We start from the raw sequence: 46,426 nt of genomic DNA, 5'->3' as shown, positions 1-46,426 counted from the left end.
GGGAGCGAGCCTGCTCGCGATGCAGTCACCGCGGTCAATCCGGCGTACCCCGATATGCATAACCCCTGCGCCATCATCCCGGTCTACAACCACGAAACCGCGATCACCACCGTGGTCGACGCGCTGCTCGCCAGCCCGCTGCCATGCATTCTGGTGGACGACGCGAGCAGCACGAGCTGCGCCAAAGTGCTGGACCAACTGGCCCAGCGCGACGGAGTTCACCTGATCCGCCTCGCCGCCAATCAGGGCAAGGGCGGTGCGGTGATGACCGGTTTGCGCGAAGCCGGCCGCCTGGGTTTCACCCACGCCCTGCAGGTGGACGCCGACGGCCAGCACGACCTGCAGGATGTGAAAACCTTCATCGAACAATCCCGCGCCCATCCTGACGCGGTGATCTGCGGCTATCCGCTGTACGACGCCAGTGTTCCCAAGGGCCGCCTGTACGCCCGTTATCTCACCCACGTCATGGTCTGGATCAACACCCTGTCGCTGCAGATCCGCGATTCGATGTGCGGGTTCCGCGTCTATCCGCTGCCACCGGTGCTGGCGCTGATCGACACCGCAAGGATCGGCAAGCGCATGGATTTCGACTCCGACATCCTCGTGCGTCTGGCCTGGCGCAACCAGCCGATGCGCTGGCTGCAAACCCGTGTCCATTACCCGCTGGACGGCGTGTCGCACTTTCGCATGTTCCACGACAACGTGTTGATCTCGAGCATGCACACCCGCCTGTTCTTCGGCATGCTGCTGCGCTCGCCCGTGATCCTCTGGCGGCGGTGGCGCGGATGAGCACCGACAAGCAGCACTGGGCCGACCGCGAGGAACGCGGCAGCTTCTGGCTGATGAAGCTCACCGCGTTCGGCGCCAAAGTGCTCGGCCGCCGCCTGCTGAGCCCGATTCTGTATGGCATCGTTCTGTACTTCTTTTTGTTCGGTCGCAGCGCCCGCCACAGCGCCTGGCAATACCAGCAACGCCTCGCCGACTGGTCCGGTCGCAACGAACTGCGCCCGACCCGCTGGCGGGTATTCAGCCAGTTCATGGCCTTCGCCGATTCGATGCTCGACAAGCTCGATGTGTGGAACCGCAAGCTGAGCATCGAGCAGATCGAAATCATCGACCCGGCGCTGTTGCGCGACCAGTTGCGCGGCAGCCGCGGGCAGATGCTGGTGGGCGCGCACCTGGGCAATCTCGAAGTCTGCCGCGCGCTGGCGGAGATCGGCGAGAAAGTGACCATGAACGTGCTGGTGCACACCAAGCACGCCGAGCAGTTCAACCGTCTGCTGGGCGAGGCCGGGGCGACCAATCTGCGCCTGATTCAGGTCAGCGAATTGGACCCGGTGATCATGCTGCAATTGCACGAACGCCTGGAGCGCGGCGAGTGGCTGGCGATTGCCGGTGATCGCGTGCCGCTGCACGGCGGGCGCAGCGTGACCGTCGACTTCCTCGGCCACCCCGCCAGATTCCCCCAGGGGCCCTGGTTGCTGGCCGGCCTGCTGAAATGCCCGATCAATCTGATGATGTGCCTGAAGAAGCCCGACGGCGACTATCGCCTGACCCTGGAACCCTTCGCACAAACCATCACCTGGAAGCGCAGCGACCGCGAGCAGGTCATTCATCAGTGGGCCTCCCGCTATGCCGAGCGCCTGAGTCACTATTGCCTGCAAGCGCCTCAACAATGGTTCAACTTTTACCCTTTCTGGAAGACCGATGACGACGCCCACGCTTGAGCCGGTAACCTTCGGCGAACTCCCTTTGCGCATCGAAGACGTGCTGGCCCTGGCCAACCGTCAGGCCCCCGCGCAGCTGCAGGATGATCCCGCCTACCGCGAGCGCATTGCCAAGGGCGCGCGTTTCCTCGATTCGCTGCTGGACAAGGAAGGCGTGATCTACGGCGTGACCACCGGCTACGGCGATTCCTGCGTGGTGGCGGTGCCGCTGCATCACGTCGAGGCGCTGCCGCGGCACCTGTTCACCTTCCATGGCTGCGGGCTGGGCAAACTGCTCGACGCCCAGGCCACCCGCGCGGTGCTGGCGGCGCGATTGCAGTCGCTGTGCCACGGGGTTTCCGGGGTGCGCGTGGAACTGCTGGAGCGTCTGCAGGCCTTCCTTGAACACGACATCCTGCCGCTGATTCCGGAAGAAGGCTCGGTGGGCGCCAGCGGTGACCTGACGCCGCTGTCCTACGTCGCCGCGACCCTGTCCGGCGAGCGCGAAGTGATGTATCGCGGCGAACGCCGGCAGGCCGCCGACGTGCATCGCGAACTCGGCTGGCAGCCGCTTGTGCTGCGCCCGAAAGAAGCCCTGGCGCTGATGAACGGCACGGCAGTGATGACCGGCCTCGCCTGCCTGGCCTACGCCCGCGCCGATTATCTGCTGCAACTGGCAACGCGCATCACCGCACTGAACGTAGTCGCCCTGCAAGGCAATCCGGAGCATTTCGACGAGCGCCTGTTCGCCGCCAAACCCCATCCGGGTCAAATGCAGGTCGCCGCGTGGTTGCGCAAGGATCTGGCCATCGACGCCCCGATGCCGGAACTGCATCGCCTGCAAGACCGCTACTCCCTGCGTTGCGCGCCCCACGTACTGGGGGTGCTGGCCGACAGCCTGAGCTGGTTGCGCTCGTTCATCGAGATCGAACTCAACAGTGCCAACGACAACCCGATCATCGACGCCGAAGCCGAGCGCGTGCTGCACGGCGGGCACTTCTATGGCGGGCACATCGCCTTCGCCATGGACAGCCTGAAGAACCTGGTAGCCAACGTCGCCGACTTGCTGGATCGGCAACTGGCGTTGCTGGTGGATGAGCGCTACAACCACGGTTTGCCAAGCAACCTGTCCGGCGCCAGCGCCGAGCGGGCGATGCTCAATCACGGCTTCAAGGCGGTGCAGATCGGTGCCAGCGCCTGGACCGCCGAAGCCCTGAAAAACACCATGCCGGCCAGCGTGTTCTCGCGCTCCACCGAATGCCACAACCAGGACAAGGTGAGCATGGGCACCATCGCCGCCCGCGATGCGATTCGTGTGCTGGAGCTGACCGAGCAGGTCGCCGCCGCCACCCTGCTCGCCGCCAATCAGGGTGTCTGGCTGCGTGGACAGGCCGAAGATGCGCGCCCGCTGCCACCGGCCCTGGCCGCCATGCACGAAGAATTGTCCCGGGACTTTGCGCCCGTCATCGAAGACCGTGCCCTGGAAGGCGAACTGCGCCTGTGCCTGCAACGAATCGCCGAACAACACTGGAGGCTGCATGCGTAGCAAGGGAGTGCTTCACGCCGATACGGAAATCCTCGTGCCATTCTTCGACGTGGACAGCATGGACGTGGTCTGGCACGGCCACTACGTGAAGTACCTGGAAGTCGCCCGCTGCGCGTTGCTCGATAAAATCGGCCACAACTACACCGCCATGGTCGAGTCCGGCTACGCGTGGCCGGTGATCGACCTGCAACTGCGCTACATCCGTGGCGCAGTGTTCGGCCAGAAGCTGAATGTGCGGGCCAATCTGGTGGAGTGGGAGAACCGTCTGAAGATCAACTACCTGATCAGCGACCTGGAAACCGGCGAACGCATGACCCGCGCCGTCTCCGTGCAAGTCGCCGTCGACATGGGCACGCGCGAGATGCAGTTGGCTTGCCCGAAAGTCTTCACCGATGCCGTTGAGCGGGTGCTGTCATGAGTGCCCGATCATTTTTGCTCCTGTTGGCGCTGGGGTTTTCTTCACTCGCCCAGGCCTTCGACCTGCAACAGCTCAGCGATCAACTGGCCAAACCTGATGTAATCCACGGCCACTTCATCCAGGAAAAACACCTGCGTGCCCTGCCCCAGCCTCTGACCAGCCAGGGCACCTTTGTCCTGGCGAAAAACCACGGTCTGTTGTGGCTGCTGAAAACTCCGCTGCAACAGGATTACCGCATCACCGCCAAGGGCATCGCCCGCCGGGACGCCAACGGCTGGCAGATGCTGCCGGGCAAGAGCGCCGGGGCCGAGCAGAACCGCTTGTTCCTCGCCGTGCTGCAAGGCGACAACAGTGGCCTGCAACGGGATTTCGAGCTGTCTCTGAGTGGTGACGCGCAGAACTGGAAACTGACCCTGGTGCCGCGCTCGATGCTGCTCAAGCAGGTGTTCAACCAGATCAACATCACCGGCGCAGAACTGGTGAACACCATCGAATTGCTGGAAACCCAGGGCGACAGCACTCTGCTGCGCATGCAGGACAGCACCAGCGCCCAACCCTTGAGCGATGCGGAGCAACACGACTTTGCCCAGTGAGCGCCTGCTGCCTCGCCTGTTCCTGATCCTGCTGCTGGCAGTGCTGGCGCTCGCCGGCTGGCAATGGCGCAACGGCGCACCGCTGTCGGCCAACCTGATGGAACTGGTGCCCGGTACCGCGCCGGACGCTCTGGAACAACGCGCCGAACAGCGCATGCAGGAACCGCTGAACCGCGAAATGCTGGTGCTGGTCGGCCACACCGACCGCCAGCAGGCCGTCGCGATGGCGCAGAAACTCAGCGAACAGTGGCAGGCCAGCGGCCTGTTCGAGAAGGTCCAGTGGAACCTGCAGGCCGACCTGCCGGCGCTGCGCACACAACTGCTGCAAGGCCGTCTGGCGATGCTCTCTACGGAGGATCGCCAGCAACTGATCGAACACCCCGACGCCTTCATCCAGCAGCGGGTGCAGGCGCTGTTCGACCCCTTCACCGGCTTCAGCCTGGTGCCCAGCCAGGACGACTGGCTGGGCCTGACCGGGCGCATCCAGAACAGCCAGCCGCAACACGGCGCGGTGCAACTGGACATCGGCAGCGGCGCGCTGATCGCCGATGCCGACGGCAAGAGTTGGGTGCTTGTGCGCGCCCGCACCACCGGCAACGCCTTCGACATGAACCTGCCGCTGCAAGTGGCGAACCTGCTTGAACAGAGCCGTGCAGAAGCTGCCCAATCCGACGTCCAGTTACTCGCGGCCAGCGGACTGCTGTACGCCGCCAACGGCCAGCAGCAAGCCACCCGCGAGATGACCTGGGTCGGCGGCGGCGCCACGGTCGGCATTCTGTTGCTGCTGTTGCTGGCCTTTCGTCGCTGGCGGGTGCTGCTGGCTTTCGTGCCGGTGTTGGTGGGAATGTTGTTTGGTGCGGTGGCTTGCGTGGCGCTGTTCGGCCACATGCATGTGATGACCCTGGTGCTGGGCTCGAGCCTGATCGGTGTCGCCGTCGACTACCCGCTGCATTACCTGTCCAAGAGCTGGAGCCTGAAACCCTGGCGCAGCTGGCCGGCGGTGCGCCTGACCCTGCCGGGCCTGACCCTGAGCCTGATCACCAGCGCCATCGGTTACCTGGCACTGGCCTGGACCCCGTTCCCGGCGCTGACCCAGATCGCAGTGTTCTCCGCCGCCGGCCTGCTGGGTGCCTACCTGGCCGCGGTGTGTCTGTTGCCTGCGCTGCTCAAAGGTGTCGAGCTACGTCCGGCGCAATGGCCGCTGCGGGTGTCCGGCTTTTTGCTGGGCCGTCGAGAAGCCCTGCTCAAGCACCTGAGCACCCCGGTCCTGCTGGCCCTGCTGATCGCGTTCTGCTCCGGCGGCCTGCTGAAGCTGGAAACGAAAAACGACATCCGCCAGTGGGTCGGCGCGCCGCAGCAACTGACCGACGAGGCAAAGACCATCGCGCGCATCACCGGCTATCAACCCACTAGCCAGTTCTTCCTGGTACAGGCGGCCGACGAACAGCAATTGCTCCAGCGCCTGGACGCTCTGGACGAGCGCCTGGATCAGCTGGTCAATCTGGACAAGCTCGAGGGTTACCTGTCGCTCAATCATCTGGTCAGCCAGCCAAGCGAACAGCAGCGGGTGCGCGAGGCGCTGGGCAAGCTGCCGCCGTTCTGGCAGCCATTGGTCGGAGTCGGTGTGCCGGTCGATGCGCTGCGCGCCGAACTGACCCGATTACAGGCGCTGCCGACTCAGGACATCGACACTGCACTGGCCGGGCCATTGGCCGAACCCTATCGCCCGCTGTGGCTGGGGCCGACCGAGAATGGCGTGGCGGCGATGGTCAGTTTGCAGGGCCTGAGCAATCCATCCCTGCTGCGGGTTCAGGGCGAAGACTTGCCCGGCGTAAAACTGGTGGACCGGCTCGGTGAATTGAATGCGGTGTTCGCCGCGACTCAAATCAGCGCCGCCGAACTCAAACTCGCCTCCTGCGTGCTGATCGTGCTGGTGCTGATCCTGCCGTTCGGCTTCGGCGGCGCGCTGCGCATCGTCTCCCTGCCGCTGCTGGCGGCGCTGTGCAGCCTGGCCAGTCTCGGCTGGCTGGGGCAGCCGCTGACCCTGTTCAGCCTGTTCGGCCTGCTGCTGGTGACGGCGATCAGCGTCGACTACGCGATCCTCATGCGCGAGCAGGTGGGCGGCGCGGCCGTCAGCCTCTTGGGTACCTTGCTCGCGGCACTGACCACCTGGCTGTCATTCGGCCTGCTGGCGGTGTCGAGTACGCCGGCGGTAAGCAATTTCGGCCTGTCGGTCAGCCTGGGCCTGATGTTCAGCTTCATGCTGGCGCCCTGGGCCGGACGCCAGCCACATGCGGCCACGGTCGCGGAGCCGACGGCATGATGATCGCGCTGTTCTGGGCCATGGCCCTGGCCTTGTTCGCTGTCGCCACCCGCGTCGGGCGCCACTTCGGCCTGATCCCCATCGTCAGCCAGTTGCTGCTCGCGACCGTCGGCCTGCCGCTGCTGATGTACTTCTGGGTCGAGCCGCACTGGCAGCTCAGCGGCGCGGCGCTGGTGGCGCCGATCTGGCTGAAAAACCTCTACAGCTTGAGTTTCGCGCTGTTGCTGGGTTACATCCTCAGCGACGTGATCGACCTGCAACTGGACCGCCAGAGCCTGAAGATCGCCCTGCCGAGTTTCTGCATTCCCTTTGCCTGCGGCCTGGCCACGGCAATCTGGCTACTGCCGCCACAACCCTGGATCAGTTCCCTGGCGGTCGGCCTGTTGTTCGCCATTACCGCGATACCGGTGCTGTACCTGTACCTGCGACATATCGATTACCCCACCGCCGCCACCCGCCGGCTGGTGCAAACCGCGATCCTCATCGACCTCACCTGCTGGACCCTGTTCGCCATCGCCCAGGGCACCCTGCTCCTGAGCAGCCTGCTGTTGCCGCTGGCCGGCGCCTGCCTGCCGCTGGTATTGCGCCTGCTGGGCCTGCGCCAGCTGTGGCTGTACAGCCTGGGCTTTTTCGGATTGCTGGTGGTGGCTGAGCACTACAAGCTCAACGCGCTGATTTTCGGCATCGGTTACGTGCTGATCATGGCCGCGCTCAAGGCACCGCTCACACACCCACTGCCGGCGATCTGGATGAGCCGCCTGCAAACCTACGTGGCGATTCCGCTGATCCTCACCTTCGGCATTGTGCAGATCAACGTGCACAGCGCCATGAGCAGCCTGGGCTGGGTGCAACTGGCGGCGCTGCTGCTGTTGCCGATCGCCAGCAAGATGCTCGGCAACTGGCTCGGTCTCGGCTGGGCCGGCGCTTCGTTCCCCGGTGCCAGCCGCTGGCGGGAAAGCGTGCTGCTGAACATCCGCGGCTTGAGCGAAATCGTGTTTCTCAACCTGCTGCTGCAACAACAGCTCATCAGCCCGGCGCTGTACTTCGCGCTGATGGTGATGGGACTGATCGCGACCCTGCTGCCAGCGCTGGCCGGCATGCATCGAATACCCTTGAACGCTGCCGCCCCGGCAAGGAGCCCCCATGCCAATCGCTGAAATGGAACGTCGCCGGATCGTGGTCATCGGTGCGGGGCCCTCGGGCGCCATCGCCGCCGCGATTCTCAAGCGCAAGGGCCACGATGTCCTGGTGATCGAGCGCCAGCATTTTCCACGGTTTTCCATCGGCGAAAGCCTTTTGGCCCATTGCCTGGACTTCGTCGAGGAAGCCGGCATGCTCGAGGCCGTCAACGCTGCGGGTTTTCAGGTGAAAACCGGCGCCGCCTTCGCTTGGGGCGAGCACTACAGCGCCTTCGATTTCGCCGAAGCCTTCACCCCCGGCAAGACCACCACCTTTCAGGTTCAACGCGCCGATTTCGACCAATTGCTGGCCGATCAAGCAGTATTGCAAGGCGTTGAGATCCGCTTTGGCGAAGCCATCGTCAGTGTCGATATCGAGTCGGCCAGACCGCAACTCGGCGTGCGCCGTGAAGACGGGAGCGAATACCGCATCGAGGCGGATTTCATGCTCGACGCCAGCGGCTACGGTCGCGTCCTGCCACGCTTGCTCGACCTCGAAGCACCGTCGAATTTCCCGGTGCGTCAGGCGGTGTTCACCCACGTCGAAGACCGTATCGAGCAGCCGGATTTCGATCGCAGCAAGATCCTCGTCACCACCCACCCGACCCGACGCGACATCTGGTTCTGGACCATTCCGTTCAGCAACGGCCGCTGTTCGGTGGGCGTGGTGGCCGCCGCAGAGCACTTCGAAGGCCGCAGCGACGATCTGGATGCCTGTTTGCGCAGCTTCATCGCCGACACCCCAAGCCTGGCCAGTGTGCTGAAAAATGCCGTGTGGGATACCCCGGCGCGCACCATCGGTGGATACTCGGCCAATGTCAAAACCCTGCACGGGCCGGGGTTTGCGCTGCTGGGCAATGCCGCGGAGTTCCTCGACCCGGTATTCTCCTCCGGCGTCACCATCGCCATGCGTTCGGCGAGCATGGCGGCGGGCTTGGTGCACCGTCAGTTGCAGGGGGAAACGGTCGATTGGCAGGGGGAATTCGCCGTCCCGCTCAAACGGGGTGTCGACACCTTCCGCTGCTACGTCGAAGGCTGGTACGACGGGACGTTCCAGGACGTGATCTTCCATGAAGGCAGCTCACGGGAAATCCGCGGCATGATCAGTTCGATCCTCGCCGGTTACGCCTGGGACGAACGCAACCCGTTCGTCAGCGAAGCCCGGCGCCGGTTGAAGGTGATTTCAGAATTCTGTGCAAGGACGGCGACATGACCTACGCAAGCGACAACTACGTCGAAGAAACCCGCTTCGGTTTGTGGTTTCTGCGCAGCCGCACCTGGCAGCACTATGTGCTGCGGGTGGCGATCGAGGATTTGCGCGGCCTGTTCAGCGAAGCCCTGCCGAACCAGCCGGTGCTGCTGGATGCCGGTTGCGGCCAGGGCAAGTCCTTCAAGTACCTGCGCCAGGCCTTCATGCCCGGTCGTCTGATCGGTGTCGACGCCGACCCGCAGAGCCTGCAACGCAGCCGCGAAGAAGCGGTCAATCTGGGTATGGCGGTGGAGTTGATCGACAGCGACTGCGCGAACCTGAAGATGGCCGACGCCAGCGTCGACCTGTTGTTCTGCCACCAGACCTTCCATCATCTGGTGGAACAGGAAAAGGCCCTGGCCGAGTTCTATCGCGTGCTCAAGCCCGGCGGCTACCTGCTGTTCGCCGAATCCACCGAGGCTTACATCGATACCTGGGTCATCCGCTGGCTGTTCAGACACCCGATGCAGGTGCAGAAAAGCGCGGCGCAGTACCTGGAGATGATTCGCGGGCAGGGTTTCGAGTTCGGGGCGCGGAATGTGTCCTATCCCTACCTGTGGTGGAGCCGTTCCACGGATTTCGGGTTGTTGGAGGTGTTGGGGTACAAGCCCAAGCCGTTCGGGCAGCGGGAAGAGACGTTGGTGAATGTGGTGGCGCGCAAGCCGTTGGAGGGTGGTGTTTGATGTTCACCGTCAGCCATGTGGAACACCGGACCTGTGGGAGCGGGCTTGCTCGCGAAAGCGGTCGGTCAGTCGACATCGATGTTGAATGTGCTGCCGCATTCGCGAGCAAGCCCGCTCCCACATGGGTACGAGGTGTACTCTGGTTTTGTGCAGTCCTGCTGTTGAGCGCCTGCTCCAGCAGCCCACCGCTGCCCGAGCAGACACCGACATTCCCCCTGCCCCTGCAACTGCACATCGAACGCCTGCAAGACGAACAGCGCCAGGACTGGGTGCTGGTGATCCAGCAGGAAGGCCCGGCCATCCGCTGGTCGATGATGGACCTATTGGGCATTCCCCAGGCCCGGCAAAAATTGGTGCACGGCAAATGGCAGGCCGACGGCTTGCTGCCGCCGAATCCCGAAGCCCGGGAGCTGTTCGCCGCGCTGCTGTTTGCGCTGACCACCAGGGACGAACTGACCGTCAACTACCCGGACGCCTGGCAACATGGCGCACAACGCACCTTGCCGGAACGCTGGGATGTCCGATACGCACAGCCGATGAACTTTGAATTGAATCTGCCCAAAGGCCCCAAATACCACGTCACGCCGCTGAGCGGGGAGACCCCATGAGCGCCTGTCTGAACGCTCTCGGGGTCATCTGCTCCCTGGGCCGTGGCAAGGACGAAGTCGCGCGAAATCTGTTTGCCGGCGATTGCAGTGGCATGCGCAGCGAAGCCGGCTGGGTGCCGGATCGTTCGTTGCCGGTGGGTTCGGTCCAGGGCGAACTGGCGGCCCTGCCGGCCGAGCTGTCGCGGCAGGACACCCGCAACAATCGCCTGTTGCTCGACGCCGCCCTGCAGATCCGCGAGGACATCGAGCACGCCATCCAGACCTATGGCCGCGACCGCATAGGCGTCGTGCTGGGCACCAGCACGTCGGGCATCGAAGAAGCCAGCCAGGGCCTGGCCCACTATCTGGATGCCGGTCAGTTCCCCGCCGAATACGACTACCAGCAACAGGAACTCAGCGCACCGGCGAATTTCCTCGCCGAGTGGCTGCAACTCAGTGGCCCGGCCTACGTGATTTCCACCGCCTGCACCTCCAGCGCCCGGGCGTTGATGAGCGCCCAGCGCCTGCTGGACCTGGGCGTCTGCGACGTGGTGCTGTGTGGCGGTGTCGATAGCCTGTGCAAACTGACGCTCAACGGTTTCTCGTCGCTGGAAGCGGTGTCCAATCAGCGCTGCAACCCGTTCTCGGTGAATCGCCACGGCATCAACATCGGCGAAGCGGCGGTGCTGTTTGTGATGAGCAGGCAGCCCGCCGGTGATCGCCCGATTGCCCTGCTCGGCAGCGGCGCCAGCTCCGATGCCCACCACATTTCCGCTCCCGAGCCGACAGGCCGCGGCGCCCTGCAAGCCATGGGCAAGGCGCTGAGCCGCGCCGGCCTGCAACCGCAACAGATCAACTACCTGAACCTGCACGGCACGGCCACCCAGCACAACGACGCCATGGAAAGCACGGCGGTCAATACGCTGTTCCCGGCGGGCGTGCTCTGCTCCTCGACCAAACCCATGACCGGCCACACCCTGGGCGCTGCGGGCGCGCTGGAAGCGGCGTTCTGCTGGCTGAGCCTGAAAGCGGACAACCAGGCGCTGCCCCCACACGTCTGGGACAACCAGCCCGACCCCGAGCTGCCGGCCCTCAATTGGGTGACCCCGAGCACTCGCCTGGCGTCCACTGGTCCCCGCTACCTGATGAGCAATTCCTTCGCCTTCGGTGGTAACAACGTCAGCCTGATTATCGGAGACGCCCCATGATTGACTGGCCGCTCGCCGAATTGCTGCCCCACGCTGGCGACATGATCCTCATCGATCAGATCCTCGCGTTCGATGCCGAGCAGATTCACACCCGCCTCACGGTCAAACCCAACGGGCTGTTCAATCGCCCCGACGGCAGCCTGCCGGCCTGGGTCGGCATCGAACTGATGGCCCAGAGCGTCGCCGCGTTCGCCGGGTGTCATGCGCGCCAGCGCGGTGATGAGGTGGAGCTGGGCTTCCTGCTCGGCAGCCGCAAATTCGAATGCAACGTCGAGAGTTTTCCCGCCGGCACCGAGCTGACCATCCACGGCCTGCGCTCGCTGGAAGACGACAACGGCATGGGTGTTTTCGAATGTCATATCAATGGGGTCGGCATTCACGCCAGCGCCCGCCTGAACGTGTATCGCCCGCCTCAGGCCACTCAATATCTTCATGAACCTGCTGGAGTCCAGTCATGACTAAATCCGTACTGGTCACCGGTTCCAGCCGCGGCATCGGCCGCGCCATCGCCCTGCGCCTGGCCCAGGCCGGGCATGACATCGTGCTGCATTGCCGCAGCGGCCTTGCCGAAGCGCAAGCGGTGCAAGGCGAAGTCGAAGCTTTGGGCCGCAGGGCGCGCATCCTGCAATTCGACGTGTCCGACCGCACTGGCTGCAAGGCCGTTCTGGAAGCCGATGTGGAAGCCCACGGCGCCTATTACGGCGTGGTGCTCAACGCCGGCCTGACGCGTGACGGTGCTTTTCCGGCGCTGAGCGAGGATGATTGGGATGTGGTGATGCGCACCAACCTCGACGGTTTCTACAACGTGCTGCACCCGGTGATGATGCCGATGATCCGTCGTCGCGCCGCCGGGCGGATTGTCTGCATCACCTCGGTGTCGGGGCTGATCGGCAACCGTGGGCAGGTCAACTACAGCGCCTCCAAGGCCGGCCTGATCGGCGCGGCCAAGGCGCTGGCCACGGAGCTGGCCAAGCGCAAGATCACCGTCAACTGTGTCGCCCCCGGCCTGATCGACACGGCGATGCTCGATGAAAACGTGCCGGTGGAAGAACTGATGAAAATGATCCCCGCACAACGCATGGGCACCCCGGAAGAGGTGGCCGGCGCGGTGAATTTCCTGATGTCGGCGGAAGCGTCGTACATCACCCGCCAGGTGCTGGCGGTCAACGGAGGCCTGTGCTGATGAAGCGCGTCGTCGTCACCGGCATGGCCGGCATCACCTCACTGGGCAGCGACTGGGACACCATCGCCCGCCACTTCGCGGCCAACCAGAGCGGTATCCGCCGGATGGACGAGTGGGATCGTTTTACCGAACTCAACACCCGCCTGGCCGGGCCTATCGATGACTTCAAGGTGCCGGGCCACTGGACCCGCAAGCAACTGCGCAGCATGGGCCGGGTTTCGCGGCTTGCGGTTGGTGCTTCGGAGCAGGCCCTGGCGGACGCCGGGCTGCTGGGTAACGAATTGATCAAGGATGGGCGCATGGGTGTGGCCTGCGGTTCCTCCACCGGCAGCACCGACGAGATCAAGGCATTCGGCAACATGCTGCTCAACTCGGTGGCGGAAGGTCTGAACGCCAACTCCTACGTGCGCATGATGCCGCACACGACGGCGGCGAATATCAGCATCTTCTTCGGTCTGACCGGGCGTTTGATTCCGACGTCCAGCGCCTGCACCAGCGGTAGCCAGGGCATCGGCTATGCGTACGAGGCGATCAAGTTCGGCCGCCTGCCGCTGATGCTCGCCGGTGGCGCCGAAGAGCTGTGCCCGACCGAAGCGATGGTGTTCGACGCGCTCTATGCCACCAGCCTGAAGAACGACACGCCGCACTTGTCTCCGCGTCCGTACGACACCGGTCGTGATGGTCTGGTGATCGGTGAAGGTGCGGGCATGCTGGTGCTGGAAGAGCTGGAGCATGCTCTGGCGCGCGGCGCGCATATCCATGCGGAGATCGTCGGCTTCGGCAGCAACGCCGACGGCCAGCACACCACCCGTCCCGAGCAGGTCACCATGCGCCGGGCCATGGAGCTGGCGCTGGAAGACGCGGGTGTCGAGCCATCGGCCATTGGCTACGTTAACGGCCACGGCACCGCCACCGAACAAGGCGACATCGCCGAAACCCTGGCCACCAGCAGCCTGTTCGGCGAACACATGCCCATCAGCTCGCAGAAAAGCTTCCTCGGCCACACCCTCGGCGCGTGCGGCGCGCTGGAGTCCTGGTTCAGCATCGAAATGCTCAACCGCGACCTCTACATCCACACCCTCAACCTCGACGAAATCGACCCCAACTGCGGCAAGCTCGACTACCTGCGCGGCGAATTCCGGCAGATGAGCCACCAGTTCGTCATGAACAACAACTTCGCGTTTGGTGGGGTGAATACGTCGCTGATCTTCAAGCGCTGGTCCTGAACTGTGGGAGCGAGCCTGCTCGCGATGGTCGTCAACGATAACGCGGGCCACCTGAATCCCCGCGCTGCCTGTGCCTCCATCGCGAGCAAGCTCGGCTCCTACAGTGATCGAGTTGCCCGCAGATTTCCGCATCCAACCCGAATACCTGTAGGAGCCGAGCTTGCTCGCGAAGACGGTGTGTCAGACGACATCGATGTTGGATGTACCGGCCTCTTCGCGGGCAAGCCCGCTCCCACAGGTTTGCGGGTGAAGTGGAGATTTGTGAGCCACCCACGATCCTTGTGGGAGCGGGCTTGCCCGCGAATGACGGCGCAGCCGTCACGATTTCAGCGACTCAACCTTACTGGTCAACAACTCCACAAACGCCCGCGCCATGGCCGATTTCTGGTCCTTGCGTTGCACCAGCCACACCGCCGATTCCGCCGCCGGGTCCAACAGGGGTCGGTAGACCACGCCGTCGATGCGCATCCGCCGGTACGATGCCGGCATCACCGAAACACCCAACCCCGCCGCCACCAACCCGATGATGGTCATGGCTTCCCCGGCCTCCTGGGCGAAGTGCGGGCTGAAGCCGGCATCCCGTGCCAGGCTCAGCAACTGTGCATAGAGGCCGCTGCCGTAGCTGCGCGGGAAAAACACGAAGGGTTCGAGGGCCAGGGCGGACAGGTAGAGCCCCTCTTCACTGCCCTCCACCAACGGGTCCTTGGAACTGAGCACCGCGACCAGCGGCTCGCGCATCAGCTCGACCACGCTGAGCGAATCCGGCAGGCCTAGCGGGCGCATGATGCCGACTTCGATCGACTCGTCCACCAGCGCATCCGCCACCTGTGTACTGCTCATTTCCCTCAGGTTGAGGTGCACCGCCGGGAAGCGCTGGCGGAACTCGAAGATCGCCTGGGGAATGGTGGTGTTGAACGGCGCCGACGAGGTGAAGCCGATTTTCAGCTCGCCCAACTCACCCAATTGCGCCCGCCGCGCCACATCCGCCGCCTTGTCGACCTGCGCCAGCACCAGTCGCGCCTCTTCCAGGAACAGCCGACCGGCTTCGCTCAGCTCGACCCGACGATTGGTCCGTTCGAACAACCGCGCGCCGAGCTCCTGTTCCAGCGCCTGAATCTGCTGGCTCAGCGGCGGCTGGGAGATGCCCAGGGCCTGTGCGGCGCGGCCGAAGTGCAGTTCCTCGGCGACGGCGATGAAGTAGCGCAGATGACGCAATTCCATGGAAACCCCATTAGGTCGTTAAAGCTATCAAACAGGTCGAACAATATATTGGATTGAATCATTAGCCAGCTATATGCTTTTTTCATTGCCTGACCGGCTGTGTACTACCGAGGTCCACCGTGAAAACTGCTGTCGCTCCACTCGCCCATGAAGTTCAACCCACCGCCCAGGGCGATGTAGCCGCCGAGCTGGCGCAGATCTACATCGAAAAAGGCACGCCTGCGTTCATGCGCACGGTGCTGGCGCTGTTCTCCGGGGGCTTTGCCACCTTCGCCCTGCTCTACTGCGTGCAGCCGATGATGCCGCTGCTGTCCAACGAGTACTCGATCAACGCGGCGCAGAGCAGTCTGATCCTGTCGGTGGCCACGGGCATGCTCGCCATCGGCCTGCTGATCACCGGCCCCCTGTCCGATCGCCTTGGGCGCAAGCCGGTGATGGTCGCGGCGCTGTTCGCCGCCGCGCTGTGCACCATGGCCAGCGCGATGATGCCGAGCTGGCACGGCGTGCTGATCATGCGCGCGCTGATCGGCCTGTCCCTGAGCGGGCTGGCGGCGGTCGCCATGACCTACCTCAGTGAAGAAATCCACCCGCAGCACCTCGGCCTGGCCATGGGTCTGTACATCGCCGGCAACGCCATTGGCGGGATGAGCGGGCGCCTGATTACCGGGGTGCTGATCGACTTCATCAGCTGGCACTCGGCGATGCTGGTGATCGGCGGCCTGGCGATGATCGCGGCGGCGGTGTTCTGGAAGATTCTCCCCGAGTCGCGCAACTTCCGCGCCCGCTCGCTGAACCCGCGCAGCCTGCTCGACGGCTTCACCATGCACTTTCGCGACGCCGGCCTGCCACTGTTGTTCCTCGAAGCCTTCGTACTGATGGGCGCGTTCGTGACCCTGTTCAACTATGTCGGCTACCGCCTGCTGGCCGAGCCGTACCACATGAGTCAGGCCTTCGTCGGCTTGCTGTCGCTGGTGTACCTGTCGGGTATCTACAGTTCGGCGAAAGTCGGCGCGCTGGCTGACAAGCACGGGCGGCGCAAGATGCTCTGGAGCTCCATCGCGCTGATGATCGCGGGCCTGGCACTGACGATGTTCACGCCGCTGCCGCTGGTGATTTTCGGGATGCTGGTGTTCACCTTCGGTTTCTTCGGCGCGCACTCGGTGGCCAGCAGCTGGATTGGCCGCCGTGCGACCAAGGCCAAGGGGCAGGCTTCGTCCTTGTATCTGTTCAGCTACTACGCGGGGTCGAGTGTGGCGGGAACGGCGGGTGGGGTGTTCTGGCATATCGGTGGCTGGAACGGGATTGGGTTGTTCATTGGCGCGTTGTTGCTGGTGGCGCTTGGGGTGGCGTTGAAGTTGGCGAAGTTGCAGCCGTTGCCATAGTTCCTGTTCACAGATCCTGTGGGAGCGGGCTTGCCCGCGATGGCGTCGGGTCAGCCAACATTGATGTTGAATGTTCCGGCCTCATCGCGGGCAAGCCCGCTCCCACAGGGAAATGTGTTTGGCTTCATTGTCTGAGTACGGCTTGGGCGTGCAGGGCGGTATCGCGTTTTTCCAGGGTCAGGGATTGCAGGGTGACGCGTTCGCGTTCCAGCTGGTCGAGCCATGACAGCAGGTCCTTGGCCTCGCCGCTGAGGGTCAGGCGCAGGAGGTCGTTGTCGGTGTCCATCTGGTGCAATTCCAGGCTTGTGGTGGCGAGGCTTTCGCTGATGCGTAGCGATAACGGCTGATCGGTGGATTGCGGTGCACGGGGCTGCGCCTGTTGCAGTTGCGCCGCCAGGGCGAGTTGCTGGCGGTATTGGCGCTCGGCGGTTGCCAGCCGTTGTTGGGTCGGCTGCCAGATCAGGAAGAAGGCTGCGACGCTGAGGACGAAGAGGCCGAGAGTCGACACCATCCGTCGTTCGCGAAGCGTCATGCGCTGCCACTTCGCAGTGAATGCCGTGAACTTCATACGCCTTGCTCCATGGTCAAAGTTGCCAATACCCGATTGCGCTCTTTGCTCGCGCTGTCGAGCCGCACCGGCAAGCCTTGTTGTCGCCCCCGTTCGCGCAACTGCTCCAGCTCGGCAAAGCTGTTGACGCTGAGCTGGATTTTCCAGCCGTCGCCTTCGCGAAACTCGATGCGTTGGACCTCGACGTGACTGGCGCCGATCACCTGCTCGACCAGTTTGACCAGACCGGCGATTTGACTGCCCTGCACCTGCGCGCCCCGCCCCTGCAAAGCGCTGAACTGCGCCGCAAGGTCGACGATGCGGGTTTGCTCCGGATACAGCGCCTTGAATTGCTGTTCGCTGCGCCCGTACAGCTGACGGCCTTCATGTTCGAGAAAACGGATGCGCGTTTCACTGGCGCCCCATGTCAGCAGTACCAAAATCAGCGCTGCCACCGCGCCTGAACGCCAGGGAAAATAAGCGCGACGCACGGCGAACTCACCGTGCAGCAGGTTGATGGCGTGGCTGTGATCGCCCCTTAACCAATCATCGATTTCCTCCTGCTGCCACTGCATATCCGCGGGCAGGCATGGCTTGAGCGACGGCAACGCATCCTCCCCCACCGCCAGCCGAGCCCCGAGCCCGCCACCCAAAACCCAACGGCCAAACCACCGCACACCGACGGCCTGATCCACCGGCAACAGATCCGCATCGACGAAGACCGAGCGCACCTCAATCCCGGCCTCGACCATCAGCGCCAGCACCGCGGCAAAACGCTCCCGCCCAATCACCATCAGCGGGTAACGCCCTTGCGGATCACGACGACCGACACTCAAGTGCACCGTTTCCAGCGCTTCGCTCAACTGTTCTTCAACAGCAAATCCGAGAGCCTTGGCATCCGGTCGTCGCCCCGAAGGCCAGGGTTCGCTACGCACCCAACTGCACGTCTCCATCGGCAACAGCAGATCCACATGCTGTCCCTTCAAAGCACGCGCCGCCTCGCTCAAGGGCATGGTTTGCCGTTGACCGGCCGGGGACCAAAGACAGCACGGCCAATCGAGCGACGGCGCAGCGAGGCCTTCGGCGGTCAGGTAAAGCCAGGTTTTCATGGAGAGATCTCGTGGGGATTCGACGGCAGCAACCGTCGTTGCAGGACGTTGAACTGGCGTGTCTTGGGATCGCGTTCGACATCGGTGGACAGGCGCAATCGGCTCTGCCCCTGAGCCACCTGAACGTTGATGCGGAACCAGCGGCTGTCGATGCCCAGCCCATGGCTGCTGACGTCAGCACCGGCGAGTAACGGATCGTTTGTGAAGGCCTGAACGCTTGGCCACAGGCTTGTGGTTCGCTGTTGGACGAGTGCGTCAGCCGTCACCGCATCAATGTCGTCCAGGCTGCGCAGCAGCAGCGCGGGCGCAGTGCTGATGTTGAGTGCTGCGTCCGTGGGCAACACGGCAACCCAGGGTTCCAGCCGACGCAATAACTGGCCGTCGATACCCGGCAGCAGTCGCAACTGACTCAAATCTCGCAACGCGCCCACTTGCTCCAGCCGCATTTCAGGCAGTTCAAGCAGCACCAGCAGACGCGCCCAGCGATTGAGCGTGACCTGATCGATCTGCCCCTGAATCAACACAGCATTGAGATTGAAACGCCCGGCCAGATCCTCGATCTCGACCTGAATCTGTGCGTCGTCCAGATCAAACACCGCATTGAGCCCAGCGTCTTCCTGCAGCGTCGCCAACGCCCGGCTTTCCCCCGCAACCGCAAGCTGGCGCAAGTGCATCTGCTGCACCTGTTGCCCACTGCTTTGCAGCATCAACCGATGACTGCGCAGCACTCCGCCGATGATCAACAGCGCCAGGCTCATGACCAGTAACACGCTGATCAGCGCCACACCTCGTTGCCGCGTCCTCATGGCAATGCTCCCGGCAACAACAGCACCCGACGAACCCCTTCGAAGCGCCCTGCCGACAGCTGCACTTCCAGCGCTCCGGGAACCTTCGAGCCCTGCCGCTCTAACAGCCGCCAACTCAGGTGCCGAACATCGTCGAGCAGCTTCTGCCGCTGCACGACCAGCGCACCTTCGCTGCGGCTCTCGCGCCACAGCACGCCGTTGTCGAGTGTGTAGGAAAGGGACTGGCGCTCGCTGCGCGGTTGATCCAGCGGATTGCGCCAATTGCCCCGCTGCCATTGCGCGCGGGATTGTTCCAGCATGATGGGCTGTTCGGTGATGTGCAGCAGATCGCGTTCGATGAGGGCGACCGCCCGTTGCAGGCTGCGCAGTTCGCGATCATGGCTCTGGGTGCCTTGCTGCACGCGCACGACTCCGTCGAACAGCGTCCAGCTGGCCAGGCCCAACAAGGCGAAGATCGCCAGGGCGATCACCAGTTCGAGCAAGGTGAAACCGCGCTGCTCATTGCTCACGAAGAGGAATCCAGCCAGTGGCGCGGTGCAGGGTCTGATCGCGCCCGGCGAGGCTGACCTGAAGCTCGATCGCGATCAGGCGCGGATCGCTCGACGAGCCCACCTGCTGGCGAACGATCCAGTCCCGGCGGTCCATGTGCACCACCCGCTGCGACTGCCCGAAATCCAGCCCGTTTTGCAGACGCAGCTCATTCAATTGGTTGTCCGCCACCCAGGCCGCAATCAACCGCTCTTCCACAGTCGAGGCCTGTCGGAGCACATATTGGCTGGCCGACAACACCGCCGTCGCCAGCGTCGCGAACACCGTCAGCGCCACCATGATTTCCAGCAGCGTAAAGCCGCCCATGCGCCGCCTAGCCATCGATCACCACCTCGCCGATGCCGTCGCTGGACAGGCTCAACAGTCTGCGACCAGCGCTTTCGAAGGTCAGGCTGAAGGCGCTGATTTCATCGCTGCTGAGCAACAGCAATTGCGGCGGGCCTTCGTCGCTTGCGATGTTCACGAAATAGCCGTCGTGCTTCAGGCGCAGGCGCAGATCGGCCGGCCAGCGATACAGCGCCGTGACCGGCTCCCAGCCACTGACGCCGAGACGCAGCGTCCGATAACCCTCGTTGCTCAAACGCACGCCGTACTCCTGACTCTCCAACACCGCCCGTTCGCGAAATTGGCGAATCACACCGGCCAAGGCGTCCGCCTCCTGCCTGGCCTGACGCGCCGGGTTGCCGCCGGTGGCCAGATTGACCATGCCCACCAGCACGCCGATCAGCACGATCACGATCATCATTTCCAGCAAAGTGAACCCTCGACAGCGACGCGGCATGAATCAATCGCCCCAGTTGCCGATGTCGGCCGCGTGCCCCTCACCGCCCACCACACCATCGGAACCGAGGGAATACAGGTCGAAGCCGCCGTTGCCCGATTTCACGCCGGGATTGAGGTACTGATAAGGCGTGCTCCAGGGGTCAACGGGCAGGTTTTTCAGATAGCCCTGCGGGTTCCAGTTGCGCGCCGCCGGCAGCCCCGACGGGCGTTTGTGCAAGGCGTCGAGCCCCTGCTGGGTCGAGGGGTACTGGAAGTTGTCCAGGCGATACATTTCCAGGGCGGTGGCGATGGCCTGGATATCGGTCTTCGCGGCGGTGACTTTGGCCTGATCCGGACGGCTCATGAACTGCGGCACCACTATGGCCCCGAGGATGCCGATGATGACGACCACCACCATGATTTCGATCAGGGTAAAACCGCGCTGGGACGCGCTGTGAAGGGAGACTTTCATGGGTCAATTCACCAATTGGTTGAGGCTGAGAATGGGCAGCAGGATGGCCAGGACGATCAGCAGCACGACGCCGCCCATCAGCACCAGCATGGCCGGCTCGAACAGGCTGACGACCAGGGCGATGCGCGCCGCCAGGCTGCTTTCCTGCTGTTCGGCGGCGCGGGCCAGCATGCGGTCGAGCTCGCCGGCCCGCTCGCCGCTGGCGATCATGTGCAGCATCATCGGAGGGATATCGCCGCTGCGCTCCAGGCCGCGGGTCAGGGTGCCGCCCTCGCGGACCGAGCGGGCGACATCGACCATGCGTGCGCGAATGGTCAGGTTGCCGATCACGGCGGCGGCGATTTCCAGAGCGTCGACCAAGGGCACCGCGCTCTTGCCGAGAATCGCCAGGGTGCTGGCGAAGCGCGCCGCCTCCATCGCTCGCAACACTTCGCCGAAAACCGGCATTTTCAGCAGCAGGCGATGCCAGCGCAGGCGCCATTGGGGCTGGCGCAAGCTCCAGCGCCAAACGCCGATCAGCAGCGCCAGCCCCCCCATCAGCAGCACGCCGTGACTGCGCAATGTGTCGCTGACGCTGATCAGCGCCAGCGTCAGCCAGGGCAGCGCCTGGCCGCTATCGACGAAAATCTTCACCACGTCGGGCACCACAAATCCGAGCAGGAAACCGACGATCAGAACGCTGGCCGACATCAGGATCATCGGATACACCAGCGCCATCTGGATTTTCTGCCGCGAGGCCTGGCGAGCCTGGGTGTAGGCGGCCAGTTGCTCCAGCACGTGGCCCAGGTGCCCGGAGCGCTCGCCCGCCGCCACGGTGGCGCGGTACAGCTCGGGAAATGCCTTGGGAAATTGCCCCAAAGCCGTGGCCAGTGCGTGCCCTTCCATGACCCGGCTCCGGACCGCCGACAACAGGCCGGTGACGCGGCGTTTGGCGCTTTGCCTGGCCACCGCCTGCAAGGCTTCTTCCAGTGGCAGGCCAGCCTGAACCAGGGTGGACAGTTGCAGGGTCAGCAGGGCCAGATCGGCCGCACTCAGGCGGTGCTGCGGACTCGCGCCTGCGGCGATCCGGATCTCCTTCACATCCCGCGGCCACAGCCCGCGCTCGCGCAACAGTTGTCGCGCCTGTCTCGGGCTGTCGGCCTCCAGCCGGCCCTTGCAGCGACGGCCCTGCGCGTCGTCGGCGCGGTAATCGAAGGTCGGCATCGGTCAATCCTCTCGGGTCACGCGCAGCAGTTCGTCGAGGCTGGTCGTGCCATCGAGCACCCGCTGGCGACCGTCCTGGAACAGGCTGCGCGATACCTTGCGTGCCTCGAGGGCTAGCGCCTGCTCACTGGCGCCCTGATGTATCAGCGCCGACAGGGCGGGCGTCACGCTGACCAGCTCATAGACTCCAACGCGCCCGCGATAACCGTGCTGGCATTGCTCACAGCCCGTCGCCCTGAACAGCTGTGCACCGGCCTCCAGTCCCAAGCGCTGGCAGACAGCAGAATCGGCGATATAGGGCGTTTTGCACTTCGGGCACAAAGTACGCAGCAGACGCTGGGCCAGAATGCCCACCAGGGACGACGCCAGCAGATAGGCATCCACACCCATGTCCACCAGTCGCGTGACGGCGCCGACCGCGCTGTTGGTGTGCAACGTTGAAAGCACCAGATGGCCGGTCAGCGAGGCTTGAACTGCAATCTCGGCAGTCTCGCGATCGCGGATTTCACCGACCATCACCACGTCCGGGTCCTGACGCAGGATCGCCCGCAGGCCTCGGGCGAAGGTCATGTCGACCTTCGGATTGACCGGCATCTGGCCGACGCCCGGCAGGTGATATTCGATGGGGTCTTCGACGGTGAGGATGTTGCGGGTCTGGTCGTTCAGACTGCTGAGGGCGGCATACAGGCTGGTGGTCTTGCCCGAGCCGGTGGGACCGGTCACCAGCAGGATGCCGTGGGGTTTGCCGAGCAACTGGCGCATGGTCGCGAGGGTGTCGTCCGGCATGCCCAGGCGTTGCAAATCCAGGCGGCCGGCCTGCTTGTCGAGCAGGCGCAACACCACCCGTTCGCCGTGAGCCGAAGGCAGGGTCGAGACCCGTACATCGACTTCGTGCCCGGCCAGGCGCAGGGCCATGCGTCCGTCCTGGGGAATGCGCTTTTCGGCGATATCGAGCCGCGCCATGACCTTGATCCGCGACACCAGCAGCGTCGCCAGCTCACGTCTGGGGCGCAGCATTTCACGTAGCTGGCCGTCGACACGCATGCGCACCGACAGGTACTGCTCGAAGGTTTCCAGGTGCACGTCGGAAGCGTGTTCACGTACCGCTTCGCTGAGCAATGCGTTGATCAGGCGGATGATCGGCGCATCGCCTTGCTGCTCCAGCAGATCGGCGGTTTGCGGCACCTGATCCACCAGACTGAGCAGGTCCAGTTCGTCGTCCAGCCCTTGGGCCACCTGCTCGGCCGCGCTCTGGCCTTCTCGGTAGGCAGCTGCCAGGCGGGTGGCGAAGACCTCGGAGGACAGCATCCGCACGGGCAAATCCCGACCACAAACCCGGCGCGCCTCGGCAATCGCCGTCAGTGGTGTATCGGCGCGGATGGCCAGGCTTGGCGCATCGCCCTCGGACTCCAGCAGAACGCCGAAGCGCCGGGCGAAGCCGAATGGCAGCTCAGTCGGCCAACTCATGGAAGGTTCGGCGCCTCGACGCCCGGCTCGAACAACTGGCGGGCATCGGCGGGCAACAGCAACGAGTTGTTGTCCCGGGCGCCGGGCTGGCTCAGCTCACGCAGCGCGTTGTAACGCTGGCGGCTGACGTCGGCCAAATCTTCCTTGCTGCGCACGATGGTCGGGCGCAGGAACACCATCAGGTTGCTTTTGGTCTGGGTGTCGCGGTTCCAGCGGAACAGCGCGCCAAGATAAGGAATGTCACGTAGCAGCGGCACCCCGCTCTTCTGGGTTCGCACGCTGTCGCGGATCAGGCCGCCGATGACGATGATTTCGCCGTCGTCGGCCAGGATGGTGCTTTTGAGGGCGCGTTTGTTGGTGATCAGGTCCGAGGAATCGATGCCGGAGACCGAGGGCGCGATGTCCGACACTTCCTGCTCGACTTCCAGGCGCAGGGTCGAGCCTTCGTTGATGTAGGGCTTGATCTTCAGGCTGATGCCGACGTCCTTGCGTTCGACCGTGGTGAACGGGTTGTCGGCGCCGCTGCTGTTGGTCGCGTAGGAGCCGGTTTTGAACGGTACGTTCTGGCCGACGATGATTTCCGCTTCCTGATTGTCCAGGGTCAACAGGCTAGGCGTGGACAGCAGGTTGCTGTGGGTGTTGCTGGCCAGGGCCGAAATCAAGGCGCCGAAGCGGTCGCTGCCGAGCTTGAGCAACGCGCCTTCAGGTGCTGATTTTTTCTCGTCGAAGGTCAGGCCGCCGACGATGGGAATGTCGGTGCCGGGGAAGTTGATGAAGCCTTTGGCATCGCCGGTATTGAGGTTCCACTGCACGCCCACTGCCTCGGCGATGTCGCCGGAGATTTCGACGATGGCCGCGTGAATTAGCACTTGCGCCCGAGGCTGGTCGAGTTGGCGCACGATGCTCTCGATGGTCTGTACCTGTGCCGGCTCGGCGATCAGCACCAGCGCGTTCTGGCTTTCGTCGGCCTTGATCATGAAGTTCGAACTGGAGGTGCTGTCCTTGGCACCGCCCAAGGGCGCGGCTGCTTTTCTGCCCTGGCCCAAGGTTTCCAGAATCTGCGCCAGCTGCTTGGCATCGCTGTGACGCAGGCGAATCACCCGGGCATTGTCGGGGCTCGCCGTGGCGCGCACATCCAGGCCACGAGCCAGCGTGTTCAGGCGTTGGCGGACGGCGGCGGGGCCGATGAGGATCAGGCGGTTGGTGCGGGTATCGGCCAGCACCTGGATCGCGCTTTCGGCATTGCGTTTGCCCAGAGATGCTTCCATCAGCGCGGCCACGTCGCTGGCCTGGGCGTGCTGCAACGCAATCACCGTGTGCAGATTGCCCTGCCCCGAATCCAGTTGCCGAACCACCTGGGCAATGCGTTGGGCGTTGGCGGCAGTCTCGGTGACCACCAGCGCATTGGCCGAGGTCGAGGGGCCGACATAGCCGTTGGCCGACACCAACGGCCGCACCAGCCCGGCAAAATCGGCGGCGCTGCCGGTGTTCAGATCGATGACCTGGGTGACGAATTGCGAAGCCGTGGCGTTGGCTGTCGAGCCGGTGCCGGCGCGGGTCTTGGCTTCAGCCACGGGGGTGATCAGGATCCGGTCGCCTTCATCGATGACCGTGAAGTTGTGAGCGTCGAGCACCGCATAGAACAGCCGGCGCACGCCCTCACGATCGAGGGCCTTGGGGGACATGACGGTGACGCGCCCGGAGACTCGCGGATCGAGCACGACGGTGGTGCCGAGAATGCTGGAGATCTCTTCGACGATGTCTCGCAGTTCGGCGTTGTTCATCGCCAACTGCCATTTTTCTTCCGCGGCATGCGTCGTGCCCAGGGTCGCCAGCAAGACGCAAAGAAACATGGAGCGCAAAGCCTGCGCGCCAATGAAGCTGTTCATGAATTCGATCACTCTGACAGCCCGGAAAACGGGCGTAGAAAACGCGTGGTAACGCCAGGGGCCTGGGCGTCGGCCGCAGTTTCGAGCTGACGCAGGAAGCGCGCGGCGGGCGCATGCAAGGTCAGCCGCTCTTCGCGCCCCTTGTTCCACAGCAACACCTGATTGGTTTCGACCCGGCGCAACACGCTGCCACCTGGCAAACGCTCGCCGACCTGATACAGGCGCGGACCCTGGGCATCGGCCAGCAGGGCCTTGGACAGACCATCGCTGGCCACGAAACTCGCGTGCAGGGTCAGGGGTTCGGCGCTGGCCTGTGGCGTGTCTGTGGAGGTGAAGCCCAACACCATGGCAACGGCAGTTGCATCCAGCGTTGCCGGCTCGGACACCACTGTCGCTGGCCTCGCAACTTCAGATAACCGAGGCAGCTGCTGACGAAACTGCCACTCCTGCCACAGCACGAACACCGCATAGCCCACCGATAAAACCAGCAGGCCAAAAGCAGGGATGTGGCGTTTGAAAGGGATCGACACAAGATCACTCGATGTTTGAAAAAACAACAGACATTCGGCCGCCGCAGAACCTGTAGCAGCTGGCGAAGCCTGCGTCCGGCTGCGCAGCAGTCGTAAAACCGGCACACCGGGTCGACCTGACAGACCGTGGCGCCTGAATTTGCGACTGCTGCGCAGCCGGACGCAGACTTCGCCAGCTGCTACAAAAAAGCGAATTTCGACATTAGCCTTCAGGCGCCCAGCAGTGAGCGCCCAAAGGGTGAAGAGGACTTAGAGCTTGTCCCAAGCCATGTGCCAATGCGCACCGACACCCGGCTCAAAGCCGGCGGCCGTCGGGGTGTACTGCTTGCAGTAGCCCGACTCAGGGAATGGCTTGCACTCGAAAACCTCGTTGGTCTTCGGCTGCAGCACCTTGGTCCCGGCCTTGTAGTCGTTCAGGCCTTCAGGGAAGACGAAGTCGTAGTCGGCGCCAGCGCCTTCACCGGTCACGTTGACCGACTTGGTGTCCTGACGGGTGGTACGACCATCCAGAGTGGTACCAACCAGAGTCAGGGTATGGGCGCCCGGGTTGCTGCGCACATCCATGACCAGGGTTGCCGCACCGCTTTCGATTTGTGCCGAAGTGGTGCCGACCGCTTTATTGTTCTGGTCGAACAGGGTGGCTTCGAGATTCATCTTGCGGTTGGAGATCACGCTGAAATCAGCCTTGACCAGACCTTTCTCCAGCACGTATTCAGGCTGTACCGACGACACCGACAGGCGCGCCGCCGCATCTTCCTGCATGTTCAGCTGCACTTCGTAACGGGTCACGCCGCTTTCTTTTTGCGCGTACAGGGTGTTGTTGCCCTTGACCGGTTCGATGGTGCCGTTTTCGTCACGCACACCGGCGCGGATCAGGGTGTGGGCCTTGTTGATGGCTTCAGCCAGCTTGAACGACCAGTTCTGCGGCGCGCCTTCCTCGGCTGTCGCGATGGCGATCTCGACGTGGTACTCCGTGTTCTCGCCATTGGCCGAGAACGCGCGAGCCTTGACCTTGTCGCCCACCAGCAACGGGGTCGACGGTGCGATGCTGCCCACGGAGGACCAGCCGCCCGGCAGTTCAGGCTCGGCAATGATGTTCACGTCCGTCGCGTTGTAAAACGCCGCATCGGTGTCGCCAACGGTCCAGATGCCGAGGATCACGTGCTGGCCGGTCTTGTCCGCAGGAATGGTGCAGTTGTGCTTGTCGCTGTTGGACGGCTTCTGGTTGCCGCCGTCCTTGGTGCAGAACGGCGTGCTTTCGAAGGTCGCACGCTTGAGCGGCTCGTTCGGGTTCCAGCCGTTACGGGTGATGAAGTATTCGTGCTTGGTGGCGGGGTGAATGGCGGTGTAGTGCCATTGGAAATCGATGTTGCGATCCTTGATTTCCGTCATGTGCCAGCGGGTGGCGGACTGCGCGTCCAGTGACGAGAACATCGAGTGACCGCCGCTCGGAATCTTGCCGTCGATCGGGCCTTGCAGAGGCGAGCCGCCGACACCGGCCGGGAAGCCCTTGAAGGTTTCACCGACGCTTTGCGGCTCGTACTGCGCGCCGCCGCAGTTGGTGTTCAGGCCTTTCTGGCAAAGCAGTGCGCGCGAAGGCGGAACTTCCAGGTAGCCATGAGCGGAAACGGTTTGAGACGCCAACATGGCCGATAACAGGATCATTGAAGAAGTGCAGCTGGCCAGGGCACTTCGCTTGTAGGAGGTATTGTTCATAGAATGAATTCCAGACTACTTATCGAAGATTGAGGCGCACATTGCTGGCGCCCATGTTTGCGATATTGCTCAGCAAAGAGGCTGGGCAAGGGGCCGGAACCTTACTTGGATGAGTGGATTTTCTATGTAGGGAAAATCTCTGTTGGACGCAGGAATTGTCACCTTGAGCGCTTTTCCGACGGGGATGAAGGAATTGTCCCGCGCAGTGAAAACGGCCTTAAACATGAAAAACGTCAGGCACAAAAAAAGCCTGTCCGGCGCAATGCCGGACAGGCTTTCGATCATTTCACAAACGCTTATTCGTGATACTGGGCCGACAGCTCATGTACCGCGCGCAGGAAAGCGCCTGCGTGTTCAGGATCGACTTCCGGGGTGATGCCGTGGCCCAGGTTGAACACGTGGCCACTGCCCTTGCCGTAGCTGGCGAGAATGCGACCGACTTCGGTGCGGATCGCTTCCGGCTTGGCGTAGAGCACGGTCGGGTCCATGTTGCCTTGCAGGGAGACTTTGCTACCGACGCGGGCGCGGGCGCTGCCGATGTCACAGGTCCAGTCCAGGCCCAGCGCGTCGGCGCCGGCGTCGGCGATGCTTTCCAGCCACAGGCCGCCGTTCTTGGTGAACAGGATCACCGGCACCTTGCGACCTTCGTGCTCGCGGATCAGACCACTGACGATTTTCTTCATGTAGGCCAGGGAAAATTCCTGGTAAGCCGCCGCCGACAGGCTGCCGCCCCAGCTGTCGAAGATTTGCACCGCTTGCGCGCCAGCCAGAATCTGGCCGTTGAGGTAGCTGGTGACCGTCTGAGCGAGCTTGTCCAGCAGCAGGTGCAGGGCTTGCGGGTTGTCGTACAGCATGGTTTTGGTCTTGCGGTAGTCTTTCGACGAGCCGCCTTCGACCATGTAGGTAGCCAGGGTCCATGGGCTGCCGGCAAAACCGATCAGCGGTACGCGACCGTTGAGTTCGCGGCGGATGGTGCTGACCGCGTCCATGACGTAGCCGAGGTCTTTCTGCGGATCGGGAATCGGCAGGGCTTCGATGTCGGCGAGGGTGCTGACGACTTTCTTGAAGCGCGGGCCTTCGCCGGTTTCAAAATACAGGCCCTGGCCCATGGCATCCGGGATGGTCAGGATATCGGAGAACAGGATCGCCGCATCCAGCTGTGGATAACGGTCCAGCGGCTGCAGCGTGACTTCGCAGGCGAACGACGGGTTCATGCACAGGCTCATGAAATCGCCGGCCTTGGCACGGCTTGCGCGGTATTCAGGCAAATAGCGTCCGGCCTGACGCATCATCCACACGGGAGTAACGTCTACGGGTTGCTTGAGCAGGGCGCGCAGGAAACGGTCGTTCTTCAGGGCAGTCATGTCGGCATCCGGAAAAAAAGTGCGGGCATTTTCTCAGAGCGCGAGGGAAAAGGCACGGCAAGAGCGGAGCCTTTTGTCTATCGGGTCAATTTGTCGCGGGGAAAGCCCGGTATTTGGCAACACCGAGAAACAACTGTGGGAGCGGGCTTGCTCGCGAATGAGATGTGTCAGCCACCGGTGATGGTGACTGATCTACCGCTTTCGCGAGCAAGCCCGCTCCCACATTTTTGATCGCATTCCAATGCTGGAAAGTGATCAGACGCCCAGGTAATCCAGAATCCCTTCAGCCGCATTGCGGCCTTCGAAGATCGCGGTCACCACCAGGTCGGAACCGCGCACCATGTCGCCGCCGGCGAAGATTTTCGGGTTGCTGGTCTGGTGCTTGAACTTCCCTTGTTCCGGAGCCACGACGCGGCCCTGGCTGTCGGTCTGGATTTCGAACTGCTCGAACCACGGCGCCGGGCTTGGGCGGAAGCCGAAGGCGATGACCACGGCGTCGGCCGGGATAATCTCTTCGGAGCCCGGGATCGGCTCGGGGCTGCGACGGCCACGGGCGTCCGGTTCGCCGAGACGGGTCTCGACCACCTTCACACCTTCGACCTTGTCTTCACCCACGATGGCGATCGGCTGGCGGTTGTAGAGGAATTTCACGCCCTCTTCCTTGGCGTTCTTCACCTCTTTGCGCGAGCCTGGCATGTTCGCTTCGTCACGACGATAGGCACAGGTCACCGACTTGGCGCCCTGGCGGATCGAGGTACGGTTGCAGTCCATCGCCGTGTCGCCACCACCCAGGACCACGACCTTCTTGCCCTTCATGTCGACGAAATCTTCCGGCGACTTTTCGAAGCCCAGGTTGCGGTTGACGTTGGCGATCAGGAAGTCCAGCGCGTCGTAGACGCCCGGCAGATCCTCACCGGCAAAGCCGCCCTTCATGTAGGTGTAGGTGCCCATGCCCATGAACACGGCATCGTATTCGGCGAGCAGTTGCTCCATGGTCACGTCCTTGCCCACCTCGGTGTTGAGGCGGAACTCGATGCCCATGCCGCTGAAGACTTCGCGACGATTGCTCAGCACGGTCTTTTCCAGCTTGAACTCGGGGATGCCGAAGGTCAGCAGACCGCCGATTTCCGGGTTCTTGTCGAACACCACCGGGGTCACGCCGCCACGCACGAGCACGTCGGCACAGCCCAGGCCCGCCGGGCCCGCGCCGATGATCGCGACACGCTTGCCGGTCGGCTTGACCTTGGACATGTCCGGACGCCAGCCCATGGCGAACGCGGTGTCGGTGATGTACTTCTCCACCGAACCGATGGTCACCGCGCCGAAGCCGTCGTTCAGGGTGCAGGCACCCTCGCACAGACGGTCCTGCGGGCACACCCGGCCGCAGACTTCCGGCAGGGTGTTGGTCTGGTGCGACAGCTCGGCGGCGGCGAGGATGTTGCCCTCGGCCACAAGCTTGAGCCAGTTGGGAATGAAGTTGTGCACCGGGCACTTCCATTCGCAGTACGGGTTACCGCAACCCAGGCAGCGATGGGCCTGTTCGGCCGACTGCTGGGGTTTGAAAGGTTCGTAGATTTCCACGAACTCTTTCTTGCGTTGACGCAACAGTTTCTTCTTCGGATCCTTGCGCCCGACCTCGATGAACTGGAAGTCATTATTCAGACGTTCAGCCATTGTTAAAACCTCATCAAACTCTTCAGGCGCATATCACTGCGGGTTGGCACGGGTGCTGGAAAGCAACGACTTCAGGTTGGCAGCCTTCGGCTTGACCAGCCAGAAACGGCGCACGTAGTCATCCAGGTTCTCGGCGAGTTCACGACCCCACTCGCTGTCGGTTTCCTCGACGTACTCGTTCAGCACGCGTTGCAAATGGCTGCGGTAGGCTTCCATCGCCTCGCCGCTGATTCGCTGGATTTCCACCAGTTCGTGGTTGACCCGGTCAACGAAGCTGTTGTCCTGGTCGAGCACGTAGGCGAAACCGCCGGTCATGCCAGAGCCGAAGTTGTAACCGGTCTTGCCCAGTACGCAGACGAAACCACCGGTCATGTATTCGCAGCAGTGATCGCCAGTGCCTTCCACGACAGTGTGGGCACCGGAGTTACGCACGGCGAAACGCTCGCCCGCGGTACCGGCGGCGAACAGCTTGCCGCCAGTGGCGCCATACAGGCAGGTGTTGCCGATGATGGCACTGTCCTGAGTCTTGTAGATGCTGCCCTTCGGCGGAACGATCACCAGCTTGCCGCCGGTCATGCCCTTGCCGACGTAGTCGTTGGCGTCACCTTCCAGGTACATGTTCAGGCCACCGGCGTTCCAGACGCCGAAGCTCTGACCAGCGGTGCCCTTGAAGCGGAAGGTGATCGGCGCGTTGGCCATGCCCTGGTTGCCGTGCTTGCGAGCGATTTCACCGGAGATCCGCGCGCCGATGGAACGGTCGCAGTTGCAGATATCCAGGGCGAATTCGGCGCCGCTCAGGTCGTTGATCGCCGAGGCGGCCATGTCGACCATTTTCTCGGCCAGCAGGCCTTTGTCGAACGGCGGGTTACGCTCAACGCCGCAGAACTGAGGCTTGTCCGCCGGGATGTGATCGCTGCCCAGCAACGGGGTCAGGTCCAGGTGGTGCTGCTTGGCGGTCTGGCCTTCGATGATGTCCAGCAGATCGGTACGACCGATCAGCTCTTCGAGGGAGCGCACGCCCAGCTTGGCCAGCCACTCACGGGTTTCTTCGGCGACGTAGGTGAAGAAGTTCACCACCATGTCGACGGTACCGATGTAGTGGTCCTTGCGCAGCTTCTCGTTCTGAGTCGCAACGCCGGTGGCGCAGTTGTTCAGATGGCAGATACGCAGGTATTTGCAACCCAGGGCAATCATCGGTGCGGTGCCGAAGCCGAAGCTTTCAGCGCCGAGGATGGCCGCCTTGATCACGTCGAGGCCGGTTTTCAGGCCGCCGTCGGTCTGCACCTTGACCTTGCCGCGCAGGTCGTTGCCACGCAGGGTCTGGTGGGTTTCGGCCAGGCCGAGCTCCCACGGAGCGCCCGCGTATTTGATCGAGGTCAGCGGCGATGCACCGGTACCGCCGTCGTAGCCGGAGATGGTGATCAGGTCGGCATAGGCCTTGGCCACACCGGCGGCGATGGTGCCGACGCCCGCTTCTGCCACCAGCTTCACCGAGACCAGCGCCTTCGGGTTGACTTGCTTGAGGTCGAAAATCAGCTGCGACAAGTCTTCGATCGAGTAGATGTCGTGGTGCGGCGGTGGCGAGATCAGGGTCACGCCCGGTACTGCGTAACGCAGCTTGGCGATCAGACCGTTGACCTTGCCGCCTGGCAGCTGACCGCCCTCGCCCGGCTTGGCGCCCTGGGCAACCTTGATCTGCAGCACTTCGGCGTTGACCAGGTATTCAGGGGTCACACCGAAACGACCGGTGGCGACCTGCTTGATTTTCGAGCTCTTGATGGTGCCGTAACGCGCCGGATCTTCGCCGCCTTCACCGGAGTTGGAACGCGCACCGAGGCGGTTCATGGCTTCGGCCAGGGCTTCGTGAGCTTCCGGCGACAGGGCACCCAGGGAGATACCGGCGGAGTCGAAGCGCTTGAGTACCGATTCCAGCGGCTCGACTTCGCTGATGTCCAGCGGCTTGTCGAGGACCTTGACCTTGAGCAGGTCGCGGATCATCGACACCGGACGGTTGTCCACCAGCGAGGTGTATTCCTTGAACTTGGCGTAGTCGCCCTGCTGCACGGCGGCTTGCAGGGTGTTGACCACGTCCGGGTTGTAGGCGTGGTATTCGCCACCGTGGACGAATTTCAGCAGACCGCCCTGCTGGATCGGCTTGCGCGGACTCCAGGCTTCGGCGGCCAAGGCTTTCTGCTCGGCTTCGATGTCGACGAAACGCGCACCCTTGATGCGGCTCGGCACGCCACGGAAGCTCAGGTTGCAGACTTCCTCGGACAGACCGATGGCTTCGAACAGCTGCGCACCACGGTAGGACGTGATGGTCGAGATACCCATCTTCGACAGGATCTTGAGCAGGCCTTTGGTGATGCCCCGACGGTAGTTCTTGAACACCTCATAGAGGTCGCCCAGCACTTCACCGGTACGGATCAGGTCTCCCAGCACTTCGTAGGCCAGGAACGGATAAACGGCGGAGGCGCCGAAACCGACCAGCACGGCGAAGTGATGCGGATCGCGAGCGGTCGCGGTTTCAACAAGAATGTTGGAGTCGCAACGCAGGCCTTTTTCGGTCAGGCGGTGGTGGACCGCACCGGTAGCCAGGGAGGCGTGGATCGGCAACTTGCCCGGTGCGATGTGACGGTCACTCAGCACAACCTGGGTACGGCCGGAACGCACGGCTTCTTCAGCCTGATCGGCAACGCTGCGGATAGCCGCTTCGAGGCCGACGCTTTCGTCGTAGTTGAGGTCGATGATCGCCCGCTCGAAGCCCGGACGGTCGAGGTTCATCAACGAACGCCACTTGGCCGGGGAAATGATCGGCGAGCTGAGGATCACGCGCGAAGCGTGCTCAGGCGACTCCTGGAAGATGTTGCGCTCGGCACCGAGGCAGATCTCCAGCGACATGACGATGGCTTCACGCAGCGGGTCGATCGGCGGGTTGGTGACCTGCGCGAACTGCTGGCGGAAATAGTCGTACGGCGTGCGCACGCGCTGGGACAGCACGGCCATCGGCGTATCGTCGCCCATCGAGCCCACGGCTTCGTAGCCTTGTTCCCCGAGCGGACGCAGCACCTGGTCGCGCTCTTCGAACGTGACCTGATACATCTTCATGTATTGCTTGAGCTGGTCGACGTCGTAGAAAGCCGAACCGTGGTCGTTGTCTTCCATGGTCGCCTGGATGCGCAGGGCGTTCTTGCGCAGCCATTGCTTGTACGGATGACGGGACTTCAGACGGTTGTCGATGGCGTCGGTGTCGAGGATCTGACCGGTTTCGGTGTCCACGGCGAAAATCTGGCCAGGACCGACACGGCCCTTGGCGATCACGTCTTCAGGCTGATAGTCCCAGACGCCGATTTCCGAGGCCAGGGTGATGAAACCGTTTTTGGTGGTGACCCAACGCGCCGGACGCAGACCGTTACGGTCGAGCAGGCACACCGCGTAGCGACCGTCGGTCATTACCACGCCGGCCGGGCCGTCCCACGGTTCCATGTGCATCGAGTTGTATTCGTAGAACGCACGCAGATCCGGGTCCATGGTTTCGACGTTCTGCCACGCTGGCGGAATGATCATCCGCACGCCACGGAACAGGTCGATGCCACCGGTGACCATCAGCTCGAGCATGTTGTCCATGCTGGAGGAGTCGGAGCCGACGCGGTTGACCAGCGGACCGAGCTCTTCGAGGTCGGGCATCAGGTCGTTGGCGAACTTGGTGCGACGGGCCACGGCCCAGTTGCGGTTGCCGGTGATGGTGTTGATTTCGCCGTTGTGCGCCAGGAAGCGGAACGGTTGAGCCAGCGGCCATTTCGGCAGGGTGTTGGTGGAGAAGCGCTGGTGGAACACGCAGATCGCGGTTTGCAGGCGCTCATCGCTCAGGTCCGGATAGAAGGCGGCGAGGTCCGCCGGCATCATCAGGCCTTTATAAATGATGGTCTTGTGGGAAAAGCTGCAGATGTAGTGATCGACGTCGGCGGCGTTGGCCACGGACGAACGACGACGGGAGCTGAACAGCTTGATCGCCATGTCCTGATCGCTCAGGCCTTCACCACCGATGAACACTTGTTCGATCTGCGGCAGGCGCTCGAGGGCAAGACGGCCGAGGACGCTGGTGTCGATCGGCACTTTGCGCCAGCCGACCAGCTGCAGGCCGGCGGCCAGGATCTCGCGGTTCATGTTCTCGCGAGCGGCTTCGGCTTTTACAGGGTCCTGGTTGAAGAAGACCATGCCCACGGCATATTGCTTGGGCATTTCGACGCCGAAGGTTTCCTGGGCGATGGCTCGCAGGAACGCGTCGGGCTTTTGAATCAGCAGACCGCAACCGTCACCGGTCTTGCCGTCGGCATTAATCCCACCGCGGTGGGTCATGCAGGTCAGGGCCTCGATGGCCGTTGTCAAAAGGGTATGACTGGGCTCGCCCTGCATATGGGCTATCAGGCCGAAACCGCAGTTATCCTTGAATTCATCTGGTTGGTACAGACCTGCTTTCATAGACACTTTCTCACCAGGCTGCCCCTCAACGAGGCAAATTTCTTTTCAATTCAACCACTTGCGATCCGCGCCGAACGTACGCCGGCTTTGCGGAAGCAAAAGGGAGGTCATTGTACACACCGACACAAGGGCTCACAAATTTGGCGACGAAATGTCGCAAATCCGTGTCGCATTTATGAAAGGTTTAAAGCGATCTGCTGTGCTAGTCAAAACTTTTTTAGTTTCGACCGCTACGACTCAAAGACTACTGTGACGCAGACACCACAACGCACGCGGCCCGAAAGCCGCATGCGTTGCAGAAATTTTGAGGTGCCGGGAGAGGCGGCCTGGGTAAGGCCGCCGAATCTTCAGCGAGTTGTTGCCAGTTCCTGTTGGACGCTGGCGACAGTGCGAGGCCAAGGTTTACCAGCCTGAACCTTCGCTGGCAAGGCCTTGATGGCGGTTACGGCTGCATCGCGGTTGGTGAAGCTGCCGTAAGTGATGACGTAAAGCGGTTTGCCGTTGAGGACTTTCTTGAAGTAGCGGTACTCGCCGCCCTGCTCTTTGACGAAGTTCTGAGCGGTCGCTTCGGAGCTGGTGCCGAGGATCTGCACTACATAGTTGCCCGGCGCCTGACCTGCATACCAGGTGCCACCGGCGGCCTTGGCGGGAGCAACGGCGGGTTTCTCGACAGTCTTGGCAGTGGCGACAGCAGCTGGCTTGGCTGGTGCCGGAGCAGGCTTGGCAGCAGGTGCCGGAGCGGGTGCAGGCTTGGCGGTTGCGATTTGAGTCGGTGCCGGGGTCGGTTTGGTCACCGGCGTCGGCGCAGGGCCGGCAGGCACGCCCGCAGGCGGTGCGATGGTGGTGACGGTCGGCGGCGTCGCGCTGGAGCCTTCCAACGGCACGCCATCGTCGCCCTCTGTGATACCACCAGCGGCTTCAGCCAGAGGCTCACGCATAACCGGCTGCGAATTACCGACCAACGGCAATGGCATTGGCTGCGTGTTACCGGCGAATTCCACGGCCGGCGCACCGCCCGCCTGTGGTTGTCCCTGGCCCAGCGGCAGTTGCGCCTGTTCATTGGCCGGTGCACCCGTGGTCGGTGCTTTGCTGCGACCCGGCATCAACCAGGCGGCGGCTACCGCGACCACAACGACGGCGGAAATCGCCAATACGTGTTTCTTCGGCATATTGAACCCCATACTTGGACGCTTGACCGCTGTGCGGCTGGCAATCATGGCTTCGATCATCGCATCGCGGGCGACCTGATTGATGTTTCCAGGCCAGCCTTCGGAGCTTTCGTGAATATCAGAGATCTGATCCGCGGTAAAAAGTTCGATACCCCGGCCTGCGCCTTCGAGTCGCTGGTCGAGATATTCGCGGGTTTCTTCTTCGGTGTAAGGCTGCAATTCGATGACGTGGAAACGCTCTTCCTCGAGCTGCAAAGCGTCGAGTTTGGCGATCATCGAGGACTCACCGAACAGGAACACATGCGGACGGCCTTCCGGCGCACCGGCAGCCAGCGCCATCAAGGCTTCCAGGGCAGAGTCGTCGAGCTGCTCGGCGTCATCCACCAGCAGATAGACTTCCTGTCCGGTCAGCGCCAGCTGCACCACCTGATCCAGGATGTCGCCGACTTCGGCCTGAGCAACCTCCAGCGTCTGCGCAACCTGGCGCAGTACGCCAGCGGCATCACTGGCGCCACGGGCGGAAACCACCACACTCTGTACCGATTGCTTGTTGGTGCTGGCCACCAGCGCCTGACGCAACAGGGTCTTGCCGCTGCCCTGCGGGCCCGTGACTACCAGTAGTAGCTGGCTGTAACGCGCCAGATGATGCAACTGGCCGAGCACAGGTTTGCGCTGGGCCGGGAAAAACTTGAAGCCGGGGACCCGTGGTGCGAAAGGGTCATGGTTCAACTGGTAATGGCCGAGGAACGCCTCGTCGGCATGCAAACTAGTCATCGCTTTCTTATTAACCTTTAAGCTGAGCCAGGGCGCGATAGTCCGCTCCCAGCGTGGCCTGTAGAACCTCTTTCGGATAATCGTCGGTCACCACCGCTTCGCCCATGTGGCGCAGCAGCACCAGGCGCAAACGACCGTCGATCACTTTTTTATCAACTGACATGTGCTCTAGGAAATGGGCTTCGGTCATTTCTTCAGGTGGAATGACCGGAAGACCGGCACGTTGGAACAGACGAATGCCGCGATCGCGTTCCTGTTCGCTGATCCAGCCCAGGCGCGCCGACATTTCCAGCGCCATCACCGTGCCCGCGGCGACCGCTTCGCCGTGCAGCCAGACGCCGTAACCCATGTGGGTTTCGATGGCGTGGCCGAAGGTGTGGCCCAGGTTGAGCGTGGCGCGCACGCCGGTCTCTTTTTCGTCGGCGCCGACAACTTCGGCCTTGGCCGCGCAAGAGCGCTCGATGGCGTAGGTCAGGGCTTGCTGATCCAGGCTGCGCAGGCGGTCCACGTTGTCTTCGAGCCAGGTCAGGAACGGCTCGTCGCAGATCAGACCATATTTGATGACTTCAGCCAGGCCGGCGGACAGCTCGCGCGCAGGCAGAGTCTTGAGGGAAGCGGTGTCGATCAGCACGACGTTCGGCTGATAGAACGCGCCGATCATGTTCTTGCCCAGCGGGTGGTTGATCCCGGTCTTGCCGCCGACCGAAGAGTCGACCTGGGACAGCAAAGTGGTCGGGACCTGAATGAAATCGACGCCGCGCTGGTAGCAGGCCGCCGCAAAACCGGCCATGTCGCCGATCACGCCGCCACCGAGGGCGATCACCGTGGTGCGGCGGTCGTGCCGCGCGGTCAGCAGACCGTCGAAGATCAGTTGCAGGGTTTCCCAGTTCTTGAAAGCTTCGCCATCGGGCAGCACCACGGAAATCACCGAGAACTGCGCGAGGCTGCGGGTCAGACGTTCAAGATAGAGCGGCGCGACGGTTTCGTTGGAGATGATCGCGACTTGTCGTCCGCGAATGTGCGGGGCCAGCAGCTCAGGCTGATCCAACAACCCTTCGCCAATGTGAATCGGGTAGCTGCGCTCGCCTAGATCGACCTTGAGTGTCTGCATGTGTCCCCACAGTGAAGATGAAATCAGGCGTCCCGCCTTGAATTATCGAATATCCGCGGCATCTGCTGGTGTGACGCCGCTGCGAAGCCATCCGCCACAATCCGCAGCGGATGTGGCAGGACGCCGAGGATAGCGCATTTCGCGCCGCGCTTTAACGGGGAGGCAGTTGCTGCAAGCGTTCGAGGATATCAAGCACCACCATTCGCGGCGGCCGCTCATCGGTTTCCACCACCAGATCGGCGATTTCCCGATAAAGCGGATCGCGGATCGCCAGCAGATCCCGAAGGGTCTTGGCCGGATCTGCCGTGCGCAGCAACGGCCGATTGCGGTCGCGAGAGGTACGGCCGACCTGCTGTTCGACGGAAGCATGCAGATAAACCACCCTGCCGCCTGCATGCAGCGCCCGACGATTGGCTTCGCGCATCACCGCGCCACCGCCGGTCGCCAGCACCACGCCATCGTAATCGCACAGCTCGGCAATCATTGCCTGCTCGCGATCACGAAAGCCCGGTTCGCCTTCCTTGTCGAAGATCCATGGGATATTGGCGCCCGTGCGTAATTCAATTTCCTTATCGGAATCTTTGAACGGCAAGCGCAGCTCTTTGGCCAGCAAACGGCCGATGGTGCTTTTTCCAGCGCCCATCGGACCTACAAGAATCAAATTTCGCACAGAATCAACGACTCACAGCAAACGCCTGGTTATTCATGATACGCGGAGTGAGAAACACCAACAGCTCGGATTTTTTCTCCGAAACCACGTCACGCCGGAAAAGGCGGCCAAGATACGGCACATCGCCAAGAAATGGCACCTTATCTACAACCTTGCTCTGAGTATTTGAGAAAACGCCGCCAATGACGATGGTCTCGCCATCATTGACCAGGACCTTGGCATTGACCTCGTTTTTCTTGATCGGCGGTACATCCTGCACTTTGTTGAGGAAGTCGGGTTCGTCCTTGGTGACCTTGACCTCCATGATGATCCGGTTGTCCGGAGTGATCTGCGGCGTGACCTCCAGCGACAGCGACGCCTCCTTGAAAGACACCGATGTAGCGCCGCTGGAGCTGGCTTCCTGGTAGGGAATCTCGGTGCCCTTGAGGATCTTCGCGGTCTCCTTGTCGGAGGTGACGACCTTGGGTTGCGAGACGATTTCACCGTTGCCGGTCTTTTCCATGGCTGTGAGCTCAAGGTCGAGCAGAACGTTATCGGTAATGAACGCGATGCCGATTCCCGACGTATTGCCCGCCGCACCCATGTCGACGAACGGTGTGTTGGTACTGGTGCTGCCGGGAGTGCCGATGGTCGTCGAGGAGTTGTTCACCCCGGAGGCATTCCAGTTGCCCTTGTTCTGCACCGAACCGCCCCAGCGCACGCCGAGGCTCTTGTCGTAATCCACGTTGGCCTCGACGATTCGCGCCTCGATCATCACCTGGCGTACCGGAATATCCAGTTGCGCGACGATGCGACGCAATTCGTCGAGCCGATCCTGGGTCTGGTAGGCAATGATGTTGTTGGTCCGCTCATCGACGGTGATCGAGCCCCGTTCGTCGACTTTCGCCTCGGCACTGGTCACCGACTGGAACAGCTTGGCGATATCGGCCGCCTTGGCGTAATTGACCTGCAACAGCTCGCGCCGCAATGGCGCCAGTTCCGCGATCTGCTTCTGCGATTCCAATTCCTGGCGCTCGCGAGCGGCGATTTCATCCGCCGGCGCCACCAGCAACACGTTGCCGATCTTGCGCTTGTCCAGGCCCTTGGTTTTCAGCACCAGGTCCAGCGCCTGATCCCAGGGCACGTTTTGCAGGCGCAGGGTGATGCCGCCCTGCACGGTGTCGCTGGCGACCAGATTGAGGTTGGTGAAGTCGGCGATCAGTTGCAGTACCGAACGCACATCGATGTCCTGGAAATTCAGCGAGAGCTTTTCGCCACTGTAGGCATAACGATCGGCGTTGCGCTTTTGCAGGTCATCGGCCGTCATCGGACGGATGCTGACGGTCAGCTTGTTGTCGGTCTGGTAGGTCGAGTAATCGAAGGCACCGCTGGGTTCGATGGTGATGTTGGCGCGATCACCGGTAGCGCTGGCATTGACGAACTGGACCGGCGTGGCGAAGTCCTTGACGTCCAGACGCACGCGCAGTGGTTCAGGCAGTCGGGTCCTGGCGAAGCTGAGGACAATTTTGCCTTCGCGCTCCTGAATGTCCGGGGCAATGGACGGATCAGACAGGTCGATCACCACATTGCCTTCACCCTGGGTGCCGCGCTGGAAATCCACCGCACGGATGGCCTTGGAGGTTGCAACAGGGGCGCGCGCTGGAGTCGGGGCTGGCGTCGACACCGCGGCGGCTGGCGCCTTGGCAGTCGCCATCTTGCTGCCCTGGCCCACTTCAACGAACAGGTTATTGCCTTCGACCCGGGTGCTGTACGGGGTCAGCTGCGTCAGGTTGATAATCAGCCTCGTACGATCAGCCGCTTCGACCACCGTGGCGCTGCGGGCATTGCCGCTGCCAAGGTCACGGGTCTTGCTCGACAACTGGTTGACCACACCGGGCAGGTCCAGGGCGATGCGCGCGGGCGACTCAGTGGTGTAGCCGCGCGGTGCCGGTGGTGGCTGGTCGAACGCCAGCTTCAACTCGACGCGGTCTCCGGGCAGCGCGGCGACATCCAGCGCCTTGAGGTTGGCCGCCTGTACCATCGGCGAAAGCAGCGCTATCCATAGCGACATCCCGAGGGTGGAGAGAATCCTGTTCATTGTTCGAGTTCCACTATGAGTGTTCTTTCAAAGGAATGGTCCGCGGCCGTTCCAGCCATGCACCTTCGCCGTCAGGGACGATTTCGATCACATCGACTTGCGTGGCATTGATGGCGACGATCCGCCCATCGTTGCGCCCCAGGTAATCGCCGACCTTCAACCGGTACACCCCGCCCGCGCCACGCAGCAGCGCGAAGGAGCCCGATACGTTAGAGATCGTGCCGACCATTTCAAACTGCTCGATATTGAAACCCTCGAGGTATTGCTTGACCCGGTTCGGGTCCGGTTTGACGTTGCGCGAGCCGCGTTTCTGGCCGGCAAGATCGACCCTGACCTGCCGCGAAAACGGGCTGCGCAGGTTGGCGGCGTTGTAGGTGAATGTCGGGTAAGACCGGAATGTCGGCGTTGGTTCAATCTTGCCCGGCGCCCGCAGGCGCATTTCGTTCATGTAGGCGTCCAGATCCCTGAAGTCATCCCCGCCACCGCAACCGGCCAGGACCGCCAGGGTCGCGGCCATGAAAATCATCCGGATCGGGCTCATGGTTGCAGCCCCTTGTCGTTGTAGCGATAGGTCTTGGCCAGGATGCTCATGCGCAACTTGGGCCCGCCATCGGGATTGGCCGGCGCCAGGTCGAAATCATGCAGGGTGACGATACGCGGCAGCCCGGCCACGCCGCTGACGAAAGTGGCCAGGTCGTGATAGGCGCCAGTGACGGTGATCTGGATCGGCAATTCGATGTAGAACGGCTGGGTGACTTCGGGCAGCAGCTTGATCTCTTCAAACTCCAGGCCGCTGCCCAGGCCGGTGCGGGTGATGTCCTCCAGCAGGCCAGGGACCTCGGTGTCGCTGGGCAGTTGCCGCAGCAGCACGCCGAATGAGTTCTCCATCTCCTTCATCTGCTCGGTATAGAGCTCCAGATTCGCCGCCATGCGGGCCTTGTCGGCGAACTGCTCCTTGAGCGTCGACTCTTCGTCGCGCTTGAGGTGCAGCTGATTCTCCAGCTCGCTCGTCGAGAAGCTGTAACCCAGCGCCAGCACCATTGCCATGACCAGTGCGCCCACCACCACCTTGATCGCCGGCGGCCAGGAACCGATGTTGTTGGTGTCCAGATCGTTGATATCGATCTTGCGCAGCCCTTCGAGCCATCCGGACAGATTCATTTTCCATCCTCCGCGACCGCGGGCTGGGTCTGACGAACGGTCAGCTGGAACACGTTGGCCTGGTCAACCTGACCGGCCGTGGTCGCCTTGACCTCCGTGAGGCTCGGCGCATCGAACCAGTCCGACGCCTCCAGATTGCGCATCAGGTCGGAAACCCGGTTGTTGGATTCCGCGGCTCCGGAGATGGACAGGCTCTTGCCTTCCATTTTCACTTCGGTGAAGTACACCCCGTCCGGCAGGGTTCGCGCCAATTGGTCAAAAATTCGCCCGCTGATGGGCCGGTTACCCTGCAAGTCCTGAATGATGCGCATACGCTCGATCAACTGTTGACGACGGGCCTTGAGATCGCTGATCTGCTTGATGCGTTCGTCGACGATGGCGATCTGCTTGCTGATGTAGTCGTTGCGCGCCACCTGCCGGTCTATCGCACTGCTGATCACCTGGTTGGCGATCAGCACCGCGCCTGCTGTGCCGACCAGCACGCCGACCAGAATCAGCAGAAAGCGTTTGCGACGCTCTTCGCGCAGTTCTTCGCGCCAGGGTAAAAGGTTGATCCGCGCCATCAGTCGAAACTCCTGAGCGCGAGCCCGCAGGCGATCATCAGGGCTGGCGCATCATTGGCCAGCGCCGCGGCGTTGACCTTGCCGTTCAAGGTCATGTCGGCAAAGGGGTTGGCGACCAGGGTCGGTGTGCCCAACTGTTGTTCGATCAACCGATCCAGCCCGGACACCGAGGCCGTACCGCCAGCCAGCACGATCTGGTCGACCGCGTGGTACTGGCCGGAGGCGAAGAAAAACTGCAGAGAACGAGAGACTTGCTGGACCAGTGCCTCGCGGAAGGGCTGCAAGACCGCACTGACATAGTCGCTGGGCAATCCGCCCTGCTTCTTCGCCAGACCGGCCTGCTCGACAGTCAGGCCATATCGACGCTGAATTTCCTCGGTCAACTGGCGACCGCCGAACAATTGTTCGCGGGTGTAGATGATCCGCCCGCCCAGCAACACGCTCAGGGTGGTCATGGTCGCGCCGATGTCGACCACCGCCACCAGACGCTCCGGGGAAACCGTCAAGTGATTGCCCAGCAGGCCGAAGGAGCGTTCCAGAGCATAAGCCTCGACGTCGACCACGCGGGCGGTCAGGCCGGCCAGGGTCAGGGCAGCCTCGCGCACTTCGACGTTTTCCTTGCGGCAGGCGGCGAGCAGTACGTTGACACGCTCGGGGTTGCGCGCGGACGGGCCTTGGACCTCGAAGTCGATCGCGACTTCATCCAGCGGATAGGGGATGTATTGATCGGCCTCGACTTTCAGTTGGCTTTCCATCTCGTCATCGGAAAGACCGGCGTCCATCTCGATGGTCTTGGTGATCACCGCAGAACCGGCGACAGCCACGGCAACGTTCTTGAGGCTGGTTCTGGCCTTGGCCACAACGCGCGCGAGGGCCTGACCAACGCCTTCGAGTTCGGCGATGTTTTTCTCGGTCACAGCGCTGGCGGGCAGCGGTTCGACGGCGTAAGCCTCGACCCGATAGCGGTCGCCCTGGCGGCTCAACTCCAGCAATTTCACCGATGTGGAGCTGATGTCGATACCCAGAAGCGTATTGGCTTTTTTGTTGAAGAGTCCTGGCACTAGCAATTCCCTATGACTATCCGTGAGTTACGGACTCTGTAATACGTGTTGCGTTCCATCCACCCGTCTTGACATTAGCCGCCAATGACGCCTGCGGTGGAAAAATGCTTATAATGCCCAGCGTTTTTTTCCGCTTTTCTCTAGCGCGGGCCGTTCGCCTTTAACCTGAACCCTGATGCTTCTTTCAATTTTTACCCTGGATATCCAAAAGCCTTGATTCGTCTGCTGAAATTTCTCGGTTGGTCCATCGTCGCGATATTCTGCGGACTGCTTCTGGGTCTGAGCGGGGCGTTTCTTTACCTTAGCCCCGGATTGCCATCTGTGGAGGCGCTGAGAAGTATTCAGTTGCAGATTCCGCTACGGGTCTACAGTAGCGACAACAAATTGATCGCAGAATTCGGCGAAATGCGCCGTACGCCGATCCGTTTCGCCGACATTCCCCCCAATTTCATCAATGCGTTACTAAGTGCTGAAGACGACAACTTCGCCAACCACTATGGGGTCGACCCGAGCAGCCTGATGCGTGCGGCGACCCAACTGGTCAAGAGCGGGCACATCCAGTCCGGCGGCAGCACCATCACCATGCAGGTGGCGAAGAACTTCTTCCTGACCAGCGAACGCAGCTTCTCCCGCAAGACCACCGAAATTCTCCTGGCGCTGCAGATCGAACGGCAGCTGACCAAGGACGAAATCCTCGAGCTGTACGTCAATAAGATCTACCTGGGCAACCGCGCCTACGGCATCGAGGCGGCGGCGCAGGTCTATTACGGCAAATCGATTCGTGACATCAGCCTGGCGCAGATGGCGATGATCGCCGGCCTGCCCAAAGCCCCGTCGCGCTTCAACCCGCTCGCCAACCCGGCGCGCAGCAAGGAGCGTCGCGACTGGATCCTGGGGCGGATGTACAAGCTGGGCAAGATCAGCGAAGCCGATTACACCGCTGCGATCAACGAGCCGCTCAACGCCAGTTATCACGTGCCGACGCCGGAAGTTAACGCGCCTTACATCGCCGAGATGGCTCGCGCGGAGATGGTCGGCCGTTACGGCAGCGACGCCTATACCGAAGGTTTCCGCGTCACCACCACGGTGCCGAGCAACCTGCAGGAATTGGCCAACACCGCCGTCCATGAAGGCCTGATGACCTACGATCAGCGCCATGGCTATCGCGGACCCGAATCGCGCCTGCCGGGCAAGACCCGCGAGGCCTGGGCGAGCGAACTGACCAAGCAGCGCACCATCAGCGGCCTTGAGCCGGCCATCGTCACCCAGGTCGACAAGAACGGCCTGCAGGTGCTGACCCGCACCGGCAGCGAGCACGTCAACTGGGACACCATGAAGTGGGCCCGGCCGTTCCTGAACACCAACAGCATGGGCGCCAATCCGAAGCAGCCGTCGGATGTGGCTCAGGTCGGCGACCTGATCCGCGTCCAGCGCCAGCAGGACGACTCGCTGAAGTTCAGCCAGATCCCGCAGGCCCAGGGCGCGCTGGTGTCCCTCGATCCGCAGAACGGTGCCATCCGCGCACTGGTCGGCGGCTTTGCCTTCGAGCAGAGCAACTACAACCGCGCCATGCAGGCCAAGCGTCAGCCGGGTTCGAGCTTCAAGCCCTTCGTCTACAGTGCTGCGCTGGATAACGGCTACACCGCCGCCAGCCTGGTGAACGATGCGCCGATCGTGTTCGTCGACGAGTACCTGGACAAGGTCTGGCGTCCGAAGAACGACACCAACACCTTCCTCGGCCCGATCCGTCTGCGCGAGGCGCTGTACAAGTCGCGCAACCTGGTGTCGATCCGCTTGCTGCAGGCGCTGGGTGTCGATCGCACCATCGACTACATCAGCAAGTTCGGCTTCAACAAGCAGGACCTGCCGCGCAACCTGTCCCTGGCCCTGGGCACTGCGACCCTGACGCCAATGGAAATCGCCACTGGCTGGAGCACCTTCGCCAACGGTGGCTACAAAGTCACCCCGTACATCATCGACAAGATCGAAAGCCGCAATGGCGATACGCTGTTCGTCGCCAACCCGCCGACCGTTCCGAAGGGTGGCCCCGCCAGCGATGGTATCGCCGCGCCAGCGGCCCAGGCCTTCACCGTCAACGCCACGCCGGGCGATGCCGCTGCCGCAACACAACCGACGCCGCAGGCGCCAGCCGTGGCCGAGCGTATTGTCGATGGCCGCACGACCTTTATCCTCAACAGCATGCTCGAGGACGTGATCAAACTGGGCACCGGCCGTCGCGCCCTGGCCCTGGGTCGCAGCGATATCGCCGGCAAGACCGGTACCACCAACGAATCCAAGGACGCCTGGTTCTCCGGCTACAACGCCGATTACGTGACCACCGTGTGGACCGGATTCGACCAGCCAGAGAGCCTGGGTCGCAAGGAGTTCGGCGGCACGGTCGCGCTGCCGATCTGGATGAATTACATGGGCGCCGCGCTCAAGGACATGCCACCGCATACGCAGCAGGAGCCTGAAGGCATCCTCAGCCTGCGTGTCGACCCGGTCAGCGGCCGTGCGGCCACTCCGGGCACGCCTGGCGCCTACTTCGAGCTGTTCAAGGCCGAAGATACGCCACCGTCGGTCAATGAGCTTGGCAATGGCAATGCGCCGGGCAGCCCGTTGCCGGCGGATGAAGCGGCGCCGATCGATTTGTTCTGATCCGGGCGACAACAAAGAGCCCTGCCTTCCTTTGAAGTGCAGGGTTTTTTATTGCCTGGGAGTTTTGTGTTGGCTGCTCCGGCCTCTTCGCGGGCAAGCCTCGCTCCTA

General features: G+C 62.7%; 41 protein-coding genes. 17 read left to right on the top strand and 24 right to left on the bottom strand.

Translation table 11 applies throughout. The features are described from left to right. Positions 1-54 precede the first annotated feature (54 nt). From K9857_RS12245 to K9857_RS12180, 14 genes are read left to right on the top strand one after another with little or no spacing between them, the layout of a single operon-like run. A complete protein-coding gene (locus tag K9857_RS12245) occupies positions 55-789 on the top strand; it encodes a glycosyltransferase family 2 protein (protein WP_224536060.1) in 735 nt (244 codons plus the stop codon). Then, the gene (locus K9857_RS12240) at positions 786-1,727 is read left to right on the top strand and encodes a glycosyl transferase (RefSeq protein ID WP_224536057.1); all 942 of its coding nucleotides are present in this window, start codon (positions 786-788) and stop codon (positions 1,725-1,727) included. The genes K9857_RS12245 and K9857_RS12240 overlap by 4 nt, the downstream gene beginning before the upstream one ends. Further along, entirely contained in the window at positions 1,708-3,252 is a 1,545-nt protein-coding gene (hutH, locus tag K9857_RS12235; protein ID WP_224536055.1) for a histidine ammonia-lyase, read from the top strand. Before K9857_RS12240 ends, hutH begins: the two co-directional genes overlap by 20 nt. After that, positions 3,245-3,670: an acyl-CoA thioesterase gene (locus K9857_RS12230; protein ID WP_224536053.1), complete on the top strand. Its 426-nt coding sequence runs from the start codon at positions 3,245-3,247 to the stop codon at positions 3,668-3,670. Before hutH ends, K9857_RS12230 begins: the two co-directional genes overlap by 8 nt. Further along, a complete protein-coding gene (locus tag K9857_RS12225; RefSeq protein ID WP_224536051.1) occupies positions 3,667-4,263 on the top strand; it encodes an outer membrane lipoprotein carrier protein LolA in 597 nt (198 codons plus the stop codon). Before K9857_RS12230 ends, K9857_RS12225 begins: the two co-directional genes overlap by 4 nt. Next, entirely contained in the window at positions 4,235-6,586 is a 2,352-nt protein-coding gene (locus K9857_RS12220; RefSeq protein WP_224536049.1) for an MMPL family transporter, read from the top strand. Before K9857_RS12225 ends, K9857_RS12220 begins: the two co-directional genes overlap by 29 nt. Beyond that, the gene (locus K9857_RS12215) at positions 6,583-7,743 is read left to right on the top strand and encodes a sodium:proton antiporter (RefSeq protein WP_224536047.1); all 1,161 of its coding nucleotides are present in this window, start codon (positions 6,583-6,585) and stop codon (positions 7,741-7,743) included. The genes K9857_RS12220 and K9857_RS12215 overlap by 4 nt, the downstream gene beginning before the upstream one ends. Beyond that, positions 7,730-8,977, top strand: a complete 1,248-nt coding sequence (locus tag K9857_RS12210) for an NAD(P)/FAD-dependent oxidoreductase (RefSeq protein ID WP_224536045.1) — start codon at positions 7,730-7,732, stop codon at positions 8,975-8,977. Before K9857_RS12215 ends, K9857_RS12210 begins: the two co-directional genes overlap by 14 nt. Beyond that, complete coding sequence (locus K9857_RS12205) at positions 8,974-9,696, top strand: class I SAM-dependent methyltransferase (protein WP_224536042.1); 723 nt, start codon at positions 8,974-8,976, stop codon at positions 9,694-9,696. The genes K9857_RS12210 and K9857_RS12205 overlap by 4 nt, the downstream gene beginning before the upstream one ends. Beyond that, positions 9,696-10,304, top strand: a complete 609-nt coding sequence (locus K9857_RS12200) for a hypothetical protein (RefSeq protein ID WP_224536040.1) — start codon at positions 9,696-9,698, stop codon at positions 10,302-10,304. Before K9857_RS12205 ends, K9857_RS12200 begins: the two co-directional genes overlap by 1 nt. Next, positions 10,301-11,491: a beta-ketoacyl-[acyl-carrier-protein] synthase family protein gene (locus K9857_RS12195; protein ID WP_224536038.1), complete on the top strand. Its 1,191-nt coding sequence runs from the start codon at positions 10,301-10,303 to the stop codon at positions 11,489-11,491. The genes K9857_RS12200 and K9857_RS12195 overlap by 4 nt, the downstream gene beginning before the upstream one ends. Next, on the top strand, positions 11,488-11,949 hold the full coding sequence (locus tag K9857_RS12190) for a hotdog family protein (protein WP_224536036.1): 462 nt from the start codon (positions 11,488-11,490) through the stop codon (positions 11,947-11,949). The genes K9857_RS12195 and K9857_RS12190 overlap by 4 nt, the downstream gene beginning before the upstream one ends. Next, complete coding sequence (gene fabG, locus K9857_RS12185; RefSeq protein WP_224536034.1) at positions 11,946-12,674, top strand: 3-oxoacyl-ACP reductase FabG; 729 nt, start codon at positions 11,946-11,948, stop codon at positions 12,672-12,674. The genes K9857_RS12190 and fabG overlap by 4 nt, the downstream gene beginning before the upstream one ends. Next, a complete protein-coding gene (locus K9857_RS12180) occupies positions 12,674-13,900 on the top strand; it encodes a beta-ketoacyl-ACP synthase (protein WP_224536032.1) in 1,227 nt (408 codons plus the stop codon). The genes fabG and K9857_RS12180 overlap by 1 nt, the downstream gene beginning before the upstream one ends. 318 nt (positions 13,901-14,218) lie before the next feature. On the opposite strand, the gene K9857_RS12175 is transcribed toward K9857_RS12180, so the two are convergent. Next, entirely contained in the window at positions 14,219-15,121 is a 903-nt protein-coding gene (locus K9857_RS12175) for a LysR family transcriptional regulator (protein ID WP_175375361.1), read from the bottom strand. Between the two features lie 119 nt (positions 15,122-15,240). Between K9857_RS12175 and K9857_RS12170 the strand changes: the two genes are divergently transcribed. After that, a complete protein-coding gene (locus tag K9857_RS12170; RefSeq protein WP_224536030.1) occupies positions 15,241-16,503 on the top strand; it encodes an MFS transporter in 1,263 nt (420 codons plus the stop codon). A 124-nt stretch (positions 16,504-16,627) separates the two neighbouring features. Here the strand turns inward: K9857_RS12170 and gspM are convergent, their stop codons facing one another. From gspM to gbpA, 12 genes are all read right to left on the bottom strand, one after another. After that, positions 16,628-17,071 (bottom strand): type II secretion system protein GspM, encoded by a 444-nt coding sequence (gene gspM, locus K9857_RS12165; protein ID WP_224536028.1) that lies wholly within the window; start codon positions 17,069-17,071, stop codon positions 16,628-16,630. Next, positions 17,068-18,159 (bottom strand): type II secretion system protein GspL, encoded by a 1,092-nt coding sequence (gene gspL / locus K9857_RS12160; RefSeq protein ID WP_224536026.1) that lies wholly within the window; start codon positions 18,157-18,159, stop codon positions 17,068-17,070. Before gspL ends, gspM begins: the two co-directional genes overlap by 4 nt. After that, the gene (locus K9857_RS12155; RefSeq protein ID WP_224536024.1) at positions 18,156-18,965 is read right to left on the bottom strand and encodes a general secretion pathway protein GspK; all 810 of its coding nucleotides are present in this window, start codon (positions 18,963-18,965) and stop codon (positions 18,156-18,158) included. Before K9857_RS12155 ends, gspL begins: the two co-directional genes overlap by 4 nt. Then, the gene (locus K9857_RS12150; RefSeq protein ID WP_224536021.1) at positions 18,962-19,474 is read right to left on the bottom strand and encodes a prepilin-type N-terminal cleavage/methylation domain-containing protein; all 513 of its coding nucleotides are present in this window, start codon (positions 19,472-19,474) and stop codon (positions 18,962-18,964) included. Before K9857_RS12150 ends, K9857_RS12155 begins: the two co-directional genes overlap by 4 nt. After that, complete coding sequence (gspI, locus tag K9857_RS12145) at positions 19,464-19,835, bottom strand: type II secretion system minor pseudopilin GspI (RefSeq protein WP_224536019.1); 372 nt, start codon at positions 19,833-19,835, stop codon at positions 19,464-19,466. Before gspI ends, K9857_RS12150 begins: the two co-directional genes overlap by 11 nt. After that, on the bottom strand, positions 19,828-20,295 hold the full coding sequence (gene gspH / locus K9857_RS12140) for a type II secretion system minor pseudopilin GspH (RefSeq protein WP_224536017.1): 468 nt from the start codon (positions 20,293-20,295) through the stop codon (positions 19,828-19,830). The genes gspI and gspH overlap by 8 nt, the downstream gene beginning before the upstream one ends. Positions 20,296-20,298: 3 nt before the next feature. Further along, on the bottom strand, positions 20,299-20,748 hold the full coding sequence (gene gspG / locus K9857_RS12135; RefSeq protein WP_224536016.1) for a type II secretion system major pseudopilin GspG: 450 nt from the start codon (positions 20,746-20,748) through the stop codon (positions 20,299-20,301). A gap of 3 nt (positions 20,749-20,751) precedes the next feature. After that, entirely contained in the window at positions 20,752-21,951 is a 1,200-nt protein-coding gene (gene gspF, locus K9857_RS12130; protein WP_224536014.1) for a type II secretion system inner membrane protein GspF, read from the bottom strand. A gap of 3 nt (positions 21,952-21,954) precedes the next feature. Further along, entirely contained in the window at positions 21,955-23,418 is a 1,464-nt protein-coding gene (gene gspE, locus K9857_RS12125; RefSeq protein WP_224536012.1) for a type II secretion system ATPase GspE, read from the bottom strand. Next, positions 23,415-25,307 carry a type II secretion system secretin GspD gene (gene gspD, locus K9857_RS12120; protein WP_224536010.1) on the bottom strand — a complete coding sequence of 631 codons (1,893 nt, stop codon included), beginning with the start codon at positions 25,305-25,307 and terminating at the stop codon, positions 23,415-23,417. The genes gspE and gspD overlap by 4 nt, the downstream gene beginning before the upstream one ends. Positions 25,308-25,315: 8 nt before the next feature. Further along, complete coding sequence (locus tag K9857_RS12115; protein WP_318011754.1) at positions 25,316-25,837, bottom strand: type II secretion system protein N; 522 nt, start codon at positions 25,835-25,837, stop codon at positions 25,316-25,318. Positions 25,838-26,086: 249 nt separating this feature from the next. Next, positions 26,087-27,553, bottom strand: a complete 1,467-nt coding sequence (gbpA, locus tag K9857_RS12110; protein ID WP_224536008.1) for an N-acetylglucosamine-binding protein GbpA — start codon at positions 27,551-27,553, stop codon at positions 26,087-26,089. A gap of 105 nt (positions 27,554-27,658) precedes the next feature. On the opposite strand from gbpA, the gene K9857_RS12105 reads away from it, so the two are divergent. Further along, entirely contained in the window at positions 27,659-27,859 is a 201-nt protein-coding gene (locus tag K9857_RS12105) for a hypothetical protein (protein WP_224536006.1), read from the top strand. Here K9857_RS12105 and hemE read toward each other — a convergent pair. The 11 genes from hemE to K9857_RS12050 all read right to left on the bottom strand — a co-directional run bounded on the left by hemE (position 27,850) and on the right by K9857_RS12050 (position 43,659). Next, positions 27,850-28,917, bottom strand: a complete 1,068-nt coding sequence (gene hemE / locus K9857_RS12100; protein ID WP_224536004.1) for a uroporphyrinogen decarboxylase — start codon at positions 28,915-28,917, stop codon at positions 27,850-27,852. The genes K9857_RS12105 and hemE overlap by 10 nt on opposite strands. A gap of 255 nt (positions 28,918-29,172) precedes the next feature. Further along, positions 29,173-30,591 carry an FAD-dependent oxidoreductase gene (locus K9857_RS12095; protein ID WP_224536002.1) on the bottom strand — a complete coding sequence of 473 codons (1,419 nt, stop codon included), beginning with the start codon at positions 30,589-30,591 and terminating at the stop codon, positions 29,173-29,175. A 33-nt stretch (positions 30,592-30,624) separates the two neighbouring features. Then, the gene (gene gltB, locus K9857_RS12090; protein ID WP_224535999.1) at positions 30,625-35,073 is read right to left on the bottom strand and encodes a glutamate synthase large subunit; all 4,449 of its coding nucleotides are present in this window, start codon (positions 35,071-35,073) and stop codon (positions 30,625-30,627) included. A gap of 347 nt (positions 35,074-35,420) precedes the next feature. Further along, positions 35,421-37,016: an SPOR domain-containing protein gene (locus tag K9857_RS12085; protein ID WP_224535998.1), complete on the bottom strand. Its 1,596-nt coding sequence runs from the start codon at positions 37,014-37,016 to the stop codon at positions 35,421-35,423. A gap of 10 nt (positions 37,017-37,026) precedes the next feature. Then, on the bottom strand, positions 37,027-38,127 hold the full coding sequence (gene aroB / locus K9857_RS12080) for a 3-dehydroquinate synthase (protein ID WP_224535996.1): 1,101 nt from the start codon (positions 38,125-38,127) through the stop codon (positions 37,027-37,029). 151 nt (positions 38,128-38,278) lie between these two features. Further along, the gene (gene aroK, locus K9857_RS12075; RefSeq protein ID WP_056725695.1) at positions 38,279-38,797 is read right to left on the bottom strand and encodes a shikimate kinase AroK; all 519 of its coding nucleotides are present in this window, start codon (positions 38,795-38,797) and stop codon (positions 38,279-38,281) included. Between the two features lie 4 nt (positions 38,798-38,801). After that, on the bottom strand, positions 38,802-40,874 hold the full coding sequence (pilQ, locus tag K9857_RS12070) for a type IV pilus secretin PilQ (protein ID WP_224535994.1): 2,073 nt from the start codon (positions 40,872-40,874) through the stop codon (positions 38,802-38,804). Positions 40,875-40,887: 13 nt separating this feature from the next. Next, positions 40,888-41,415: a pilus assembly protein PilP gene (locus K9857_RS12065; RefSeq protein ID WP_224535992.1), complete on the bottom strand. Its 528-nt coding sequence runs from the start codon at positions 41,413-41,415 to the stop codon at positions 40,888-40,890. Then, complete coding sequence (pilO, locus tag K9857_RS12060; RefSeq protein ID WP_224535990.1) at positions 41,412-42,035, bottom strand: type 4a pilus biogenesis protein PilO; 624 nt, start codon at positions 42,033-42,035, stop codon at positions 41,412-41,414. Before pilO ends, K9857_RS12065 begins: the two co-directional genes overlap by 4 nt. Beyond that, complete coding sequence (locus tag K9857_RS12055) at positions 42,032-42,598, bottom strand: PilN domain-containing protein (protein WP_175375341.1); 567 nt, start codon at positions 42,596-42,598, stop codon at positions 42,032-42,034. The genes pilO and K9857_RS12055 overlap by 4 nt, the downstream gene beginning before the upstream one ends. Beyond that, complete coding sequence (locus tag K9857_RS12050) at positions 42,598-43,659, bottom strand: pilus assembly protein PilM (protein WP_224535988.1); 1,062 nt, start codon at positions 43,657-43,659, stop codon at positions 42,598-42,600. Before K9857_RS12050 ends, K9857_RS12055 begins: the two co-directional genes overlap by 1 nt. 216 nt (positions 43,660-43,875) lie before the next feature. On the opposite strand from K9857_RS12050, the gene K9857_RS12045 reads away from it, so the two are divergent. Next, a complete protein-coding gene (locus K9857_RS12045) occupies positions 43,876-46,317 on the top strand; it encodes a penicillin-binding protein 1A (protein ID WP_411961561.1) in 2,442 nt (813 codons plus the stop codon). Positions 46,318-46,426: the final 109 nt, after the last annotated feature.

Source organism: Pseudomonas sp. REP124 (genome assembly GCF_020164475.1).
Classification (GTDB): Bacteria; Pseudomonadota; Gammaproteobacteria; order Pseudomonadales; family Pseudomonadaceae; genus Aquipseudomonas.
This window is presented reverse-complemented; position numbering and strand designations above follow the sequence as displayed.

Excerpts from the sequence above, each read along its gene's own strand:
- K9857_RS12220 (WP_224536049.1), top strand. The coding sequence starts at position 4,235 with ATGCGGAGCAACACGACTTTGCCCAGTGAGCGCCTGCTGCCTCGCCTG.
- gbpA (WP_224536008.1), bottom strand. The coding sequence starts at position 27,553 with ATGAACAATACCTCCTACAAGCGAAGTGCCCTGGCCAGCTGCACTTCT.
- K9857_RS12205 (WP_224536042.1), top strand. The coding sequence starts at position 8,974 with ATGACCTACGCAAGCGACAACTACGTCGAAGAAACCCGCTTCGGTTTG.
- K9857_RS12095 (WP_224536002.1), bottom strand. The coding sequence starts at position 30,591 with ATGGCTGAACGTCTGAATAATGACTTCCAGTTCATCGAGGTCGGGCGC.
- fabG (WP_224536034.1), top strand. The coding sequence starts at position 11,946 with ATGACTAAATCCGTACTGGTCACCGGTTCCAGCCGCGGCATCGGCCGC.
- K9857_RS12225 (WP_224536051.1), top strand. The coding sequence starts at position 3,667 with ATGAGTGCCCGATCATTTTTGCTCCTGTTGGCGCTGGGGTTTTCTTCA.
- hutH (WP_224536055.1), top strand. The coding sequence starts at position 1,708 with ATGACGACGCCCACGCTTGAGCCGGTAACCTTCGGCGAACTCCCTTTG.
- pilQ (WP_224535994.1), bottom strand. The coding sequence starts at position 40,874 with ATGAACAGGATTCTCTCCACCCTCGGGATGTCGCTATGGATAGCGCTG.
- K9857_RS12215 (WP_224536047.1), top strand. The coding sequence starts at position 6,583 with ATGATGATCGCGCTGTTCTGGGCCATGGCCCTGGCCTTGTTCGCTGTC.
- K9857_RS12245 (WP_224536060.1), top strand. The coding sequence starts at position 55 with ATGCATAACCCCTGCGCCATCATCCCGGTCTACAACCACGAAACCGCG.
- hemE (WP_224536004.1), bottom strand. The coding sequence starts at position 28,917 with ATGACTGCCCTGAAGAACGACCGTTTCCTGCGCGCCCTGCTCAAGCAA.
- gspF (WP_224536014.1), bottom strand. The coding sequence starts at position 21,951 with ATGCCGACCTTCGATTACCGCGCCGACGACGCGCAGGGCCGTCGCTGC.
- K9857_RS12065 (WP_224535992.1), bottom strand. The coding sequence starts at position 41,415 with ATGAGCCCGATCCGGATGATTTTCATGGCCGCGACCCTGGCGGTCCTG.
- aroB (WP_224535996.1), bottom strand. The coding sequence starts at position 38,127 with ATGCAGACACTCAAGGTCGATCTAGGCGAGCGCAGCTACCCGATTCAC.
- gspM (WP_224536028.1), bottom strand. The coding sequence starts at position 17,071 with ATGAAGTTCACGGCATTCACTGCGAAGTGGCAGCGCATGACGCTTCGC.
- K9857_RS12155 (WP_224536024.1), bottom strand. The coding sequence starts at position 18,965 with ATGAGGACGCGGCAACGAGGTGTGGCGCTGATCAGCGTGTTACTGGTC.
- K9857_RS12210 (WP_224536045.1), top strand. The coding sequence starts at position 7,730 with ATGCCAATCGCTGAAATGGAACGTCGCCGGATCGTGGTCATCGGTGCG.
- K9857_RS12240 (WP_224536057.1), top strand. The coding sequence starts at position 786 with ATGAGCACCGACAAGCAGCACTGGGCCGACCGCGAGGAACGCGGCAGC.
- gltB (WP_224535999.1), bottom strand. The coding sequence starts at position 35,073 with ATGAAAGCAGGTCTGTACCAACCAGATGAATTCAAGGATAACTGCGGT.
- K9857_RS12175 (WP_175375361.1), bottom strand. The coding sequence starts at position 15,121 with ATGGAATTGCGTCATCTGCGCTACTTCATCGCCGTCGCCGAGGAACTG.
- gspG (WP_224536016.1), bottom strand. The coding sequence starts at position 20,748 with ATGAAAGTCTCCCTTCACAGCGCGTCCCAGCGCGGTTTTACCCTGATC.
- pilO (WP_224535990.1), bottom strand. The coding sequence starts at position 42,035 with ATGAATCTGTCCGGATGGCTCGAAGGGCTGCGCAAGATCGATATCAAC.
- K9857_RS12190 (WP_224536036.1), top strand. The coding sequence starts at position 11,488 with ATGATTGACTGGCCGCTCGCCGAATTGCTGCCCCACGCTGGCGACATG.
- K9857_RS12195 (WP_224536038.1), top strand. The coding sequence starts at position 10,301 with ATGAGCGCCTGTCTGAACGCTCTCGGGGTCATCTGCTCCCTGGGCCGT.
- gspI (WP_224536019.1), bottom strand. The coding sequence starts at position 19,835 with ATGGCTAGGCGGCGCATGGGCGGCTTTACGCTGCTGGAAATCATGGTG.
- K9857_RS12230 (WP_224536053.1), top strand. The coding sequence starts at position 3,245 with ATGCGTAGCAAGGGAGTGCTTCACGCCGATACGGAAATCCTCGTGCCA.
- gspE (WP_224536012.1), bottom strand. The coding sequence starts at position 23,418 with ATGAGTTGGCCGACTGAGCTGCCATTCGGCTTCGCCCGGCGCTTCGGC.
- K9857_RS12085 (WP_224535998.1), bottom strand. The coding sequence starts at position 37,016 with ATGACTAGTTTGCATGCCGACGAGGCGTTCCTCGGCCATTACCAGTTG.
- K9857_RS12055 (WP_175375341.1), bottom strand. The coding sequence starts at position 42,598 with ATGGCGCGGATCAACCTTTTACCCTGGCGCGAAGAACTGCGCGAAGAG.
- K9857_RS12180 (WP_224536032.1), top strand. The coding sequence starts at position 12,674 with ATGAAGCGCGTCGTCGTCACCGGCATGGCCGGCATCACCTCACTGGGC.
- gspD (WP_224536010.1), bottom strand. The coding sequence starts at position 25,307 with ATGAACAGCTTCATTGGCGCGCAGGCTTTGCGCTCCATGTTTCTTTGC.
- gspL (WP_224536026.1), bottom strand. The coding sequence starts at position 18,159 with ATGAAAACCTGGCTTTACCTGACCGCCGAAGGCCTCGCTGCGCCGTCG.
- K9857_RS12200 (WP_224536040.1), top strand. The coding sequence starts at position 9,696 with ATGTTCACCGTCAGCCATGTGGAACACCGGACCTGTGGGAGCGGGCTT.
- gspH (WP_224536017.1), bottom strand. The coding sequence starts at position 20,295 with ATGCCGCGTCGCTGTCGAGGGTTCACTTTGCTGGAAATGATGATCGTG.